The following is a 57,671-nucleotide window of genomic DNA, read 5'->3' as shown; positions in this document are numbered from 1 at the left end:
ATATTCACTTCAAGAAAACTTAGCTGTTTTAGACATTTCATCACGTTGGGTATTACAGCGTTTAATATGGTGTTCTTTCTTTTGTTTCTTGCTTTAGAATACCCGCAACGCAGATGCAATCCTGTTATCATGCAGTCTTATTACGAATTTCATAAGGCGGAATTGGATAGTCTGTGCAATTATGCTCGCAGTATAGTCAATGATGGGTATGATTATCATGTGGAGTTCGAAGATGGCGTGAATATCAGAAGCCTACAAAGAGAAATGGGCATCGACGATAAAGAATTGAATGAACTTAAGAATCGTCTTGATGCTTTAGGATGTTTCTCTGTTCATGTCCCCAGCGAAGACAATAGAGCCATAGAGATAGGTTTCAGAAGAGTAAGCATGAGTGCATATTATTTTGTAATCTTTCCAGATTCAATGGGCAACGAGAATTATAAGCATTACTTAAAAGATGTCAGATACATCCCTTATAATCATAGGGTAGTATTCGAGTATGGTTCACCTGCATTTGGCGATATGACATTCCCTGGCAGAGACGAGTATTTGAAAAAGTAATCATTTCTCGCAAAAATATTTGGCGGATTCAGAAATAGTGTGTATCTTTGTCGGCAGAAAGAAATAATAAACCTACCTTAGTTGTATGTCAAGAGGGAAATCTATATGTAGCGTGCTGAAAACCATCCGTAAGCAGGTGGCCGATGCTAATGAGATAGAGTACGAACCACGCGAATGTCATCATCAGGGCGACTGTCGTGGCACTTGTCCTGCATGCGAGGCCGAGGTAAGATATATCCAGCAACAGTTGGATATCCGCCGACAGTTAGGCAAGGCTGTGGCCGTTGTTGGAATCTCTGCTGGCTTTGCAGCGTTGAATAGTTGTGCTTTTGACAAAGAGTCTTTAGTGATTCCTGTAGCGTCTATCGTGAAAGAAGAACCTGAACCACCTTTTGTAGGTGAAGTTATTGAAGATATGCCAGAATTTCCTGGTGGAAGACAGAAATTGTTTGAATATCTGATGGAGAATACCCATTATCCAGAGATAGCTGAAAAGAATGGTGTACAAGGTAGAGTTGTTGTTACCTTCATGGTAGAAGAAGATGGTAGTATCGGTGAAACAAAAATAGCAAAGAGTGTAGATCCGTCGCTTGATGAGGAAGCAGTTCGTGTAGTTAAGTCTATGCCCAAATGGAAACCTGCCATATTAAATGATAAACCTATAAGAACTAAATATACAATACCCATCACTTTCCAAATTCCCGAAAGCAATGAAGATACCACTGATAGGAATCTGTCGCCATCGGCTGACAACTGATGGCCAAGGCGTAACTACACTGGTGGCATTCCATGGGTGCCCGTTGCGCTGCAGATACTGTTTGAACGAGCAGTGTCTTACGCCTGATGGGGTATGGCAGCAGATGGAAGCACAACAGATATTGAACGAGGTGATGATTGACGACCTATACTTTAAGGCTACGAATGGGGGAGTAACCTTTGGTGGTGGCGAACCATTGCTTAGGAGCGATGAGATAGTAGCCTTTTGCCAGTTGAAGCCTGATGACTGGCATATCGCTATCGAAACATCGCTTAATGTAGATCTCCGCCATCTACAGGCTGTAGTTCCATACATCGACCACTATATCATAGACGTAAAGGACATGAATCCCGACATCTATTGCCGATATACTTCTGTCGATAATAGTCAAGTTATCGACAATCTCCGTTGGCTCATCGCCCATGTAGATGCGCAGAAGATAACCATCCGTCTGCCCCATATCCCCGATTACAACACCCCCACCGACATAGCCCAAAGCCGCACCCAACTGGAATCGATGGGATTTATTAATTTTGATTGTTTTGATTATGTCATGCGATAATACAATAATACTCAGTATGAAAGATAATCATATGACAAGAGGTAAATATCTTTATAAGATATCGGGGCTATTAATTTTGCTTGCTTTCGTAGTAGCATGTTCCGAGGGTTCTCATCATGAGGTTCCAAGAGATGGAGTCATTAGGGCTACCAATGATTTCTCTATCAAGCTATTAAAACAACTGGCTGCTCAAAACGAAGATAAGGATATCATGTTCTCGCCGCTTGGGATAGTATATACTCTCGAGATTTTGAGCAATGGAGCCGATGGTGAGACTAGGCAGTTGATACAGCAGACTCTGGGGCTGGATAGTTTCCTGCTATCTGATGTGAATGCCGTTAGTAGTATGATGATGACCACACATGGTATGGGTGGAATCGATAAAAAGACTGGAGCTAATAAAGCATCGCTAAATACATCTAATCTGTTTCGTTATAATAATAAGCACGAAATAAAACCAGACTTTCTTCAAACTATAAGTCGTGATTATTCTGCCAAATGTCAACCTGTAGAAGGTTTCGGTAGCAAGACTGCAGAGCTTGTAAACACTCTGATATTCAATGGCGCATGGACAGAAGGTTTCTGGACTGACTACACCAAGCCCGACACCTTCTATATTTCTAAAGATAAATATACGATTGTTGACATGATGTACCTATCTGACAAACAGGAGCATCTCAGATATACTCAAAATGCCGATTATTCCATTCTCAGCATGCCTTATATAGGTTCATTCTGCATGGATGTGCTTTTGCCTTATGAGGACAGAACTGTGGAAGATGTAGTGAATGGGCTAACGATGGATAAATACAATAATAGTGTTAAAACTCTTATGAAATATGGCAATATTGAAGTAAGTTTCCCAAAGTTCGGATCTAAATCACAGATAGATTTTAATCCCGCTCTAAAAGCTATGGGGTTAGGTATTATCTTTACTGACAATGCAAACTTTAGTTTAATTGACGATGATCCTATTGCGCTAGATAGTATTAAGCAAGATATAGAGTTCGATCTCGACGAAGAAGGTACTCATGTAGAGGCTGTAACTACTTCAGCGCTAATTACTGTAGGAGAGTCCTCTAATCCAGACAAAGTCGTTTTTCGTGTCAATCGCCCCTTCATCTACTTCATCCGCGATAGCTTTGGCACAATCTGCTTTGCAGGAGTATATCGCGGAGGTAAATGATGATTTCTCGCAAAAATATTTTGTGGAATGCGTAAGATACATATTATAATGTTTGGAGGGCAGTTTGTTATGAGCCTTGTGTTTTCACTATTGCTTTTTTGTGGAATTCTTGGTGAGTATGCGATATTTGCTTTTGTATATCCAATTCTTGTATGTGTTTACTTTGTGACGGATGTATTAATTACGATGATAAGTACAGACTTGATAGTTCGTGCTATTCAGAATAAAGCAGCGTGTATGTTTTCTATTGTAGCTCGCGATTTGGTAATAATAGGAGTGTGGTTATCTATTCTTTTGTATATAAATATAAATGTCATAACACTTTGGGGAACTATAAGTTACGCTCTTCCAAAAATACAGAAGATCATCATCTTCGACATCATCAATCAACAGAAATACTTGCATAACTATACCAAGATATAATGGTCATGGGGACGGAGGAGGTGATCACACTAAATCATTTATGACAATGGTGACGATGTCACCGATGTCAAATTGTCATCCCAAAAACTTATCAAAAATGCGTCGTTTTTTCTCTAAGTATTTTTCACGTGCAAAGTAGTTAGCGCGCAATAATTCCTTAGGTACTTTTCAAAAAATATGTAATACAGCCGTAGAAAGTGATTTATCTACGGATAAAGTACCACAGAACTATCCAGAAAATGATGATGCAAATGAAAGCTATCAGGAATGGGGTGTTGGAAAGCAACCCGTGTTTCGAGAAATTGACAATGCCGTGAAATGCAGAGCAGAAAAGTAGCGAATGGGTATCTGTTGCGACCTTACCAATTCCCCATGAAGCGAAAAGCAGAAGTAAAAAGAATGGCAGTAGGTTGCGCTGATACAAGTCCAAATGCCACAGAAACCACATGATTGTAATGATCAGAACGTATTGCCACATGGGGAGATGTCTGAGCTCGTATTGCAAAAATCCGCGCCATCCGTATTCTTCCAACAAGCCATAGGTGAATGCCAATAAGCATAATACTGCCATGTCCAATCCTCCGACAATGCCAAACACAAGGCATGGCACCGCTATGGTTACAACAGATTTCCAGATAGACTTGCCCGTGATGGTGTAGGCTGTTTGGCGTTTGAAAATGGCCATGGCAATGAGTGCTCCAACGATTGGACCAAGTCCTGTGGAAAGCTGAAACGCATAATTACCCTCGAGTGTGGGATACTTGTGTCCAACAGCCAGTATAATCAGACGTAGTGATAGAGCAATCAGGTAAAATGTTGCTATTGCGCCGATGTGGATTCTTTTATAAACTGATAACTGCATAATAATAAATATGTATAATTTGATGTTTCACGCTGCAAAGATACTACATGAAACCGAAACATTATGTTAATTACCAAAAAAAATTGATTTATCAGATTTTATTTGTATCTTTGCGAAATAAATACCGATTTGTGAAAACCTATGGATATCTGACACGAAGTAACCATTTTCTCAAACCGCCCCAATAATTTCGCGAAATTGTTTGGCGGTTTGAGAAATATTGTGTACTTTTGCCGGAGTTTTTTAACAATTCAAATTACTTCGAAAATGAAAATTGAGTTACGAACCTATCTGTTCACATTGTTGTTATTAGTTTCCAGTATATCAGCGAGGGCTGATGATGTAACCAAAGAGCCTGTTGGACTCACCTTGGATAGTACGGTTGTTGAAGCCGATTGCCAGACGTTCGGGCGGCGGTTGGACGACATCGTTATCACCCCGTCGCAGGATTATATGCTGCTGAAATTCCGTGACCTTACCAAAGATGGTAAATGGATAAAGTTCAAGGGAGATATAGGTGCCTATAGCCTGAAGGAGTCGAAGCTGCTGTGGACCCAGCCGTTCGACTTTAGTAATTCGACGGTCTATTGTACAAAGGGAGGTATACTCACAGTTAAGAACAATAACAAGGTGACCATGCTCAACCCTCATACCGGCGAGGTGATCTGGCAGTCAAAATTCTATCCTGCACAGGTCGATGACTCTACTCATATCGTGTTAGGCTATGCAGGTCGCCTCTCGGGTAAACTGAGTGCCTACGACATCACCTCGGGTCAGAAGTTATGGACCGTAAACATACCTCATGTAAAGAATTGGGGGTGGAATCATGTGATTCGTGAGGACTCTGTGCATTGGCTGGTGGTAGCCGATGATCTTAACCGATTGAACATTCTTACAGGCGAGGTGAGTTCTTACGATGCCAAGACTGGTGTGACCGATGTAAAAGCCTCTTTACTGCAGGGACTGGCGATGGTTGGTGGTGCTGTGGCGGGTGCTATGGTTTCGGGCGGTACTTACGTGCCTTACTTTTCTTATTATCCGAGTGGTATGACCGACTCGAATGTTATTAACCACTTGTACTCTAATGTGCTTCGTGACGACTCGCTTTATTACTTTGCCGACCGTCAGCATGTGGTGTGTCTCGATAGTATGATGAATACCGTCTGGAGCTATGACCTGCCGTCAAAGACTTCTGCTTTTTCGCAGATTGTAAGCAACGACAGTACACTCTATATGTTTAATCTGGGCTTTGGCATGCAGGATGGTGTACGCCGCAAAAAGATGGGGCGCCCGTTTATCGCTTCGTTCGACAAACGTACAGGCGCCTGCCGGTTTATGAACATGCTGAGTATTAAGAAGGATATGGTGGAAGATGCTGTGCTGACACCTGATGGCGCCTTCATGCTCTTCGACGACGCACTGGCTTATAAGCGCGAACTCAACGATTCCGCTGTAACCATCTCACCATGGCAGGTGGAAGAATATGGTAAGTTGAGTGGTATCATCACTCAACCTGTATATGCAGACTACAAATATCACGGCATGTTTGAGCTAATCGCTTCTGATGGCATCTTCTTTCCTGTCATAACAGAGAAAGGTGATATCCTCATGGTTGATAAGGAACTGCGTACAGCAGAGCATTTCCCTGCATCATCACTCTATTGGCCACTCTGTATGGTTGGCGATCGCATGTGTATATCTTCTTATGCCGGTGGTCAGCAGAATGTGTGGTTAGTAACACTGCAAGGTGTGCCCGAGCTGAAACTTACGATTCCCATCCATAGGGTAGGCATAGCCGGCAATAAGCTCTACCTGCACAACAACCGTGCTCTGTATTCTATCCCGCTCAACTAATCTATTCTCTTCTCTTCTTAAGTTGTAAGGGTACGACAGTTTCCAAGGTGAGTCTTCGAGTTTGAACTTCTTGGCACCTTCCTGCGTTTTAGGTGTACGGACGAGGGGGATGTCGGAGAGATCCATCAGGTAATAGTAATAGCCGAAGAGCTGGGTTAAGCAACCTCTTGCTGAATAGCGGGCCGATTCTCAAGCAGCCACGAGCCTCGGTCGTAATCGGCCGCCTCGTTATAAAGCACAATGTCGGTATTCATATTCTCGACGCCGCTGCAAAGCGGTCCTACTACACTGGTGGTATAGCGGGTCATTTTCTCACGTGTATCAACCTCTGATGGGTCGGGCAGTACGGGCAGATTCTTGTAGGCCTCGTCGAATGTGCTATACGAATACTTGGCTATCAGCGCTTTCTCTTCTTCCTTACTCAATTTAAAGTCGGTTCGCAGGCCATTACCTTCTCTGGCTGTGTAGTCCCAGAATATGTGCCCGCCCAGGTTCTGGGCGTAGTTACGATCCTCGGGCTCTACATAGAGAATCTTAGAGGAACTAACTTTTGCAGTACTGCTCTTAGTGGTGCTGGTTTTGGTTTTTGTCTGGCTTTTGGCCTTAGTTTGTGTTGTACTTTTGGCTTTAGCTTTTGTCTGTGCCTGCATGGGGGTAGCACCTGCCAGCAGCAATGCCGAAACACAGATGTAGAAATAATGTTTCATATAACTGACTAATTGATTTATTTTTTTTTAGAATCGTTATTATCGGCTGCATAGATACTAAAAAATAATAGATTAGCCATCATAAATGACACTTTCAGAACATATTATATGATTTATGGGACATTTTCAGGCTCATTGCGATCATAATAGAGGACGTTCAATTGAGCTAAATGCATCAGGTTAATTCACTTGGAATAGAGCTATTTCCGTTTTTTTAAGAGTTTTATTTGGAAGTTATCAAAAAAGTGCTTATATTTGCAGACGATAGCATAACAAAACTGTAAAAACTATAAATGTATGAAGCGATTGATATTTTTGACAATGGCGTTTTCGGTATTTATCCAGATGGGATGGGCCCAGAAGGATGTGGATACCTATGTGGCAGTAAACGAGGTTGAGGATCCTAATACCTTTGCCGTAATTATTTCGAATGAGCATTATAAGCACGAGGCCGCTGTGCCTTTCGCTCTGAACGATGGCGCTATCTTTAAGCGCTATCTGATAAAGACGCTTGGCGTGCCCGAGCAGAATATCAAGTATGTGGCTGATGCCTCGCTCAATGATATGAACTACAACCTGGCATGGTTGGAGAAGATTATCAACGTGAAGAAACAGCAGGCGCGTGCCATCGTGTACTATAGTGGACACGGCATGCCCGACGAGGACAGTAAGAAAGCTTATCTGCTGCCGGTAGATGGCTATAGCACCGAACCTTCAAGCGGTCTATCTACCGAGGTTCTCTACAAACGCTTAGGGGCGATGCCCGCCAAGCAGACTCTGGTGTTTCTGGATGCCTGCTTTAGCGGTTCGAAGCGTGAGGGCGACATGATGAAGGCTGCACGTGGCGTGGCTATCAAGGCCAAAAGCGCTCCAGTGACGGGTAACATGGTGGTATTCTCGGCTGCACAGGGCAACGAGACTGCCTATCCGCTCAAATCGAAAGAACACGGATTGTTTACCTACTTCCTGCTTGACAAACTTCAAAAGAGCGGTGGCGCCGTATCGTTAGGCGATCTGAGTGACTATGTGACCGAGAAGGTGTCGGAGACATCGATTGTAACCAACGACAAGAGTCAGACTCCCACTGTGACAGCGCCTGTAGGCTCTACCGACTGGCGTAAGTGGATGATGGCCGACAAGGCTGCCAAGAAGTTTGAGAACATGCCCAAGTTTGTACCAACTACACAGACACCGGCTGCTCAGCAGGGAGCACAGCAGGCTACACCAGCACAGCAGAGACCTGCACAGAAGTCGTTCCTGAAGAGGAGAACGACAACAACTAATGAGGAATAATTTAATCTTCAAAATTATAAATATTTACCTATGATGAAAAAGCTATTTGTGATGGCAGCAATGCTGCTGAGTGCAATGGGCGCTATGGCCCAAGATGACAAGCCTGCCGTACTGGTACAACAGTTTACCAATAAGAGCTCAGGCAAGGATGCTGTTGCTAATGCCGTACAGCAGTCGGTTGTATCGGGACTGGTTGGTACAAACCGCCTTAACGTGGTAGATGCTGGCACGATGACTGATCTGCCCACAGTGAAGAACGACCTGTTGGTATATCTGGGTGATAATGGTATCGGCTGGTTGGTTGAAGGCATCCTGAATTCAGTGAGCAGTGCTCACAAGTCGTCGACCGTTAGTGGCAAGACTACTTATTACTATGAGGGTAATGTGAACTATACGCTCACGCTGATTAATACAGAGACTGGTGTGACAGCCATCTCGGAGACTTATACCAATAGCAGTACCGGTGATTCGGAGACTGAGGCTATCACGGCAGCAGCCAATGGCGCTAAAGGTCGTATGGAGCGTTTCGTGCAGAATAACTTCAAGGTTGAGGCTACTGTTAAAGCACTCGACGAGGTTGACGCCAAGAAGGGTGTGAAAACCTGCTATATCAACATCGGTAGCAATATGGGTGTTGAGAACGGACAGATTTTCGAGGTGTTCGGACAGATTCAGGTTGCTGGCGAGAATGTAGATCGCAAGATCGGTGAGATCAAGGTTATCGAAGTGGTAAGCGGCACGATGTCGCGCTGCTCTACCAAGAGTGGTGGTCCTGCCATCAAGTCGGCTTTCGAAAACCAGCAGAAGATCACTGTACGCAGCCGTGCCAAGAAGGATATCCTTGGCGGACTGGGCAATCTGTTGAACTAAATTCGCTTATTTTTTGAGTGCTTGTTTAATGAAGCGGGGTGTGTAGCCCCGCTTATTATTTGCTACCTCTTCAGGGGTGCCTGCACAGAGTATCTCTCCACCTCCACGACCACCATCTGGACCGATATCGATAATCCAGTCGGCCTGTTTGATGACGTCGAGGTTGTGTTCGATAATAATCACGGTATTGCCACGATCAACCAACTGCTGCAGTACCTGCATCAGGATACGGATATCCTCGAAATGCAGACCTGTGGTGGGCTCATCGAGGATATACATGGTCTTGCCGGTATCACGTTTAGAGAGCTCGGTGGCTAATTTAATGCGCTGGCTTTCACCACCGGAAAGGGTCGTGGAGGGCTGGCCCAGTTTGATATAGCCTAAGCCCACATCCTGTATACTCTTGATCTTGCGCAGGATGTCGGGCACGTTCTCGAAGAATTCTACTGCCTGATTGATGGTCATATCGAGTACGTCGGCTATCGACTTGCCTTTGTAGCGCACTTCGAGTGTCTCGCGGTTATAGCGTTTGCCATGACAGTCCTCGCAGGGAACCTGGATGTCGGGCAGGAAATTCATTTCGATGGTTTTATAGCCGTTGCCACCACACGTTTCACAGCGACCGCCTTTCACATTGAATGAGAAGCGGCCGGGTTTGTAACCACGAATCTTGGCTTCGGGCAGGTTTACAAACAACGAACGGATATCGCTGAACACGCCAGTATAGGTGGCGGGGTTAGAACGCGGCGTGCGACCAATAGGGCTTTGGTCGACACTAACCACCTTGTCAATCAAGTCAAGTCCCTCGATACTGTCGTAAGGCATGGGGCGCTTCAGTGAGCGGTAGAAGTGCTGCGACAGGATGGGTTGCAGCGTCTCGTTGATGAGTGTTGACTTGCCGGAACCACTGACGCCTGTCACTACAATCAATTTGCCGAGAGGAAACTCGGCATCAATATGCTTGAGGTTATTGCCAGTGCAGCCTTTCAGTACGAGGCTTTGGCCAGAACCTTTACGACGTTCGCCGCAGGGAATGGTGAGTGAGCCATTCAGATACTGTGCTGTGAGCGTGTTGGTCTTCAACAGTTCGGCAGGTGTGCCCTGGAATACCACTTCACCGCCTTTGCGACCAGCTCGTGGACCGATATCTACCACATAGTCGGCACTGCGCATCATATCCTCGTCATGCTCAACAACGATTACAGTATTGCCGATGTCGCGTAGTTCCTTGAGTGAACTGATGAGTCGTTCGTTGTCGCGCTGATGCAGACCGATACTGGGCTCGTCGAGGATATAGAGCACATTGACGAGTTGTGAACCAATCTGGGTAGCCAGACGAATGCGCTGGCTCTCACCGCCTGAGAGCGAAGCCGACTGGCGGTTGAGCGACAGGTAGTCAAGCCCCACCTCAAGTAGGAAATCGAGTCGGGTTTTGATCTCCTTCAGGATTTCCTTGGCAATCTTGTGCTCCTGGGAGGTGAGTTTGTCACTGCCTTCCAGTTCATCAATCCATTGACGCAGGTCCTTCAGGTCCATCGTGGCCCATTCAGCAATGTTACGTCCCCCCACTGTATAAGAGAGGGCCTCACGGTTCAGACGCTGGCCATGGCATTCTGGGCAGGCGCATTCGGCCAGAAACTGGTCGGCCCACTTCTGCCCGGCACTCGAGTCATCACTCTCCATTACCGTACGCAGGTATTTGATGATGCCGTCGAACGATACGAAGTAGTCGCTCGTGGTGTGTATGAGTTCCTTGCTGATGCGCACATCTTCGAGCGAGCCGTAAAGCACTTCTGTCATGGCATCGTCAGGGATATCGTTGATAGGCGTATTGAGGTCGCACTCGTATTTCTTCAGGATGGCCTCAATCTGCCAGAAGATCATCTGATTCTTGTATTTGCCTAAGGGTACGATACCGCCTTCGCGGATAGTGGCATTTTTGTTGGGGATGACCTTGTCAAGGTCGATCTCGTTGATGACACCTAAGCCCTTACAGTGAGGACAGGCGCCTTGAGGTGAATTGAATGAGAAGTTGTTGGGCGCAGGGTCGCTATAGCTGATACCTGTCGTGGGACACATCAGACGTTTAGAGAAATGCTTCAGTTCGCCAGTGTCCTGATCGAGGATCATAATCAGCCCGTCGCCTTGTTTCATGGCGAGTGAAATAGTCTTCTGCAGGCGTTCAATATCTGGTGTCTCAGCCACTTTCATGCGGTCAATCACAACTTCGATGTCGTGATTCTTGTAACGGTCCACCTTCATGCCTTGGGTAATCTCTTTCAATTCGCCATCTACACGGATATGCAGGTAGCCTTTGCGGCGCATGCTCTCGAACAGTTCACGGTAGTGACCCTTGCGACTGCGTACAACAGGTGCCAGGATATAAATCTTATGACCGGCATAATCGTGGGTGATCATGTCGAGCACATGCTCTTCTGTATAGCGCACCATCTCTTCGCCAGTGGCAAAGCTGTAAGCACGACCTGCACGCGCAAAGAGCAGGCGTAGGTAGTCGTATATCTCGGTAGTGGTTCCCACTGTAGAACGTGGGTTCTTGTTGGTGGTTTTCTGCTCGATGCTGATAACCGGTGACAGACCAGTAATTTTATCAACATCGGGGCGTTCCATACCTCCGAGAAAATTTCGTGCATAAGCGGAGAACGTCTCGATATAACGGCGCTGGCCTTCGGCAAAGATTGTGTCGAACGCCAACGATGACTTGCCGCTACCACTCAGACCGGTAATCACGGTCAGGGAGTTGCGGGGAATCTCTACATCAATATTCTTCAGGTTGTGTACGCGTGCGCCGTACACGTTTATCTTATCGTCTTCTCTTTTCATCAACTATTCACTTGAAAAATACCCTCTCAGCAGATTCACGTCCTTGCGGATGTTATACACCACATCATCAGCACCGCGAGCCTTCACCAGTACATAGTAAACACCTTCTTTGACAGCATGCCCCTTATAGGTGCCGTCCCAACCTGTAGAGGGGTCGCTCCACTCGTAGAGTTTCTGTCCCCACCTATTAAATATATAGGCGTGGAACTCTACCAGGTTCTTGTACTCCTTGGGTTGGTAGATGTCGTTATGACTGTCGTTGTTGGGCGAGAATGCATTAGGCATGATAAGCTTGCTCTCGGAGCCTGTGGTGGCTGTCGAGTCGGTGGCGCTTGTGTCGGTCTGTGCGCAGGCCAAAAGCGAGGCAAACATGGCCCAAACGGTGAAGATTATCTGCTGAAATCTCATTTTTTACTTGTTTAAAGTGCAAAGTTACTAAATAATTCATAAATATTCTACCCCAATTCACAATTATTTTGTACTTTTGTACGCGAAATGACTAAAATTTGAATTTATGACTCGAGTTTTAAGATATTTTTTGTTCTTTTCCGCCTTCTGGATAGCAGTTGGTGTGGCCTCGGCTCAAAAGGGTGAACAGATACGCGGACTGCATAAAGTGAAGAAGAAGGAGACCATCTTCGGCATATCGCGTATGTATGAGATCACCATCGACCAGCTGATGGAGGCTAACCCCGAGATGAAGGAGCCCGATTTCAATCTGAAGAAAGGCACGGTGCTACGTATCCCTTTTCCAAAGCAGCAGCTGGCAACGGCTGTGGTGAAGGATGCCGATCCCGATGAAACAGACGATATCCGTAAGCGTGCCATCCGACTGGGTGTGATACTGCCGCTGCACAATGTGAATGGCGACGGCAAACGTATGGTGGAATACTATCGTGGCGTGTTGATGGCGTGCGACAGCTTGAAGCAGCGTGGCATCTCGGTTGATGTGCATGCCTGGAATGCTGCTGAGGATGGCGATATCCATCAGATACTGCATGACGAGGCTGCTGCTAAGTGTGACCTGATTATCGGTCCGCTCTATTCAAAACAGATGGATGCGATGTCGGCTTTTGTGGCTAAACATAAGATTAAACTATTAATTCCTTTTTCGATTAATGCGCCGCAACTGGCTGATAACCAATATATTTTTCAGGTTTATCAAAGTCATGTGACGCAGAACGCTTCAACGATTTCTCACTTTGTTCGCGGCTTTAAGAATTACCACACGGTAATCATTGATTGTAATGATTCGACCAGTCAGAAGGGGAGTTTTACGACGGCATTGCGCCGACAGTTGGAGCAGGAAAAGATGACATGCTCGATTACAAACCTCAAATCGGGCGAGAGTGATTTCTCGAAGGCTTTCAGCCGTACCAAACCCAATGTGGTGGTGCTGAATACTGGGCGCTCGCCCGAATTGGGCATCGCCTTCTCGAAGCTTAATGGTCTGAAGGTAACCGATCCCGATCTGGTGATCAATATGTTCGGTTATACCGACTGGCTCATGTATACCCGTACACATTTGGAGAATTTCTACAAGTTTAATACATATATCCCTTCGGTGTTCTACTACAATCCTTTGTCGGCATCGACCAAGCGTTTGCAGCAGAAGTTCCGTTGGAATTTCCATACCGACATGCAGAATCGCTTGCCACGATTGGCTATTACCGGTTTCGATCATGCTTACTATTTCCTGACCGGTATGCATCGTGAGGGTAGGAAGTTTATGGGTGTCAAGAGTCATCCTGACTATGTACAAACACCTTTGCAGTTTGAGCGCTATGGCAGTGGCGGTTTGAGAAATAATACACAATTGTTTGTTCACTACACACCCGACAATAGGGTTGAAACAATCAAGTTTTAGTGAATAGTGTTGACTGAAATAATGATGAGATATATTTTGAATGCGAAGTATGTGCGGGTGACTATAGTGATGCTATTCACTATTTACTGTTCATTGTTCACAGCTTCTGCGCAGGTAGGTGATTACCGTAATGACCTGGCCGTTGGTGTAAACGGCGGATACGTGATGAGTAATGTGGCATTTGTAACCAAGGTGCCACAATCACAGTTAGGCGGTATCACCGGAGGTCTGACAGCGCGTTATACGTGTGAGAAATATTTTAGTAGCATCTGTGCCGTTACGGCAGAGTTGAACTTTGCACAGATAGGTTGGAAGGAGAAGATATTGGACAAGCAGGATCAGCCTGTTCCATTGCATACCGATCCTACTCGGAATCTGGCTTATCAGCGTTCGATGACCTACGTGCAGATACCCTTGTTAGCCCGACTGGGTTGGGGACGTGAGCGTAATGGTCTGCAAGCGTTCATCCATTTAGGACCGCAGATCGGATTCTTCCTGAATGAGAAGACCACGACCAACTTTGATGTGCGTGAGGATGCCTTTAATCCAGAGAGTAAGGATTATCAGTATGGTAGTCTGCGATCATCGCAGGTGGTGGCACAGGATACGATGGTTGTTGAGAATAAGTTCGACTATGGCATCGCTGTCGGTGCTGGTCTGGAGTTCAGCAACCGTCATTTCGGTCATTTCATGATAGAGGGTCGTTACTATTATGGTCTGGGTAATATCTATGGTAATACTAAACGTGACTATTTCTCACGTTCCAACTTCGGTAATATCGTTATCAAGTGTACCTATCTCTTCGATGTGATAAGAACAAAGAATTCTAAAATCAAATAAAATAATTAATTTATGTTCGAAAATCAACCCAAAGGTTTATTTGCGTTGGCCTTGGCCAACACTGGTGAGCGCTTCGGTTATTACACCATGCTCGCCGTATTTGCATTGTTTTTGAGAGCTAACTATGGTTTGGACGCCGGTTGGGCAGGCGAAATCTACAGCGACTTCCTGATGCTGGTTTATTTCCTGCCTATCGTAGGTGGATGGCTGGCCGATAAGTTCGGTTTTGGCAAAATGGTTACCATCGGTATCCTGATTATGTTTGCTGGTTATCTGCTACTGTCTATTCCCCTGGGTGGCGACACATTCGCTCTGGTAGTGATGCTGGCTGCGTTGGTGCTGATAGGTTTCGGTACCGGACTGTTCAAGGGTAACCTACAGGTAATGGTAGGCGACCTGTATAACGATCCAAAGTATGCCAACAAGCGCGATGCCGGTTTCTCACTGTTCTACATGGCCATTAACATCGGTGCCCTGTTTGCTCCTACGGCAGCCGTACGTATCATGGAGTGGTCGCAGCAGAATCTGGGTACCAGCGTTAACGATAGCTATCACTTTGCTTTTGCTATCGCATGTGCATCGCTCATCCTCTCTATTGCTATCTACTACATCTTCCGTGGCACATTCCGCCATGTTGAGGGTGGCAATGGCAAGGCCGACAAGACTCAGGCTGCCAGCAACGAGCCCGAACTGACCAAGGAGGAGACAGCACAGCGCGTAGTTGCTCTGTGTCTGGTTTTCGCTGTGGTTATCTTCTTCTGGATGGCTTTCCACCAGAACGGTCTGTCGCTGACATACTTTGCTGACGAGTTTACAGCTAAGTCGGCTACCGGTGCCAACACTATGCCTTTCGATGTTATCAACCTAGTGATGATCATCTTCATCGTGTATGCTGGTTTCTCACTCTTCCAGAGCAAGACTCCAAAGGGTAAAGGCATCTCGGCTGCTATCATCCTGGTAGCACTCGGCATACTGGGCTATAAGTACACTCAGGCTACTGGCGAGGTCGCTATTTCGGCTCCTATTTTCCAGCAGTTCAACCCATTCTATGTAGTTGCACTTACACCTGTATCGATGGCTATCTTCAGTAGTCTGGCTAGCAAGGGCAAGGAGCCAACACCTCCACGTAAGATTGCCTATGGTATGTTGGTTGCTGCATCGGCATTCATCGTGATGATGCTGGCTTCGCAGGGACTGATGACTCCAAACGAGCAGAAGGCTGCTGGCGATGCTGCTACATTCGTATCGCCTTATTGGCTGATAGGTACCTACCTGATCTTGACATTCGGTGAGTTGCTGCTCAGCCCAATGGGTATCTCGTTTGTATCGAAGGTGGCTCCTCCAAAGCTGAAGGGACTGATGATGGGTGGATGGTTTGTATCTACCGCCATCGGTAACAAACTGGTAGGTGTTGGTGGTTACCTGTGGGGCGACATCAACCTGACAGTGGTTTGGGGCGTGTTCATCGCCGTATGCGTGGTTGCTGCCCTGTTTATGTTCGCCATGATGAAGCGTCTCGAAAAGGTTTGCTAAATGATTTCATTTATCCCATTTATAGTACTGATAGTACTTATCACATGTTGCGTTGCCGTATTCGGTAACGCAACATTGGATGGTGCCAGTCAGGTGTCGCTGTTGGCGGCATCAGCAGTGAGTGTGGTGATAGGTCACTTCTCGAAGCGGTTGGAGTGGGAGAATCTAGAAAAAGAGATAACGGATAAGATAGCCAGTTGTACACCGGCTATCATTATCCTCTTATTGATTGGTGCCATCGGTGGTACCTGGATGGTATCGGGCATTGTGCCTACGATGATTTACTATGGCATGCAGATAATCCGACCAGAGGTGTTCTTGGTGAGCAGCAGTGTGCTGTGTGCCTTGGTGAGTCTGATGATCGGTTCGTCGTGGACGACTGTAGCCACCATAGGTGTCGCTTTGATGGGTATCGGCAAGGCTCATGGTTTCGACGATGGCTGGATTGCCGGTTCAATTATCACAGGTGCCTACTTTGGCGATAAGCTGTCGCCATTGAGTGATACAACGGTGCTGGCTTCGAGTGTATCGGGTACGCCGCTGTTTACGCATATACGCTACATGCTTTACACAACAGTGCCCAGCTTTATCATTTCGCTGTCCATCTTCCTGGTAGCAGGACTGATGATGAATGTATCAGGACATGGCAATGTGCAGGAATTCATGGACGGCCTACAGCATACGTTCGTCATCTCACCTTGGTTACTGTTTGTGCCTGTGTTGACGGGTGTAATGATTGCGCGTCGCTGGCCTTCGATGGTGGTGCTGTTTTTGGCTATATTATTGGCCGCGGTCGTAGGATTGCTGGTACAGCTGGAGCTGATCCGTCAGATATCTGGTCATGATGGCTTTCTGTCGTCGTATAAAGGTATGATGCAGGTGTGCTACGGCAGTACGAACATTGAGACGGGGGTGCCGATGCTGAATGATCTGGTGCAGACCAGCGGTATGGGCGGTATGATGCCTACTATCTGGTTGATTATCTGTGCACAGACTTTCGGTGGCGCGCTGACGGCTACCGGACAGTTGCAGGATCTGATGAAGGTAGTGCTGCGCTGGGTGCGTGGTACAGCATCTATGGTGGCATCGACTGTTGGTACGTCACTGTTCTGTAATATTGCGATGGCTGATCAGTATCTGTCAATCATGTTGGCCAGTTCGATGTTCAAGGATGTGTATAAGAACCGTGGCTACGAAGCCCGTTTGCTCAGTCGCAGTTGTGAGGACGGTGCTACGGTAACCTCGGTTCTGGTGCCCTGGAATACTTGCGGACTTACGCAGAGTACGGTGCTCGGTGTGGCTACGCTGACCTATCTGCCGTACTGTTTCTTTAATATCCTGTCGCCTATTACGAGTATCGCTGTAGCAGCACTCGGGTGGAAGATTAAACGGAAATGATTCTCAGTCTGCTACTATCGGGATTCTTTACATTGGTCGAACTGAACTGTGAAAACTTGTTCGACTATATGCACGATGACGGAAAACAAGATACGGAATACTTGCCGGAAGCAACACGTCATTGGAATTTCTATCGTTATTGGCATAAACTGAACAACGTAGCTCAGGAACTGATTTCCTGTTCGGATGAGCATATCCCTGACCTGATAGCGCTCTGTGAGGTGGAGAACGATTCGGTGTTGCATGATCTGACAAAGCGTTCGTTACTTCGAAATGCGGGTTATGAATACCTGATGACCTCTTCTCCTGATCAGCGTGGTATCGATGTGGCGTTATTGTATTCTCCCTTTACGTTTGCACCGATTCGTCACTATTCCATTAGGGTGCAGCCTGTGACTGGCATGCGACCAACACGTGACGTCTTGTATGTGTGCGGTGAGACGGTATCGGGCGATACGCTCCATGTATTTGTGGTGCATCAGCCTAGTAGATTTGGTGGCGAAAAATACAGCCGTCCTTTCCGTATGGCGGTAGCTGAGCGGGTGTGCGCATCGGTTGACTCTATCCGTGCTGTCGTTCCTCATGCGCAGCTGCTGATAGCAGGCGACTTCAATGATGGTGCTGATAGTCCGAGTATGACGATATATGCCCAGCATGGACTGGTGAACCTCTCAAAGAAGGCGCAGGGTGACCACGGTGTGAAAGGCACATATCGTTATCAGGGCGAGTGGGAGAGCATTGACCATGTTCTGGCAACTACAGTTATGTCAAGTAGAGTGGATACAGCATTGATTCATGCGCCGCTTTTCTTATTGGAAAAGGAACCGCGCTATAGTGGCTATCGTCCCAAAAGAACTTATAATGGCATGCGCTATCAGTCTGGTTACAGCGATCATCTGCCGCTGATAGTGCGCTTTACTTTTTGATATTTGGTAATTGCAAACCATAGTGCTTATGCTTATCGATAAGCAATATGGCAACGGCTGTCAGTGAAGCACCTAAGGCGGTGAAGCCGAAAATCAGCATTGAAGTGGTATAAGTGGTATCAGCCTCGTTAGCGCGTCCTACAAACATTGGGATGATGGCACGACCGAAATTCTGGATAAAGAATATCATTGAGTAGGCTGTGCCTAAGCATTTCATGGGAATAATCTTGGGAACGCATGGCCATAAGGCTGCAGGAGCCAGTGAGTAGCCGATGCTGAGGGTCACCATCAGCGCAATCGCAATCGTGCTGCTATGCATCGGCAGTGAGAATCCGAAGTGGACAGCGGTAAGCATAAGCGCACCAGTAATGACCAGTGTGACGCCCTTGCCATACTTATCGTAGATGGCACCAAACAAGGGGGTCATCAGGATGGTTCCGAATGGGGCTATCGATGAGAAGAAACCTGCGATATCCGGATCAACGCCATATTTCATCACCATCAGCTTGGTAGAGAACTTGAGGAATGGTGATACAGCCGAGTAGAAAAGTACGCAGAATAAGGTAATCAACCAAAAGCCGGGATTGCGTAAGGTGATGAGGATATCACCCCAGTGGAACTCTTCGCTTGAATCACTATCGGTTTCATTTGCTTGGTATGTTGTGTTATCATCCAATTTCTTATCCATCACGCAGAATACCAGGAACGCCAGCAGACCGATTACCAAGAAGGCTGCCGCCACCAATAATGGTGTGGATAGCGTATAATGGCGGGCTATTGGAGCAGAAATACTCAGGGCAGCAGCAGTGCCCAGTCGTGCCATAGCTAACTGAATGCCCATAGCTAAGGCTAACTCATGGCCGGTAAACCAGCGTACCATCGCTTTCGATACGGTGATGCCAGTCATCTCGTAGCCTACACCGAATACTGCAAAACCAAGTGATGTAACTGCTACCGACATGGGCAATTGGAAACCGAAGATGATGATGTTGGTAGAGTCGAAATCAGTGGTGACGCCATAGAGTTTCAGCAGTGTGCCGATGATCATCAACGAACAGGCTAATACACCCGTAAAACGGATGCCCATCTTGTCGAGAATCAGTCCCGAGAAGAAGAGCATCAATAGGAATACATTGATAAAGCTGCCGGCGCCAGAGAAGAAACCATAGTCAGAGGGTGTCCAACCTAAACCTCCTTGACTTCTGGGCTGTTCGAGGATGGCTTCGAGTGGCGACATCACGTCATTAACGAAATAGCCCATCATCATGGCTGTAGCCACGATGATGAGCACTGTCCACCTCGCAAAAGGCGAGTCGTTTAATCGTTGACGGATAGCTTTATTCACTATTCACAAAACACTAATCACTTCTTTTTTACCGGATCGCAAGTCAAACCACAACCGAGTTTCTTGAAGATCTTGCGGTCTACCTCGCTCAGCATAACTGTGGTGTGAACCTGACAGCCGCGCAGCTTTGGCAACTGCTCAAGAGCTTTACGGCAATTATCGTCGTCGTTAGAGAGTACACTCAGGGCCACAAGCACCTCGTCGGTATGCAGACGTGGGTTCTTACCACCCAGGTATTCTATCTTAGTCTTCTGAACGGGTTCAATCAGACTCTGTGGAATCAGTTTTGCCTCGTGGTCGATTTCTGCCAGATGTTTCATAGCATTGATGAGCAGAGCAGCACTGCATCCCAGCAATGGTGTTGACTTGGCTGTGATGATGGTGCCATCTTCAAGTTCGATAGCAGCTGCTTGCTGACCGGTTTCGATCTTCTTCTCGTAAGCAGCTGTTGTAACAGGACGGAAGGCGGTTGTAATCTTAGCCTGATTGAAGAGCATACGTATCTTGTTTACTTCGCTCTCGTTGTCGGCACCGTCGGCCATCTTGTTGGTGGCATCGTAGAATCTGCGGATAATCTCATCTTTTGATGCTTTACAGCATACCTCATCATCGCTGATGCAGAATCCAATCATATTTACGCCCATATCTGTAGGCGACTTGTATGGGTTCTCACCATAGATTCCCTCGAAGAGTGCATTCAATACGGGGAAGATCTCGATGTCGCGATTGTAGTTTACTGCAGTCTTGTTGTATGCCTCCAGATGGAAGGGGTCAATCATGTTCACATCGTTCAGGTCGGCAGTAGCTGCCTCGTAGGCGATGTTTACAGGGTGCTTCAAAGGCAGATTCCATACGGGGAAGGTCTCGAACTTAGCATATCCGGCACGGATGCCGCGCTTGTTTTCGTTGTAGAGCTGGCTCAGGCAGGTAGCCATCTTACCGCTACCAGGACCAGGAGCTGTTACAATAACGAGTGGACGTGAGGTCTCTACGTAATCATTCTTGCCGAAACCTTCGTCGCTTGCAATCAGCTCCACGTTGTGGGGATAGCCGTCGATGGGGTAGTGGATATACGATTTGATACCTTCACGCTCCAGACGATGACGGAACTGGTCGGCAGCATGCTGACCATTGTAATGGGTGATTACAACGCTACCTACCATGAAGTTACGTCCCATGAATTCGTCGCGCAAGCGTAGCACATCCTCGTCGTAGGTGATGCCGAGGTCGGCACGAACCTTGTTCTTCTCGATATCTTCAGCGCTGACTACAATGACAATTTCGATGCTGTCACGTAGCTGACCTAACATGCGGAGTTTTGAGTCAGGCTTGAAACCAGGCAGAACACGTGATGCATGGTGGTCATCGAAGAGCTTACCACCTAACTCCATATAAAGCTTGCCATCGAACTGAGCAATGCGCTCCTTGATATGCTCAGACTGAATCTTGAGATACTTGTCGTTGTCGAAACCGATTTTCATAATTATTCTGTGATGTTTGGAAGTTCAAGACCAATACCTTTCTTCTTATCTACTACCTTCAGTACGAAGCCCAGGATGAGAGCTGCCACACCGAGTGATGCCAGCATAACCAGCGGAGCGGTGTAATCGAACTGAGTAGGATCGGTGACATTGGGGTTGGTGGCGTCGAGCACCTTGCCGATGAGCAGTGGGAACAGCCACAGACCTATATTCTGAATCCAGAAAATCAGAGCGTAGGCCGAACCGATCACCTTGGCATCAACCAACTTGGGTACTGAAGGCCAAAGGCTGGCGGGTACCAATGAGAACGAAGCGCCCAGTACCAGGATGGTGGTGTAGGCAATGATGATACCACCCACAGCATTGCCCTTGAACATAGGCAGTACGAAGGCGAAGGTGAGGTGACAGGCAATCAGCAGGATAGAACCTAATACCAGCATAGTAGCTGCCTTACCGTGATGGTCGAGATAGCTACCAAGGATAGGAGTGATGAGCACTGCCAGCAGTGGGAATACAGCGAAGATACTCTCGGCCGACTGGCGCATGAAGCCCATATAGCAGTAGGTAATAAGTGCAATGATTGACAGGCCCAGCAGACCGTACTTCAGGTTGGCTTTCTTCTGGAAGTTTGAAGCGAAACCAGCAGCAGCCACAATCAGCATGATGATATACTGAACGATGGTAACATCGGGATGTGCCCAGAACGAATCAGCATCAGGAGCAGTCAGTGTGAGATTACACTGCAACATGTTTACAGCATACTTCTGGAAGGGGAAGATTGCTGAATAGTACAGTACACAGAGCAGGGCTACAATCCAGAAACCTGTATCGGTCAGGATCTTACCCAGGTCAGAAATCTTGAAAGGATCGTCCTTCTCCTCAGCCTCGCCAGTCTGTGCATCCAGCTTCTGGTCCATGAAGAAGTAAACGATGGTCATGATGAGTGCGATACACATCAGTACCACTCCGAAGGCTACTGAACGGCTGACTGACACCTCACCACCCAGACGGGCAAAGAATGGTGAGAAGATCATACAGGTGGCTACACCCAGACGGGCGAGTGCCATCTCTGAACCCATAGCGAGCGCCATCTCACGGCCTTTGAACCATTTTACGATACCACGGCTAACGGTGATACCAGCCATCTCGCAGCCGCAACCGAAGATCATGAATCCGCAAGCTGCAAACTTGGCTGATGCAGGCATGCCGGCATAGAATGGCGATACACCGAGTTCGTCGAATCCTGGAATATAATTCAGGTTGTTATTAAACCAAGTCTCGAGTCCGGTTCCGATAAAGCTTTCGCTTACGGCATACCACTTTACACAGGCACCAACCACCATCACAGCAGCTGAAAGCACAGCGGTGAAACGAACGCCCATCTTGTCGAGGATGATACCTGCGAAGATGAGGAAGAACACGAACACGTTGAGGAATACCTCAGAACCCTGCATGGTACCGAATGCGGTAGAGTCCCAACCACGGGTCTCCTGCATCAGGTCTTTGATAGGTGAGAGGATGTCCATAAAGATATAGGCACAGAACATAGCGAGTGCCAGAAGTAAAAGCGCGGTCCAGCGCATACCAGCGCTGTCGCGGAGGGTCTTTTGAATTGCTTGAGTCATTATCTTGTCTTTATTTAATTACTTTTTCGTATTTATTCCCATATTCGGAACGTTTTATTCCCACGTTGGGAATATATTATTCCCACACTGGGAATCTATTGTTCCCAACGTGGGAATGTATGGCTTGCTTATTTCAACCAACGGTCTAACCAATTGAAGAAGGTGCGCTGCCACAGTACACCGTTCTGTGGTTTCAATACCCAGTGGTTCTCATCGGGGAAGATGAGTAACTCTGCAGGGAGTCCCTTCATGCGGGCTGCATTGAAGGCTGCCATACCCTGAGTGGCATTGATGCGATAGTCCTTCTCGCCGTGGATGACGAGGATTGGGGTATCCCACTTCTCTACGAACTTATGTGGAGAGTTGTGGTAGGTCTTCTTGGCGTTGGGCAGCTGTGGACGGTGCCAGTAAGCCTCGTCGTACTCCCAGTTAGAGAACCAGTTCTCCTCTGTCTCCAGATACATGGCTGCCAGATTGAAGGCACCATCGTGGGAGATGAAGGCCTTGAAACGCTTGTCGTGATGACCTGCGAGATAGTAAACAGAGAAACCACCGAACGATGCACCTACGGCACCCAGATGATCCTTATCTACGTATGGCAGGTTATTGGCTGCATCGTCGATAGCCGATAGATAGTCGTTGATGCACTGACCAGTCCAGTCGCCAGAAATTTCCTCTAGCCATTCCTGACCGAATCCAGGCAATCCGCGACGGTTAGGGGCTACAACTACATAGCCTTGAGAGGCCATGATCATGAAGTTCCAGCGATAGCTCCAGAACTGCGAAACAGGACTCTGAGGACCGCCCTCGCAGAACAGCAGGGTGGGGTACTTCTTAGTCTCGTCGAAGTTGGGAGGTAGGATAATCCAGGTAAGCATCTCCTTGCCATCTGTAGTCTTCACCCAACGCTGCTGAACGGTTGGCTTGGCCAACTGGTCCAGAATATGCTTGTTCTCGAAAGTAAGCTGAGTGGTCAGTGTCTTCTCAGGCTTCTTGAAATTCGGAGTTACGATATACAGGTCGGCAGGCGATGTGTAGTTATGGCGCTCCATCAACAGTTGCTTGCCGTTGTTCATCAGGTGAATCTGACCGAAGTCATCCCAAGTATTAGTCAACTGCTTCAGCTCCCCCTTCCAATTAATGGCGTAGAGGTTAACGGTAGCGTGCCAGACACCGATGAAGTAGATCATCACGTCCTTAGAATCGCTCCATACGAAATCGTCAACGCCTGAGTCGAAGCTCTCTGTTACGTATTTCTTCTCGCCAGTAGCTAAGTTGTAAACGCACAGACGGTTACGATCTGACTCATAGCCATCGTGTTCCATCGATGTCCAAGCTACGTACTTGCCATCAGGTGAGAACTTGGGATTCTGGTCGTAACCCACGTTGTTCTTCAGGTTCTCCTTGGCATTCACACTCTGGTACTTCAGCGACTTGGTGGGGTCAACCTCGGGTGCTTGATAATCAGCAGGCTTGCATAGATTCTTGGTCTCGCGCGTACCTATATTATATAAATAGATATCAGAGTCGGTTGAGATAGAATACTCCAAGCCAGTCTTCTTGCGGCAGGTATAGGCAATCGACTTGGAGTCGGGTGCCCAGGCCAATTGCTCGATACCACCGAATGGTTCCATAGGGCACTCGTAGGGCTCACCCTCAAGAATGTCGATGCCGTCTTTGATACCATCCTCAGTCACATCGGCAACGAAGGGGTGCTGAATAGACTCCACATAGTGGTCCCAGTGGCGATACATCAGGTCGGTTACCAGTCGGCCAGAAGCCTTTGGCAGATCGTCTGGGTTCTTCTTGATAATCTCATGGAACTCGAGCGAGTGAAGGAGAATAACCTTCTTGCCATCAGGCGAGAACTTGAAACCCTCGATAGCCTTTGAGGTCTTTGAAATCTGCTTGCGGTCAGAACCGTCGGGGTTCATAGTCCACAGCTGTCCACCACTCAGAAAGGCAATCTTACCCTGATACCAGGTAGGATCGGTCTCGCTCTTGCTGCCTGTGGTCAGTGTGGTGTTGCCAGTACCATCGGCATTGATGATGGCAATCTTCTGCTGACTCTTGTTCGCCTTGACGCTGTAGTAGCCAATCTGATAAACAATCTGCTTACCATCAGCCGAAGCTTCAGCTGCACCTACACGTCCCATAGCCCAAAGAGCCTCTGGGGTCATCAGGTTGCTGTTCAGTTTGATATTTTGTTTGCCTATCTTCACGTTATCTTCTGCTTTTACAGGACTGCTTAAGAGTGCAAGTCCCATCAGTAAAACTGGAATACTAAATCTCTTCATAAGTTTTATTTCCTTTGTTGGTTCATACGCTGTTTCTGTAGTTCCTCAGCCTGCTTCTGCATAGCCTCCAGACGGGCAGCTAAGCCAGATGTCTTCTTCTGAGGATTATTTTTGTTTTCCTTGTATTTTGCCTCAAGAATGGCGAGCAACTTCTCGTCGTTGGTAGTCTTGCGGAGTGTCCACATGATAGTAGCCGACATGAATAATGAGATGAAGTAGTAGAAGTTCAAACCGGATGAGTAATCATTGAACATGAAGAAGAACATCACTGGCATGAGGTACATCATCCACTGCATCATCTTCATCTGCTCAGCCTGCTGACCAACCATCTGATCCTTCTGCTGGCGCATGGTCATATACGAGTACAGAATCTGGGCCACACAGAACAGGATGCAGGTCAGCGACAGGTGGTCGCCGATACCCCAGATGTTGGTGCCCCATTCGATGATAGGATCGTAGGTTGATAGGTCGCTGATCCACAGGAATGACTCGCGACGCAGCTGGATAGCGTTAGGCACGAAGAAGAACATAGCCATCCAGATTGGGAACTGAATCAGCATTGGCAGACAGCCACCCAGAGGCGATACGCCATACTGTGAGTACAGCTGCATCATGGCCTGCTGTTTCTTCATCTGGTCCTCAGGCTTGTCGTACTGCTTGGTTGCCTCGTCGAGTTTTGGTTTCAGCACACGCATCTTGGCTGATGACATGTAGCTCTTCTTTACCATAGGATAGGTGATAACCTTCAACAGCAGGGTAATCAGTATCAGAACGATACCCATAGAGAAACCCCATGAGGTGAGCCAGTCGAATACGTAGATGGTGAACCAACGGTTAATCCAGCGTACCAGCCACCAACCCAGGTTTACTAACTGCTCCAGGTCGAGATCCTTGCCAAAAGTGCTCTGCTGCTCAACGTCTTGAATCAAGCGGAAGTCGTTAGGACCGATATACATCTCGAACTCGGTAGCCTTAGCACCTGTTGGGTCGAAAGTAGTCTTCAGCTTGGCACCCATCTGTTTCAGATAGCCTGAGCCTTTCTGCTGTGGAATGCTGGTCAGCAGTGAGTTGGCTGCAAAGTTATCCTTCGAGATAAGGGCTGCCGAGAAGAACTGGTTTTTGAAAGCCACCCAGTCGAGCTGCTCCTCAATCTCCTTGTCAATCTCTTCTGAACCCTCATCAATATTCTTAGTACCACTGTTAGCCTTCTTGTAGGTAACCGAAGTGTAGCGGTTCTCGAAAGTAAAGCCTTTCTCCTGCTGACGAACAAGGTCGTTCCATTCGATGTTCATCTCCTGATAGTTAGGAGCAAACATACCCTGCAATCCGTTGGCTTTCAAACTGAAGTGCAGCATATAGTCTTTGCCCAGCACGTAGTTGAACTCGATGCTGCCACCATTGCCAGCCTGAGCCGTCATGGTGAGTGTAGAGTCTGTGACGTTCGATGGTGTGAAAAACAGGTCCTTGGTGATGATGTTCTCCGACTTGCCTGCCAGCATGAAGTTCATCTGCTGGGTCTTCTCGTCGAAGAGCGTCACACCCATACCGTCTTCCAGATTCTCGAAACCTTTGATCACTGCTTTAGCCAGTGTACCGCCTTTTGTGTTGAATGTCAGCTCAACCTTGTCGTTCTTCAGTACAACGGGTTCGTTCTTACCGCTTAACGATGCGTAGAAAAGAGCTGTTGTGTCACCCTGAACAGCTGCATCAGCCTGTGCTTTACGTGCTACCTCTTCTGCTTTCTGCTTCTTGGCGGCATTCTGCTGTGTCACTGTTGCAATGCTGTCTTGTTTTCTTGCGGCCTCTATTTCCTCCTGCGAAGGCTGGTTATACCAGCTGAAGCCGATAAGCACCAGCGCAATGAGGACAAAGCCGATAATAGTGTCTTTATTCATTTTATTTTGCTTTTTTATTAATGTACGCGTAAATCAAGGTGCAAAATTACGAAAAAAATGCGAAAAGAATGCATTCTATAGCCAAAAAATTGTATCTTTGCACCTGATATGAGAAAAGTAGCATTATTATTTGCAGCTTTTTGTGCGCTCAGCGCCTCTGCTGCTCAGCCTAAAGATACGTTGGATGGGCGCTTTTATCGCCTGTTCGCGCCTGTGACTTTTTATCACAACGTAGCCAACAAATCGCTTTCATTCGAGTCGGATGCTGCAGGTAAGGATCCTGTGGCAGATGCTATCGATGCTGCGCTGATGCATATTTACTTGAATCGTCCAGATCTGGTGAATAGTACAGAGACTGAGTTGCTGGAAACGGGTAAGATTCGTAAGGATGTGGATAAGCCACTTAAGAATCAGGTGAAGCTGGTTGAGAAAGTTGAAGGTCCGGTGATTGACACCCCTGATGATGTGCCTACAACCGTTCTGATTCAGAAACCGGATTTCTGGACTAAAAAGGGTGATGGCTATCTGCAGTTCATGCAGAACTACGTGAGTGGCAACTGGTATAAGGGTGGTGAAAGCAACTACTCGATGGTAGGTGCTCTGACACTGGAGGCTAACTACGATAACAAGAACAAGTGGAAGTGGGATAATAAGTTGGAGATGAAACTTGGTTTCCTGCGTTCACGTACCGACTCTGTGCATAAGTTCAAGTCTAATGAAGACCTGATCCGTTTGACCAGTAAGGTGGGACTTCAGGCAGCCAAGAACTGGTACTACACTTTGCAAGTGCTGGCTTACACGCAGTTTACACAGGGTCTGAAGTCTAACGACCATAATACTTACTCTGACTTCTTTTCGCCTTTCAATCTGAACTTCGGTCTTGGTATGGATTACAAGGTGGCTTCGAAGAACAAGAAACTGAATGGTACGGTCAATATGTCACCCATTGCAGTCAACTATCGCTATGTTGATCGCTTGGCGCTTGCTCCAAGCTATGGCTTGAAGGAAGGTAGACATTCTATGGTTGACTTTGGTTCGCAGTTGACAGCTGATGTTAGCTGGAAAATGAACGATGTGATTACATGGAAGTCACGCCTCTATGCATTCACGTCGTATAAGCGTACTGAAATCGAGTGGGAAAACACTTTCTCTCTGCGAGTATCTAAGTATATCTCAGCCAACCTGTTCCTCTTCCCCCGTTTCGACGATACGGGTACGAAGGATGGCGACTTGGGATATCTTCAGTTCAAAGAGTATAGTTCTATCGGATTTACTTATGGATTCTAAAACAAAAGCCCGCTTACTTCAAGCGGGCTTTTGTTTTATTGAGCTTCTGTCATTTCTCCCTCAATATAGAGGCGTGTCATTTCAACTACTCCGTTGGTTCGGATGGTGATTGACTTTTTGAAGTGACCTGGGAACTTTCCTGTACCGTTATAGGTTACTTTTATTTCACCCTTTTCGCCTGGCTGAATCGGGGTCTTGGTGTACTCAGGTACGGTGCAGCCGCAGCTGGCTACGGCCTGATTGATGACCAAAGGCTGCTCGCCTACGTTGGTGTAGGTAAATGTGTAAGTAACAACAGGACTCTTCTCTGAGAAAGTGCCGAAATTATGCGTCAGTTTATCAAACTTAATCTCAGCAGGTTTCTGAGCCAGAGCGGCTGTCAAACCGCAAACAAGCATCAATGCTATAAATGCAATCTTTTTCATCTTTTTATTCGTTTAAATGATTAAATCAGTGCAAAGTTACTATAAAATTACGAATTAATGACGAAGAATTAAGAAATATGTTTGTCTATTATCAATTTTTTATGTAATTTTGCACCTTAAATGAATAAATAGCAATTAAATATGTATAGAAGTAAGACTTGTGGAGAGCTTCGGCTCCAGGATGCAGGCAGTGTGGTAACACTGGCCGGATGGGTACAGCGCAGTCGTAAGATGGGCGGTATGACCTTCGTTGATCTTCGCGATCGTTATGGCTTGACTCAGCTTGTTTTCAACGAGGCTGACAATGCAGAGCTCTGCGAGCGTGCCAACAAACTTGGTCGTGAATTCTGTATTCAAATCAAGGGTGAAGTGAGCGAGCGCCAGAGTAAGAACCCTAAGATGCCTACTGGTGATATTGAAATTCTTGTAAAGGAGTTGAACGTATTGAGCGAGAGTCTCACACCTCCTTTTACCATTGAAGATAATACAGATGGCGGTGATGATATCCGTATGAAATACCGTTATCTCGATTTGCGTCGTGCGGCTGTTCGTAAGAATCTTGAGCTGCGTCACCGCATGACTATCCTGATTCGTAACTTCCTCGATGCTAAGGAGTTTATCGAGGTTGAGACTCCAATTCTCATTGGTTCTACTCCAGAGGGAGCGCGCGACTTTGTGGTTCCTTCTCGTATGAACCCAGGTCAGTTCTATGCACTTCCCCAGTCACCTCAGACTTTGAAGCAGTTGCTGATGGTATCTGGCTTCGACCGTTATTTCCAGATAGCGAAATGCTTCCGTGATGAGGACTTGCGTGCCGACCGTCAGCCTGAGTTTACTCAGATTGACTGCGAGATGTCGTTTGTTGATCAGGAGGATGTGCTCCAGATTTTTGAGGATCTGGCTCGTCATCTGTTCAAAGAGGTGCGTGGAATCGAATTGCCTGCACTTCAGCGTATGACTTGGCATGAGGCTATGCGCCGTTTCGGTTCGGATAAGCCCGACTTGCGTTTCGGTATGGAGTTTGTCGAACTGATGGACCAGCTTAAGGGTACAGGCATGTTCCCTGTATTCAACGAGGCTAACTATATCGGTGGTATCTGTGTACCAAGTTGTGCTAACTATTCTCGTAAGCAGCTCGATGAGTTGACTGATTTTGTTAAGCGTCCTCAGGTGGGAGCTAAGGGCTTGGTTTATGTCAAGTTTAATGAGGATGGTACCGTTAAGTCGTCTATCGATAAGTTCTATACACCAGAGGTGTGGGCTCAGGTCAAGGAGGCAATGGGCGCCAAGGATGGCGACCTCGTGCTGATTCTGAGTGGTGACAATGCTAACAAAACGCGAGTTCAGCTCTGTACTCTCCGTTTGGAGATGGGTGACCGTCTTGGACTTCGCGATAAGGATAAGTTCGTTTGTCTGTGGATTGTCGATTTCCCATTGTTCGAGTGGAGCGATGAGGAGCAGCGCCTGATGGCTACTCACCACCCATTCACGATGCCAAATCCTGATGATATTCCTCTGTTGGATACCGATCCTGCTAAAGTTCGTGCCGTAGCTTACGACTTCGTTTGCAATGGTGTTGAGGTTGGTGGCGGTTCACTCCGTATCCATGATGGAAAGTTGCAGGAGAAGATGTTCCAGATTCTGGGCTTCACCCCAGAGCGTGCGATGGCTCAGTTTGGTTTCTTGATTAATGCTTTCAAATATGGAGCACCTCCTCACGCAGGTCTGGCCTTTGGTCTGGATCGTTTCGTAAGTCTGATGGCAGGTCTCGATAGTATCCGCGATTGTATTGCGTTCCCCAAGAATAACAGTGGTCGCGATGTAATGCTCGATGCACCTGGTGAGTTGGATCAGAAACAGTTAGATGAGTTGAATCTACAGGTTGAACTGCGTTCTACCTCATCCTCGCAAGGCAGTGAATAAAGTTCACTGCGCTTGCTTCGCTCGTTGGTTGACCTACATCAAGAATAGTTTGCGTTCTGCTAAAAAAGCCTAAAAATCAGTAAGTTGTCTGAAATAAAAACGGTATTTTTGCAGTCGAAAATTAACAGAAGTTTATAACTTCAATATAAGTATTAATTTTTTAGAACTATGGCAGAAAAGAAAGCAACAACTAAGAAGGCTACCGAGACAAAGGCAGCCGTAGCTAAAAAGACAACTGTAAAGAAGGCTACAGCTCCTAAGGCAGCAGCAAAGACTGTTCTCGCAATCAATGCAGAGAATATTGGTTTTAAGGCAGGTGATGTATATCAGGCACTTGCAGCAGCAGAAAAGGCTCTCAGCGTAAAAGAGATTGCAAAGGCTGCAAAGATTTCTGAGGAGGAGACTCTTCTTGGTTTGGGTTGGCTCTTCAAGGAGGGCAAGCTCGCTAATGATGGTGAAAAAGTTACATTGGCATAAGCCTCTTAACAAATGATAGAAAGAAGGTCGGTAATCGCTTTTACCGACCTTTTTTTACCCGAATGACGTACGATCAGCAGATATTGAGTATTTTGACCAGTGTGGGTGAGCGTGGCATCAGCGTAATGCAGGTGTCAAAGCATGTCTATAACATGAACTTGAGTTTTTTCTATACGCCCGACTTGGATGAGATACGTGCTTATGTCCAGCAGTACTTGCTGAAGAATTCCAAGTCGCCACAGTCATTAATCGAATCCACTGGTCGTCGTGGGTATTACCGTTTGAATACCCAGAATAATTCCGACGCCCGTCAGTTGATGTTGGAATTTGGTAACTCCTTATAAACAGTTTCGTACAGTTTGAGTAGTTGTTCTGCAGTCTGTCGCCATGAGAACAGACTGGCTCTTTTCAAACCAATTTCCTTTTGTGCCTCATAGAATGCTTCATCATTTTCCAGACGTAGCATCTGTTCGGTTATCTCATCAGAGTTCTCTGGGTTGATGAGTATGGCTTCTTGACCACCAATTTCTGGCATCGATGAGGTGTTGGATGTGATGACTGGCGTGCCGCAGGCCATAGCTTCAAGCAGTGGTATGCCGAAACTCTCTCTGAGCGACGTATAGAGGAAGGCAAAAGCGCTATGATAGATATAAGGTAAGTCGCCGTTGACGATATAACCTGGCATCACGATATGCTCGCGGATGTTTTCTATATGGTTCCTTTCGATGATACCATCAAGATAGGTCTTGTCCAGATCTGCCATCAGCAGTTTTCGCTTCACAGTCGATTCCTTGAGGTATTTCGAATAGGCAATCAGCGTACGTTCGGTATTCTTCTTCGGGTCAGTATTCCCCAGGAAAAAGAAGTAACCTGGCTTTTCGATGTATGATTTATAGATGTCAGCTACATCTCTTAGCGGTTTAAACCATTCATTGTAACCATTATATATCATGGCCATCCTCTTTTCGGGGATGTTCAGTTTGCTAATAATATTCTGTTTCTCAAAGTTCGAAACTGTGATGATGCGATGACATCTCTGCAGTATCTTGGGCACAACGATGCGTCGGTACAGCCACCCCATATTCTGATAGAGCGACTTGTTATTCTTATCTCTTGGCTCTAAGAAGATGATATCATGCAGTGTCAGTACAAGCGGAATATCGCAGAATATGGGAGCCGTATTGCTGGTGCAATGCAGTATGTCCAATTGGTATTTCTTGGCCGCTCTAGGTAGAGTTATCTGTTCCCATACAGGATAGAAACTCTCGCCGATGACAATGATATGTACATTTTTTGTATCTTTCAGACATCTGTCCACGCCGGGGGCTACAAACACGAAATACTCGTTCGTGGTATCAATCTTCTGCAGTTCCTTGATTTCCTGTAGTACCACATAGTCCATGCCATGTTTGTTCCGGCGGAACACGCGTTGAGCTTCGATGCCTATTCTCATATCTGTTTGATTATTTTTGCTGGTACACCCGCTACAAGCGAGTGGGGTGGAACATCCTTGGTAATAACAGCCCCTGCTGCTACCACGCAGTGGGTGCCAATCTTTACACCTGGTAGAATCACAGCATTTGCTCCAATCCATACATCATCCTCTATAATGACGTTGTTGGTGCTAACTCCTTGTTCATCAATTCTTTTGCTTGTATTGCTGAAGTTATGGTTCAGGGCTGTTACTGTAATTCCTTGTGCCAGGTTTACATGGTTGCCTATCTTCACTGGACCTATGATTGTGTTGTGTAGTCCCACCCTTGTATGATTGCCGATGGTGACATCGCCAACCGCATTATTGATGCAGGCAAACGACTCCACGACCGAATAATCTCCTATTGAGAATTTTCGGTAGGGTGGTGTATCCATTCGGGCCGACCGATGAATCACAGAGTGTTTTCCTCGGTGTTGATAGAGTGGGGCCAATAGTCTGACGAACCAGCGTGGTCTTGTTTCCACCTGATTCATTATCACCCAGTCGATAAACTTCTTTAACTTCGGGCTATTTTTGAACTTTGCTCTTACGCTTTCGTTGTCCATCACTCTCTATCAGCGTTTTCCATTGTTCAACAATCACACTCACGTTGAACCGCTGGGCTATCATGATAGCCTCGTCCGATTTCGCCTGCCAGTCCATGCGGGTGGCTGCTTCAAGTTGATTAGCCAGATCATCTACATCACCATTCTTGAAGTACATGCCGAAATCGCCCAGAATCTCCTTGCTCGAAGGCAGGTCTGAAGAAATTACAGGCAATCCATGAGCCATTGCCTGTACCAGTACCAGTCCGAAATTCTTCCATCTCGAACTGGATACATATACACTGGCTTGTGTATAGTACATCTGAATGTTTTCTGTATATGGATGAATCTTTATTCGTTTGTTCAGATTGCGGCTTTCAATCATTTTGTTTAGCATATCCTTCTCAGGACCGTCGCCAACGATATCCAAGTACCAGTCTTGGTTCTGTTGGGCAAACTTATCGAATGCCTTAATCAGTAAATCGAATCCCTTGTGCATGGGGGTTAGTCGTCCTACTGCTAAGAAGCGCTTGTTTTTGCCTGTTGCAGGCGCCCCTGGTTTGATTGTCAGTGGGTTCGGAATTACAAAAGGCGAGAAACCGTAAGCTCGATAGTACATCTCCGAATCCTGCAGATACAGTAATACGGTTTCATCCAACTTCTGTAGCTGGCGTCCGTAATGGTACTTCAACTCCGTACCTAAGTAAGGCGAGCCCTCTCTCAAGAAGGCCTGAAACGAATTGTAAATCCAACCGATAGTCTTTACATGACCTAAATCTCTTTTGATGGTAGCCAGTCTCATGGAGAGGTATGAGTTGACTGCTATGATTGTGTCAAATTGTCCTTCCTTCAGAACTTTTACCACAGCCTCTCGTTTTTGTCTGGGGAATGAACTATGGGCATACAGGTCGGAAGTCATTGAAGTTTTGGGCAGGATGTTCTTGTAGAGATTGCTATAGATGTTGTATGAAAGGCTTTTCCATTTCCCTGGTTCTGGAAAATGCGTAAAGACAAATTTGATGGGATAGTCTTTTAAATTATACATGGCTAAGTTTTTTTGCTGGGGATCTTCGAAGCTTACGATGGTTACATCATAATATTTTGTCAATTCCTCAGCAATCACCGCGGTCACTCTCTGCATACCGCCCGATTTAAAAATACTATCTGCAATAAAACAAATTTTCTTCATACAAGTATAGGCATCCAATTATCGTTGACAAAAGTACAAATAATTTTGGATTTTTCCAAATTTTATGCTCTATTTCTCAAAAAATGATACTATTCTATCAGTTTTTTCCATTGCCTGATGATATTTTTAATATCAAATCGTTGGGCTATTTCCAATGCTTCCTTCGATTTTGATGCCCAGTCGATGTGAGTAGCATCCTCTAATCGCTGTGCCAAATTCTCGATATCTCCATTCTTGAAATAGAGTCCGAAGTCACCAAGAATCTCTTGGCTCACCGGAAGATCTGACGATACGATTGGTAGTCCATGCGACATAGCCTCGACTAATACCAAAGGCATGCCTTCCCATCTGGAACTCAATACATATACCTGCGCATTGCTATAATGGGTTTGAATATGGTTCGTAAAAGGATGGATGGTGACTCTGTCCTCCATTTGATATCGTGTGATCAACCCTTTAAATGCAGATTCTTCGGGGCCTTCACCCACTATATCTAATAGCCAGTCTTTATTCTTTTGGGCGAACAAATGGAAAGCCTCGATTAATATGTCGATGCCTTTATGCAGTGGCGTAAAACGTCCAATGGTCAGAAATCTCTTACTACAACCCTTAGATACTTCTCCCTGTATCAGTGTCAGTGGATTATAGATTACAATGGGATTTAGTTGTTTGTTTGATACTTGAAAACGCTTCGCATCGTCTTGGCAGAGTACTATCAGATGATTTAATTTCCTGAATTGTAACAGATAATGAGTCAGTCTTCGTGGACCAATGTGATAGCGGGAATTCTCACCAAATAGAGCTTCGAATGAATTGTGTAACCACCCAATCAGTTTTATATTTGGCAATTGCTCCTTGAGAGTTGCCAATCTGGCGGCAAGAGGAGCGTGTACGCCTATAATAATATCGTACTTGCCTTGTCGGAGTTCTGATAGCAAAGCATTTCGCAGTTCCGATGGATATGAACTATGGGCATACATGTCAGAGCACCATTTGCATGATGGCTGTAATTTCAGATATAGACCGCTGTATACTTTACATATATGCCTTTTCAGCTTACTGATTTCCGGATAGCTAAAGAATCGATAGGTTATATCCGCTTCCTTTAGACCATAAAGAGTCGTATCCAGCAGTTCTGGCTTGTCAAAGGTCACGATGCTCACATCATAATCCTTTGCCAATTCCTTGGCAATTACGGCTGTAACTCTTTGCACCCCGCCTATACTGAAAATGCTGTCAACTACAAAACAGATCTTTTTCATAGTAATACACGATTCAAAACTATTTTCATTTGTTCTCCCCACGAGAGATTCTTTATCGAATCTCTTATTTCTGCTGGTGACAGGCTCAAGCTCTTATAGAAATCAATGATACTATTAATTTCTATTGGAGTTTCATTCGCAGGAACTTTGAGCACATATGGCTTTTTATCAAAATCACTATCTGTTTCGGAATATACAAAAGGTATGCCTCTGGCTGCATATTCTCTATTTTTCAGTGTCTTGATCTTGTCGATTCCTACGCGATGTCTGCCAAGACTTCCTATACCAAAATCACATTTCTCAAATATCTGGTCGAGTTCTTCCCCATGTTTTTTTCCATAGAGAATAACATAATCCTCCATATGATTATCTGAGATAATCTTTTTGAATTCATTTTCTATTTCTGTTGAGAAAAAATAGCCTACAACATGAAATCTTACAATATACTCTTGTGGTTTAGAATAATAATAAGCTAATCCTTTTACAATCCTGTCAAATCCATGCCATTCGTGTATCTCAGCAACTCCAATGAGATTGAGTTCTTTTGAGGTGTCGTTGATGGTTGTCTTCATTTTGACACTATCAAAGTCTATTCCATTAGATATCTTGATGGTGTGCTGGCCGAATATTTTGTCATAGTCAGAGAATGTGACAATGGCGTCTAAATTCTTGGCAAGTTGATTCCTGAAAATCCTATCTTGAAAAATCTGTCGGCTTATACCTTGTGCTTCGTATTCTGTGTCATAAGGGTATGTCGGTATTTCCATGACCACTTTTGCACCATCTGCCTTCATCTTCTTAACCATGTTAATGGTGAACAGGTTGGCATTATGGTTAGAACGTATGTAAACCAGATCTATATGATGTTCTTTCACATAGTTGGAGATAGAAGAAAATTCTGTCCGTTTACGTATCTTGCTCAAAAAGCCCTTCCCATAATCAGCAATGACTTCTTGGTCAATGATCCTTCTTTTGATGTCCTTTTCATCCATATAACATAAATGAACCTCCATTCCACATTGAGCCAAGGCATCTACTTGATATGATATCTTTTTGCTGATACCATTGTTGGGGTCAAACCCATGAAATATTAAAAACAGGACCTTCTTCATGATCTATATTTGAAAACATCGGCTAAGTTAACTATTTTTTTATTAGTAGCCAAATTTATAGGCACTTTTTTGTGTTTTTCAGTTTAAATTTGTACTTTTGCATCCAAAAAGGAAAAAGGTTTTATATGAGAAACGATAAGTTTACCATAGTTTACTGTACCCCTGCATTGTATTCTGCCGGAGGAACAGAACGTGTCGTTTCTCTGAAAGCTAACTATTTTGCTGATGTTTTGGGGTATGATGTGACAATAATTGTTACAGAGGGTAAAAATGGCAATTCATTCTTTCCACTTTCGGATAGAGTTAAGGTTATCAATTTGGGCTTGAACTTCGAAGAAATATGGAATGTGCCATTTGTAAAGAAGATACTGCTTTATCTGAAGAAACAGAAAGCGTATAGGAAAATGCTGAGGAGAGAGCTGTTAAGGATTCGTCCTGACATCACAATAACAACTTTACGTAGGGAAATCAACTTTATCACCGATATTAACGATGGTAGTAAAAAGATTGGTGAACAGCATCTGAGTAGAAGTAATTACCGAGGTGTAGATAATCGTTACTCCAATTTTTTTGAGTTGTCATTTTTCAGGTGGTGGAAAGATAGAGTTGTTTCGAGTCTTATGCGATTGGATAAACTCGTGGTATTAACAGATGATGCTGTATCTGAGTGGCCTGAATTGACGAATATTCGAATGATTCCAGATCCTTTAGCTATTAGAGTCCGGAATTCCAGTTCTTTAACGTCTAAGCGTGTTATAACTGTTGGGCGCTACTCTTATGAAAAAGGGTATGACCTTCTGTTGAGAATATGGTCGATTGTTGAAAAAAAATGTAGTGATTGGCAGCTCGATGTCTTTGCTATGGGGGATCCGACTCCATACGTAAAATTGATGGACGAACTATCGATTGATAAGAAACGTTGTCATCTCAATAGTAGTATTGTTGATGTTGAAACCGAATATCTGAAAAGTTCAATTCTGGTTCAGCCATCGAGGACCGAAGGCTTTGGCTTGGTCATTGTTGAGGCTATGGCATGTGGTTTGCCTGTCATTTCTTTTGATTGTGAGAATGGCCCCCGTTCGATCATTTCCGATGGCGAAAATGGATTCCTGATTCCACCATTCGATGTCGAAACGTATGCAGAGTCGTTGTTGCGATTGATTAGTGATGAAAACTTACGTCAAAAGATGGGCGAGAATGGAAAGCAAATGTCTATGCGATATGATATAGACACTGTTGGGAAACAATGGCAGCAATTATTTGAAGAATTGATGCAAAATGATGGGGTATGATGTAACGATAGGTATTCCAGTTTACAAGTCTGCTGATTTTGTCCGCAGGTCTTTGGAATCTGCACTTGCTCAAACATATCCGTCTATAGAGATCCTGGTAGTAGATGATGCTGGTGGCGATGGTTCTTTGGAAATTATTCAACAGATTAGGTGTACACACCCAAGAGGAAATGACATACATTTGATATGTCATCAAGAGAATCAAGGTGTTTCTGCCTCTCGAAATCAAATCATCGACCATGCCAAAGGCTGTTTCCTGTATTTCATGGATTCTGATGATGTCATAGCAGAGAAGACGATTGAACTATTGATGTCTCAGGTACGTTCGTATGATGCCGAAATGGTCTTCGGTTCTTATGAGAAGGTAGAATTGTCAGGTCATAAGAAACTTTATCAGTATCCTGACGTTCATTTTACTCATAAAGATGAGTTGGCTGCCTTTGCTTATCGCAAATATGCTGGAATCCAGGCTTCTGCATGTAATTATCTGATAAAGATAGACATTCTTCGTGAAAATCATCTGCGTTTTATTGAAACAGACTATTGGGAAGATATGGTATTCACTTTCGATCTGGTAACCTATATTTCACGTGCAGTTATGTTGTCTGATATCACATATAGTTACATCTGTAGGCCTCATTCACTTTCTCATTATCAGTATCGCGAAACCATATCGAAGCATGAAGTATGGCAGAATGTCCGAGCTGTCGACTATCTCAAAAGAACATCTACTCGTTTAGTAGACAAAGTGTACTTTCCTAATAGGTGTTGTAATATTGTTATGACAGATTTCTACATAGCCTGCAATATTCTTAAACGTAGGAAAGCTATTGCTCCATATGTCGAGGATTGGGAAATCAAGTCTTTGATGAAACATCCAGCAAGTTTTCGTCAAGTCTGTAAATTCCGTCAGTCTCATGCTAAGAATACTATATTGTTCGTTTTATCTAAATTGCCTGTTTTTTGGTGCGTCCGTGTTATCTGGTGTGTTGGAAAACTGAAAAAGTTGATATAAAATTTGGTTGTTTGTCAGAAAATGCTTATCTTCGCCAACAAATATAGATATGAAGCTTATGTCCAATTGGTACGATAAATATCTGAGCATTTATGGGAAACCGTTTAGTGAGGTTCCTCATGACATCATTGAAGGCACTCGTCAACGTTTGGCGGCCTTGCAGAGTGATCACCCTATTGCTTCGATTGTTGTTATAGGTTATAATGAAGAAACTCATTTGCAGGCTTGTTTGTGGGCTATCAGTGAGATAAAATGTAAATATCCCGTTGAGATTATCGGTGTTGATAACGACTCTAAAGACCGTACCGCAGAGATATACGAAAAATCAGGTATTCCTTATTATACCGAATACCAACACTCGTGTGGTTATGCTCGTCGATGTGGATTACAGCATTCACGAGGAAAGTATTACTTCGATGTAGATAGTGATACGCTTTATCCGCCAATGTATTATGAGTTGATGCTCGACCAGCTGATGAAACCAGGAGTTGTTGCCGTTTCTGCTACTTGGAGCTATTTTCCCGATGCGAATCATAGTAAATTGGGACTGAAACTATTCGAAATGTGCCGTGACCTGTTTCTTTGGGTACAGCATTTTAAACGTCCGGAGTTGAGTGTCCGTGGATTGGTCTTTGCCTATAATGCTGACTATGGTCGCCAGGAAGAATATAGAGTGGATATTATCCGTGGTGAAGACGGATCGATGGCTTTGTCATTAAAGAAATACGGAAAGATCAAGTTCGTTCGCGATAGTCGTTGCCGTGCGATAACGGGCTATGGCACCATTGGCAATCAATCCATGTGGCAGAGTTTCGTACAGCATGTAAAGATCCAGAGTAAAGGAATTACCCGAATCTTTTTCAAGAAAGATCATTATGAGGATAGTGACGATAATCTCGTAAAACCAAAGACATCGCGATGAGACTATTGTACGTTACTGATGCATTGGCAATCTATGGAGGTATAGAGCGGGTGTTAACTCAAAAGGTTAATTGGTTGGCAGAACACGGCTATGAAGTGTGCGTGTTGACAGTTAATCAAGGTAAAGAGCCTCTTTGTTTTCCGTTGCATTCAAGTGTGCAGTATGATGATTTGAATATTCTTTTCTATCAGCAGTATCGTTTTGTGGGATGGAACCGATGGCTAAAGAAACATCAGCTGAATTGTTTGTTTCGTCATCGGCTATCCGAAAGAATTAAAGTGTTCTCACCGGATATTATTATTTGTACCTCTTTGGAGTATGTGTATAGTTTATTGTTAGTTAAAGGACTTATTCCACTGGTGTTCGAGTCACATTCTTCATGCTTATGTGAGTCTTTTGAGCACGATGGTATCTGTCGTAGACTTTACATGAGGTATATGAAACACTTCGTTAAACAGACAGCTATGGTGGTGGCTCTTACTGAAGGTGATGCTGCCGAATGGCGTAAGTATTCGTCTCATGTTTGTGTTATACCTAATGTGGTTTCTCTGAATCCGAGTAATGTAATAAGTGATTGTTCTGCAAAATCTGCTATATTTGTAGGACGTTTTTCTGGCCAAAAGGATATTGGTAGTCTGTTACGTATTTGGTCTGTTGTACATGAACAATATCCTGACTGGAAACTACATATTTATGGTGGATACGGAGTTGAGAAAGTCAAAAGAATAACAGAAATAAATAGTAGTGGAACAAATATCGTTGTTCATGAACCATCTGCGGAAATAATAGAACGTTATAAGGAGAATTCTATTTTCCTGTTGACATCCAAATACGAACCGTTTGGATTGGTTCTTCCAGAAGCGATGAGCTGCGGTTTGCCTGTTGTGGCATTTGATTGCCCTTATGGACCTGCTGATATTATTACAGATGGGGTAGATGGTTTTTTGGTGAAAGGGCGAGACTGTAGGTCTTTTGCAGAAAAAGTCTGTATGTTGATTGACGATATGGCATTGCGTAAGAAAATGGGAGAATCTGGGGCACAATCAGCCCGTCGTTTTGATACTTCTGTTATTATGCCAGTGTGGGATAGTTTGTTTAAAAAGATATTGAATCATGATAGATACTCGTAGTAATGATAGAATGAATAATCCACTTGTTACGATTGGTATACCTGTGTATAATGTGGAACCGTATGTTGAAAAGTGTTTGTGTTCAGTTCTGAATCAGACCTATACGAACTTAGAAATCCTGATTGTTGATGATTTAGGTACTGATAATTCCATGGGTATTGTTGCTGATTATGCAAAATCCCATCCCCAAGGAGACCGTATTCGTATTATTCGTCATCCTCAGAATATTGGTATTGGTGGAGCAAGAAATACAATTATTGATCAAGCTCAAGGAAAATATCTGTATTTTATTGATTCCGACGACTTTATTGAATTGGATGCGATAGAAACTCTGCTAGATGTTGCTGAAGAAAATCGAACAGATGCAGTTTTCGCTTCATGTAGGCGTGTTGATTACGAATCCTTAAAAGAATTACCTACATTTACATATACAAAAAGAGAGTCTTTTTTTGATAAAGATGCCTTTGCGAATTATGTCTGTCAAGATCTTCGTTGGCATGTAGGAATTAACGTGTGGAATATTTTGTTTAGGCTTGATTTTCTTAGGAAAGGCAACTTCCGCTTTTCTGCGAGGAAGGACGAGGATGCCGTGTTCCTCTCTGATTTCTATTCAGAGATAGAGCGTGCAGTGATATTACCTGTTGTCACATACAATTATGTGAGTCGTCCTGGATCTATCATGGGTAATATGGCTAGAACACATATCCCAACCAAAGAAATTCGGGAGCGTTTCCGAGCTGATGCTGTGATGACTGATCATTGCGCTCGATTGAGAGGGCGTACTTTCTATGACGTTCATTGCGCCAGGGTTATCAAACATAAATTCCGTGCAGTGTGTGTAGCTTTGCGCCATCGCAAACGTTTTACGGAGCCATTGTCTGACAAAGAAATACGGGAAGAGCTAAGGCATCCCGCAACATTTCACGAGATTCTTCGTTTTAAACGATATAGAGGATTCCATATATTGTTTTTCTCGATTAGTAAGTTGCCACCATCAATCTCAGTTTTCTCTTGCTATGTGGTGGGGAAACTTATGAGATGGATTTAAGCCGTCTGTTTATAATTCGAACGATGATTTCTGGGGGAATTTCTGATCAAAAATACGTTTGAGTTCTTGACTTACCCATTCATAATCATCTTCTGTGCATAATGGTGTGTCATTCAAACAGATGGACTTACTTTTGCAGCCCAATAAAGCCTGTTCAATAGCTTTTAAACTATTCTTTTTTACCATAAAGTAGAGCCCATCACGTTTGGTAGGATAGAATCGGTTAGTGGCGAATTGCCAATAGCGGAATAGATATTGATTAGCACTTACGTCTTCGCGAAATCTTGTACAACTGGCAAACAAGAAATCAGTGTTCTTTTCCCAAACTTCTTCTATGCTTGATTTCAGGTATGCCTGCTCAAGATGATAGTTGGAGAATCCTGTGAACAGTCTCTGTTTAGAAAGCAAAGCACTTGTAATAAGCCCTTTCAATCCGAGATGCGGTCCAAACCATCGTTTGGGCGACTGCTTGACGACTTGCCATCTGTTAAAGTTACTATTCAAGATGCCGATATCTGTTAGCATGGTGATATTAATGCCAAACTTATCTTCCTTTGTGTAGATGGGTACATTCAGATAGGTCTCCTTATTCCTGTCGCAAGGTAAACCCTTCTTGAAGAAATAATCTTGTTCAACAGGAGCGTTGAGCATCATGTCGTCGTTAAAGAATACGAAATGTTCTGATAGTCCTTTGATGCGATGTATAAACAATTCGATGGTGTATGCATTAAAAGTTGGGAGATATTCTTCTGGTATGTAGTCGCTGTGCTTTACCAAAACTAATTTGGGGTTATTCGCATTAATCCATGTGGGGAACTTGCCGTTTGTCACCAGATATACCTTATTTACCCATGGCGCATACGTTTCCACGGCTCGGAACCAATAGTTAAAAACATTCGTGTCTCTAAAGCGAGCCCATTCAATGTGCCCTTTTGTCCCAGTTTTATACTTAGCATACGATTGTTGCCATGCCGGGTCGTTAGAATCTAACCATAATACAACGAAATCAATTTTGTGTTCCATATACTTGATGTTAGTTACTTCCCCATTTTAAGTGCTTAATTACCATCATCAGGATTATATATAGATGAGGCCATGTCCTGAATAGGTATGTGTGAGTTTTCTGTATGATTCCATGGCTGAATTTTAAACTCGGGCATGTTTGTTTCAATTCTTTCAGAACGGCTACTCTGTCAGAATTCTTTTTAAAGACATAGCACAGCTTTTGTAACAGACTCTTATATGACATGAAAACCTTATCCTTAAGGATGTATGAGAGCTGAGGGGGGATATTTTTCATGTCTTTTAATGCCCATGATAGGGTGATGGCCATGCAATAATCTTTGGCTTTTTTCCTGCTGAAATTTCCTGGGAATGAAGTGGAGTCATACCTTATTCGGTATATATTCAATCTCCATGATGTTTTTAGGCATAGGCCGGCTTTTAGATAACATTCATGGGTAAAAGGTATATCTTGTGAAGCAATTCCCGGATAAAATTCAAGATGATTGTCTAATAAGAAATCTCTTCTAAAAAGAATCCTCCAGACGTATGCCATATAAGGTAAATAAAAATCGATGTACATTTGCTGCCCTGTACTTTCCTCAAATATAGGTTCTGCTATTTGCTTTACAGGGTTTTCTTTTATTTTTTCTATCTCCTCAGAGCTCATGCTTACATAGTCAGCAGTTACCATGTCTGCTTTTGTCTCCAGGGCTTTCTTTAAGAGCGGGCTTAAACTGTTCTCTATTAGCAAGTCGTCCGAATCAGGCATCAATATGTATTCTCCTTTGGCTATGGCAATACCATTGTTGCGGGCAACAGATAAACTGAGATTATCTTGGTTGATAACAATGATGTTGTTATGTTCTTCGATAATATCTTGAATGACTTCCATACTCTGGTCTTTCGAACCATCATTGACGATTATAACTTCATAGTCATTCTCGTTTAATCCTTGCTTGAATATGCTTTCAATACAAGGTCGGATATACTTTTCTACATTGTATACCGGCACAATTATAGAAAGTTTAGTCATAGGCTAATAGTATTTCGTTATTTTTTGCAAAAATAACAAAATAATTGGAAATTACCAAACAAAATCGAAGTTTTTTAGTGTGGAGTGTGAAAAATGCTGGTTATTACATCTCAAATGATGATTTTTGTGGGAATTTCTGATCTAAAATACGTTTCAGCTCTTGACTCGCCCAGTCATAATCACTTTCCGTGCAGAGTGGTGTGTCATTTAAACAAATGGATTTACTTTGGCAGCCCAATAAAGCTTGTTCAATATCTTTTATACGATCTTTTTTTACCATAAAGTATAGGCCATCACGTTTGGTGGGATAAAAACGGTTGGAGGCAAGCTGCCAGTATCGGAATAGGTATTGATTAACGTTTGTGTCTTCGCGGAATCTTGTACAACTGGTATACAATATATCACTGTTCTTCTCCCAGACTTCTTCTAAGGTTGATTTTAGGAATGCTTGCTCAAGATGATAGTTGGAGAATCCTGTGAAGAGCCTCTGCTTAGCTAATAAAATACTCATGACAAGTCCTTTTAAGCCAATATGTGGTCCAAGCCATCGTTTGGGCGACTGCTTGACGACTTGCCATCTGTTAAAGTTGCTGTTCAAGACACCGATATCTGTCAGCATGGTGATATTAATGCCAAACTTATCTTCCTTGGTGTAGATGGGTACATTCAGATAGGTCTCCTTATTCCTGTCACAAGGTAATCCTTTCTTGAAGAAATAATCTTGTTCAACAGGAGCGTTGAGTATTATGTCGTCGTTAAAGAATACGAAATGTTCTGATAGTCCCTTGATGCGATGTATGAACAATTCGATGGTGTTTGCATTAAAAGTTGGAAGATATTCTTCTGGTATGTAGTCGCTGTGCTTTACCAAAACTAATTTGGGGTTATTCGCATTAATCCATGTGGGAAACTTGCCGTTTGTTACCAGATATACCTTATTTACCCATGGCGCATACTTTTCCACGGCTCGGAACCAATAATTAAAAACATTCGTATCTCTAAAGCGAGCCCATTCAATGTGCCCTTTTGTCCCAGTTTTATACTTAGCATATGATTGTTGCCATGCCGGGTCGTTAGAATCTAACCATAAAACGACAAAGTCTATTTTTTGTTGCATACTATTCTTATGATTAAGTGGTTCCATCTCATTTGTTTCTCCACTGTCGAATTAAAATTTGCTGCAAAAGTAATACTTTTTTGTGAAATTAGCAAATAATGGAAGTGTTTTTTCCAAAAAGAACAGGCCACTTATCTTTGTTGTTGATGATGATGGGTAATTATAGGGAATAAGGGTGATTATGCGGCTTTTGATTGCATTGAGCGATTTTGCTATGTAGTTAATGGCAAATACTGAGATGGTATTACTAAAAAATGTAATAGAGTTTGAAAAATATAACAACCTGCATTTGGATTAATAGTTTTTTCTTAACACTTTTGTATTCTATTCTTCCCGAGCATAAATGGAAAATTGTTCTTGAAGAATATTATTATGGGGTATTCTAATGCAACAAAAAAAAGTGCTATGAGAATAGCTGTTATAAGAGGATAAACAATTTCTCTTTGAATACCAAATAACATTGAAATACCATAGTTGGTGGCTCCAATAAACATTCTGTGTAACCCCATAATAACAATGGTGCCTATTGAAATATTGTCAATAGCTGTAAAATGGACCTTGTTCAGAAGCTTGCAAAGACTTAGTATTCCCCAAATTGCAGATAAACAGATTAACCAATAAAGTATGCCATATTCAACAATGGAAGTACCATTTCTAAAAATAGAAAAAAAATAGATGCTACTAATGATTCCTAACAGGCATATGAAAATATCTTTCTTCTGATAATCTGTGTAGATATAATTTTTCTGTTTACAATAGAAACCAAGGTAAAAAAAAGCACAGCATTTTGTAAATCCTACAAAAGGTAAATCTGTAACAAAACGATATGCCTCGTTAACTATATAAAAACATGTGGTACATATTGATAATAGTATAATGAATAATCCTCCTTTTTTGTATTTGTTGCATATTGCGAGGATAATTTTCATAATCAGTAGAGATACAATAAACCATGTAACTCCATTTAGTGACTCATAATAAGCTGTTTTATGTTGTAGCATAAAAGTACCAATTATCGGTTTAATATAGTCATACCATCCTGCATAGGGATAATCTATAGAATGCCTAACTACCCAATATGGATAAAAGATAATATTGTAGCAAAAATATGGAATAATAAGAGTGTTCCAATATTTTTTCAGAGTAATTTTACTAAAAAACTCTTCTTTTGTTAAAAATCCCGAGATGAAAAAGAATAGGGGCATATGAAAAACTACGATGTAATTTTGTAGAAAATTTCCTTTTTCTATTGGCGTGTGTCCAAATACTACCAAGGTAATTGCTAGGGCTTTTGCCCAATCAATCCAAATTAACCTGTTTGTAATTATAATCGTATTTCCCATATAGAATATTTTTCTGCAAAAATAATATTATTTTCTTAGTAATCCAAATTTTAAGTACTATTTCTTTCCTAAAAGGGATGGCAACCTTTCTTGGGTGCAAATGATGAATGGTAATAATGTTAGTTCTATTATTATAACTAAGGCAATGTTTTGGTACCAGTTATAAGTGATATTTGAGATATCCGTACTATTCTCTAAGGTGTAATCGATTATGCCAATCATCATACGATGGAGGCCGAAGATCAGCATGGTTCCTATAGATATGAGGGTGATTATGTGGCTTTTGACTGCGTTGAGCGATTTTGCCAGGTATATAAAGGCAAATACAGAGATGGTATTTACAATATAGAATAATATAATATGTATGATAAATCTGTCTTCATGGATGTGCCAGTAGAAGAGAATGAGGCTCAATAATAGGGTAGATGTGCCGATTGTTAAATCCTTTCGGAGATTGAATCGTTTCAGCTGATGCCAATGTTGCAAGAGATTTCCCAGGAAGAAGAAACATAGACAGCGGATTAATCCGTGGTAGGTGATGTATGGGGCATAGTGGTAGAATTTGTTGGCGCCGTAGAGCATCATGGATGTGATGGTGAGAATAAGCATTATTGACTTGCTATGCTTGTGTTTGTTGGTCATGTCTGTTAGGATGTGCATGATGAATAGAGCGATTAAAAACCATGTTACGCCGTTTAGCTCGCATGAGAAACTGCTGTTTAGCTGTCCCAGTATTGTGCCGACGATAGGCCTAAATGCGTCGATAATAGTTATACTGCCGTGTTCTATGTAGAATTTGGTAAGCCAATAGGGATAGTAGATGGCATTATATATTATATAAGGTAAAAGGAGTGAGTATCCGTATTTCTTGGCAGACTCCTTAATAGTTAGATTCTGCTTTTTTAGATAACCTGATACAAAGAAGAATGTAGAGAGAATGACTGATGCGAGATACTGTAGATAGAAGGTGTCTTCTTGCTGGGGTAGGTGGCAGAATACCACTACCGTCATGCAGAAAGCTTTCGCCCAGTCTATCCAGTTTATTCGCTCTTTCATACTGCAAAATTACAGAAAAAAGCTGGAATACGCAATAGTTCCAACTTTTTTCTGTACTTTTGCAAGTGAAATGGCTGCACAGAGAATAGAATACATCGATGCGATGCGGGGATTGACAATGATTCTCGTGGTGTTTGCTCATGTGTGTCATTTCTGTTTTGGTGACTCGCGGATGGGCTATAATACTGTGTTTATCCTCTTCCGATTGCCTTGTTTCTTTATGATTAGTGGCTGGTTGTTTGAGTCCGTGGCGCAGCGGTCGTTCAAAGAAGTTACTAGACATAAGGCGATGGTGCAGTTGGTGCCAACTTTTATTTTCTTGTTTCTTTTGGCGCCTCCACCAGAATTCTTTCATCGGTTAGGATCGCTTAAAGGAGGGTATTGGTTTACCTTCGCATTGTTTGAATATTTTGTGCTCTATATGCTGATGATTCGCATCAGTAGGAAATGGACACCCCTGATGGCTGTGTCACTGGCTATCGCTACTTTTATCTATGCGCGCTATTACAATAGTCTTCGTATGGTAGCTGATGGTTATCAATTGTGGCTGATGGATGCTTCGGGGTTCTTGAGTATAACCACATGGCGTTTGTTCTTGTTTTTTTATTTAGGTACTTGTGTCAGACGCCATTTCGAGGCCTTTATCCGTTGGACGGATAAACCTGTTGTAATCATACTCGTAACGGTTATCTTTGCCTTAGTAGCTTCTACTTCGCATCATGATTATCTGGTATTCGAGATGTTCAGGTTTTATGTGGGTGGCATCACTGGTATGGTTATGGTGTTTACATTCTTCCGACTCTCTGCTTCGTGGCTCAAGCGTTGCCATATCTCCAGGCCATTGCAGTATATTGGAACGCGAACGCTCGATGTTTATCTATTACACTATTTCTTCCTGCCGCGATTCCTGATGGCTAATGCTGATACCCTGAAGGCATATGAGAACCAGCTTGTTGAGTTTGTTGTGATTTTTGCTGTATCAATAGGCGTTCTGGCACTCAGCTTGATTGCCAGCTATGTAATCAGGTTGAGCCCAGTCCTGGGGCATTATCTGTTTGGAGTCAAATACACGAAGCAGTCTTAAGCGATGTTATGCCAGGTATAATGCCATAGTTTATGACACCCGTCCTTGAATGATAAACTTTTACCCATGATGTGTTTCATCAGGAATTGTCCTTCTTCTTCCAAAGGCTCGATTGGCAAGCACTTGGGGTCAAGATTAAACACTTCCTTCATCAGCCACATGATGCCACGTGCGAAACGGGTAAGTCCCAGTTCTTGTATTTCTCCCTCAACGCTTGTCTGAGAGAACTGGAATAACCTGCTGTCACCTCTGGCATAACGGAGCACGAAAAACAGATCCATCAGGTTTCTCATCAGCAGACGTTTTTCAAGAAACAGATTATACAGATGAACCAACTGGATGATGATAGTCATAGAATGTGAGGGTACAGTTAATTCACCGGCTTTACGGTACATCAGGTCGTTATTCTGTAGTATCCACTTGTCAAGTCGGTTATTGCGCTGCGTTGATTTTCCGGCACGCAGTTCTGTGAAGATGCGTACCTGCATGTCTGGCCATTGGCTCAGATCAATCTGGTTCTTGTAGCCAAACACATACAGATCGATGCCCTTGGTGAACCGAAGCATCTGTAGCTCACGGTCATAAAATCTTACAAGTCCAGGACCTGTCAGGAGTGATGAACGCAGATGGTGAGTTTGTAACTCTTCCTGAAGCTTGATAAGCTTACGACTACCACCGCGATTCTGCTCTTTGATTCCTTCTGCCTCTGCCATCCAGTCGAGCGAGAGTTCCTGTGGTGCTACCAGTCCGTAATCAAACAGTTTGGTCAGTCCATGATAACAGATACCAACAACTGCCTGGCGTTTAGCCAGATTGTATAACTTCTGCCATTCATGAGGGGCAGGAAATCTGCTTAAGCAATCCAACTGGCCGATAGAAACCTGCATGAACTCGAAAAATAGCTTGCTCACCATGATAACAGATATTTGGATTTTAATAGAACTAATGTCATACCTAATGATAATACTGATGAAGCGATACATCCCAGTAGGGCATATACCATCACAGCGAAAGCGTTGATAGGCGAGAAACCACCCAGTAGCATACCGCAGAACAATAGTGGAATGGCGGCTAATGCCAGAACCGAAAGATTGGCAATCGTGGGAGAAAGGATTGCCAGAAGACTGGTACGCATAAATGGTATCATGGCTTTCCATGGCGTTGCTCCGTTGCCTATCATAAAGTCAAATTGAGCACGGTCGCGCTTAAATGTGGCGTCGAAGGCGCTGAGACCTCTTACTAACATGGATGCAGAATGTCCTAACAACACAGCAATTACTGGCACAAACCAACGAGCAGTGATGGGGCCGATTGGTAATACGGCTATCAGTAACCATAACCCGATAATGAGGACGCCACCAAAAAGTCCTGCACTGGCAGGTAGTAGATGGTGGTTGACGGGCATTTTGCATTTTCTGGTTACAAGCCATCCTGCCCATATTGACATGATGAGGAACCATCCCATCGATAACCAGATGTTGTCCACTTTGTACACGCCCCAAATCAGAATGGCAAATAGCAGTAACTGCGCCAATCCTCGTATAAGAGCGATAGCCAAGGGTTTAATGGATTTCTGGTCCAAGAGATAGAGTGCTCCAAAAGGCAAAGCCAATAATAATAGGGCCAGGAATGTATGAAGAATCAATGCTGTAGTCATAACTGGAACTGGTTTAAATCAATCACACGATGAGCGTTTGCTATGAGTTGAGGATGCCGACTGGCTATGAGCACACACTTACCTTGTGTGGTTTGTTGCTGGAGTAACTCAAGCATCTGAGGAGCCAATTCGGGAGAGAGATGTGATGCAGGTTCATCAGCAACCACAATGGATTTGTTGGTGGCTTCATGGATGGTTTTGCTGGCCAGTTGGAATATCTCTTCGGGCGACAGAGGCTGTGTCTTTGGTATTTCTGTAGCTGACGGCAGTTGACTGTTCCATACAAGATATTCATCGGGTTCAGCTGGCTGCGCCTCGGGCTGGTAGAGTTGATGGCGCAGTAGGTGGATGTCCTGTGGCAGATAGCACATCATACGGCGGAAGGATGGTGCCGACTGGACAGTTAATAGCTCGCCATCCACACTGACAAAACCTTCTGTGATAGGCAGGAATCCCATGAGTGTACGCAGAAAAGTTGACTTGCCTGAGCCTACTGCTCCGGTGATACAAGTCAGTCTCCCGTCGTCTGCAATAAAGGATAGGTTTTTTACCAAAACCTTCCCCGATACGGATATTGTAGCGTCTTTAACCTCTAACATAGCAAATTGTTAGTGCAAAAATACAAAAAATTCTTATCATGCCATCAGTTATTACTCATTTTTTTGTAACTTTGCGCCAAAATTATGAGCATAGAAAAGAAAATCGACGCAAAAAGGTGGCGACTGCCCGCTGAATGGGAGCCACAATCGATGGTGCAGCTGACCTGGCCGCACGAGAAAACTGACTGGGCACCCATGCTTGACGAAATCACCAAGACTTATGAGGAAATGGCTGCCGCCATTCGTCAATATGAGGAATTGCTGGTAGTGGGCGAACCCAATAACGATACATGGGCTCGCGATCATGGTTTTATCACGTTGGTTGATGACGAAGGTGGAGCCCGATTGCTTGACTATTGTTTCAATGGTTGGGGCGAGAAATTCGAGGCGGCACTGGATAATGCGATCAATCGTCGTATCTATGATGAGGGTAAGGTCAAAGGCGACTATGTGGATTGTCTGGACTTTGTTCTCGAGGGTGGTTCTATCGAGAGCGATGGTGAAGGCACCATCTTTACCACATCCGGTTGTTTGTTAGCACCTCATCGTAATCAGCCAATGACAAAAGATGAGATTGAAGCACGTTTGAAGCACGACCTTTGTGCCGAGCGTGTTCTCTGGATAGATTACGGTCATCTGACGGGCGATGATACCGATGGACATATCGATACATTGGTCCGTATTGCTCCTAATCATACCTTATTATATATAGGTTGTGATGATGAGTCTGATGAACAGTATGACGACTTGAAGAAAATGGAGGAACAACTCCTGACCTTCCGTACCATGGCGGGAGAACCTTATCACTTGGTAAAACTGCCGATGCCTCGTGCTATCTATGATGAGGATGGTGAGCGACTACCTGCTACCTATGCGAATTATTTAGTTATGAATGGCGCTGTATTGGTGCCCACTTATAATCAGCCCGATCTCGATGCCGAAGCAATGCGTATAATTGGTGAGGCACACAAGGGTAGGACGGTTGTCGGAATCGACTGTAGAAGTGTTATCAAGCAGCATGGCTCGCTTCATTGCTGCACCATGCAATATCCTCTTATAGTGAAGAATGAATAGTGAATAGCATATGAAGGAGTTAAGAGTAGGTTTTTTACAGCAGCATAATACTGCTAACACGAAGGACAACATCCTGAGGTTGGGTGAGGGTATCACCGATTTGGCAAAACGTGGTGCGCAACTCATTGTTCTACAGGAGTTGCATAATACACTTTACTTCTGTCAGACGGAAGATGTCGATCTGTTCAATCTGGCCGAGACGATTCCTGGTCCATCCACCAAGTTTTATTCCGAATTGGCCAAGACATTAGGTGTGGTTATCGTAGCTTCTTTGTTCGAGAAGCGTGCACCAGGTCTGTATCACAATACCGCAGTGGTCATTGAGAGCAATGGCGAGATTGTTGGCAAATACCGTAAGATGCATATCCCCGATGATCCAGCATATTATGAGAAATTCTATTTCACCCCAGGTGATATGGGATTCCATCCTATCCAGACATCGGTAGGAAAATTGGGCGTGTTGGTATGCTGGGATCAGTGGTATCCCGAGGCTGCCCGTCTGATGGCGATGCAAGGTGCCGAGATGTTGATCTATCCAACAGCTATCGGCTATGCTGATAATGATACGCCTGAAGAACAGGAACGCCAGCGTATGGCATGGCAGACGGTGATGCGTGGTCACGCCGTAGCCAATGGACTGCCTGTAGTGGCTGTCAATCGTGTCGGTTTTGAGTCTGATCCTTCAGGTCAGACAGGTGGTATCCAGTTCTGGGGAACCTCGTTCGTAGCTGGTCCTCAGGGTGAGATTCTCTACGAAGCTTCGACTGATGATGAGGAGAGTATCATTGTAGAGTTGGATATGGACCGTTCGGAACAGGTGCGTCGTTGGTGGCCGTTCTTGCGCGATCGTCGTATCGATGCCTATAGCGATATCACCAAGCGCTTTATCGATTAAAGGTAAGAAAGTAAAAAGGTAAAAAGATAATTAATATAAGACTATGTCAAATCAACTTAGATTCCAGGTTGTAGAAGAGGCCTTTAAGAAGAAGGCTGTCGAGGTGAAAACGCCATCAGAGCGTCCCTCAGAGTATTTCGGCAAATATGTGTTTACCCGCGAGAAGATGTATAAATATCTGCCTATCGACGTTTATAACAAACTGATAGACGTAATTGATAATGGCGCTCGTCTGGATCGCTCTATTGCTGATGCAGTAGCTGAAGGTATGAAAAAGTGGGCCCAGGAGATGGGTGCTACGCATTATACGCACTGGTTCCAGCCTTTGACAGAGGGAACAGCCGAGAAGCACGATGCTTTTGTAGAGCATGATGGCAAGGGTGGTATGGTGGAGACTTTCAGTGGAAAACTGCTGGTTCAGCAGGAGCCTGATGCCTCCAGCTTCCCTAACGGTGGTATCCGTAACACCTTCGAAGCACGCGGCTATTCGGCTTGGGATCCTACATCGCCAGTGTTCATCATCGACGATACACTCTGTATTCCTACCATCTTCATTGCTTATACGGGTGAAGCTCTCGACTACAAAGCACCACTGCTTCGTTCGCTTCATGCACTCGATAAGGCGGCAACCGATGTCTGTCAGTACTTCTACGATGATGTGAAGAAGGTACAGGTCAACCTGGGTTGGGAACAGGAGTATTTCCTGGTTGACGAGGGCTTGTATTCAGCTCGTCCCGACTTGGTGATGACTGGTCGCACCCTGATGGGGCACGAGAGTGCCAAGAACCAGCAGATGGATGACCATTATTTCGGTACGATTCCTGATCGTGTGCAGGCCTTCATGAAGGATTTGGAAATTCAGGCTTTGGAGCTGGCCATTCCTTGTAAGACACGTCATAACGAGGTAGCTCCCAACCAGTTTGAGTTGGCACCAATCTTCGAGGAATGCAATTTGGCTGTCGATCATAATATGCTGCTCATGTCACTGATGAAGCGTGTGGCTCGTAATCATGGTTTCCGTGTGTTGCTCCACGAAAAACCTTTCGATGGCATCAATGGTAGCGGTAAGCATAACAACTGGAGTCTGACTGCCGACAACGGAGTGCTACTCCATGCACCAGGTAAGAGTCCTGAGGAGAACCTGCGTTTCGTCACCTTCATTGTTGAGACCTTGATGGCTGTCTATAAGCATAACGGATTGTTGAAGGCTTCGATTGTCAGTGCCACCAATGCGCATCGCTTAGGTGGTAACGAGGCACCTCCTGCTATCATCAGTTCGTTCTTGGGCAAGCAGCTCACCGAGTTGCTCGATCATATCGAATTGTCGGATAAGGACGACCTCTTTAATATCAAGGGTAAGCAGGGTATGGAGATTGATATCCCTCAGATTCCTGATCTGATTATCGATAATACGGACCGTAACCGTACATCGCCATTTGCATTCACCGGAAACCGCTTTGAATTCCGTGCACCAGGCTCTTCAGCCAACTGTGCATCGGCTATGATTGCGCTTAACTCTGCTGTGACCGAGGCGTTGCAGAACTTTAAGCTTCGTGTGGATAAGCGCATCGCCAAGGGTGAGAGCAAGCTGTCTGCCATTATTGACATCCTGCGTGAGGATATCAAGACCAGCAAGCCTATCCGTTTTGATGGTAATGGCTATAGCGATGAGTGGGTGGCCGAGGCAGCCAAGCGTGGACTGGATGTCGAGAAGTCAACACCAAAGATTATCGAGCATTATCTTGATAAGGAAAGCGTAAAAATGTTCGAGTCGACCAAGGTGATGAACCGTAAGGAGTTAGAGGCTCGTAACGAGGTGAAGTGGGAGACTTATGTGAAGACAGTTCAGATTGAGGCTCGTGTGATGGGCGACCTGTCGATGAATCATATCATCCCTGTCAGCACACACTATCAGAGTCAGCTCATCAAGAATGTGCAGGGCATGAAGGATGTCTTTGCAAAGGCTGAGGCTGAGCGTTTGTCTGCCCGTAATATGAAGTTGATTAAAGAGATAGCCGAGCGTACTGAGCGTATCGAACAGCTGGTCGATGACCTGACTGAGGCCCGTCGTGTGGCTAATCGTATCTATAATATCCACGAGCGTGCCATGTGCTATCATGATACTGTTTGTCCGAAGATGGATGCTATCCGTTATGAGATCGACCATCTGGAGATGATTGTGGAGGACGGTCTTTGGTCATTGCCAAAGTATCGTGAGTTGTTGTTTATCAGATAAATTTTTTGCACAAAAATGAAAAAACTCTTAACTATACTGGCGCTCTTGGTTGCTTTCATAGCGGCCAAGGCCCAGATAATGGACCCAGTTCACTTCACCACGCAGTTGAAAGACTTGAAGAATGGTGAGGCTGAGTTGGTATTCAAGGCTACGATTGATGCTGGTTGGCATGTCTATTCCACTGGGTTGGGAAGTGATGGACCAATTTCTGCTTCGTTCCACAAGAATAAAATGGAAGGTGCCGAACCTGTCGGCAAACTGCAGGCCCGTGGAAAAGAGCTGAAGCAGTTTGATAAGCTCTTCGAGATGGAGGTGCGCTACTTTGAACAGGCTGTAACCTTCGTACAGAAGATTAAGTTCACCAAACCCAAGTACGATATTGATTGCTATGTGGAGTATGGAGCTTGCAATGATCAGGCTTGTCTGCCACCATCCGAAGCTGTGCTCAAAGTGAGCGGAAACAGTGCTGTGGCTGAGACAACCGAGGAAAAGGAGGTTGCTGATACGGCGAAGATAGCCCCCCCCGTCGATACAGCTGCTGTCGATACCGCGGTTGTTGCAAATGATCTTTGGACGCCAGTTGTTTCAGAGCTGCAGGCGTTTAACGGCGATACAGCTCCTACTGAAAGCATGGCTTGGTGGCTGATATTCATCGAAGGCTTGTTAGGCGGATTCTTGGCGCTGTTCACACCTTGTGTCTGGCCCATCATCCCTATGACCGTATCCTTCTTCTTGAAGCGTAATAAGGATCGTGCCAAAGCGATTCGTGAGGCTACCACATACGGTCTGAGTATCGTGGTCATCTATGTTCTGTTAGGCTTGGCGGTTACGCTGCTCTTTGGCGCCAGTGCACTCAATGCCTTGGCTACCAATGCAGTATTCAATATCTTCTTCTGTCTGTTGCTGGTCGTGTTTGCTGCTTCGTTCTTAGGTGCATTCGAAATCACATTACCTTCAGCGTGGCAGAATAAGGTGGATGCCAAATCCGAGAGCACCACTGGCTTGTTGAGCATCTTCCTGATGGCATTTACCTTATCACTGGTATCTTTCTCATGTACTGGTCCGATTATCGGTTTCCTGTTGGTGGCTGTTTCTACGCAGGGTAGTATTGTGGCACCAACCATCGGTATGTTGGGATTCGCTATCGCACTGGCCATTCCGTTCACGCTCTTTGCCATGTTCCCATCATTATTGAAGTCGGCACCTAAGTCGGGTGGCTGGATGAATGCCATCAAGGTGACTTTGGGCTTCATCGAGTTGGCTTTTGCGTTGAAGTTCTTGAGTGTGGCCGATCTGGCATATGGCTGGCATATCCTCGATCGTGAGGTGTTCCTGGCGTTGTGGATTGTCATCTTCGGTCTGTTAGGTGCCTACTTGTTAGGCTGGCTTAAGTTCCCGCACGATGACGATCAGCATCGTACCAATGTGCCGCAGTTCTTCCTGGCCATGGCGTCGTTGGCCTTTGCCATCTATATGATTCCTGGTTTATGGGGTGCACCGCTGAAGGCTATTTCTGCTTTTGCACCGCCGATGAGTACGCAGGATTTTAATTTGCAGAAGACGGTAACCGAGGCAAAATACAAGGATTACGAACAGGGTATGGCTGCTGCTAAGGCTGAGCACAAACCTGTGATCATCGACTTTACTGGTTTTGGTTGTGTGAACTGTCGCAAGATGGAGGCGGCTGTATGGAGTGATCCTCAGGTGTCGGATATCCTGAATAACAAGTATATCTTGATCTCGCTGTATGTGGATGATAAGACACCATTGGACGAACCTGTCCAAGTGGAGGAGAATGGACAGCAGCGTACACTACGTACCGTGGGTGACAAGTGGAGTTACCTGCAACGTGTGAAGTTCGGCGCCAATGCCCAGCCGTTCTACGTGCTCTTAAACGAAGAAGGCCACCCGCTTGCGGGCAGCCGTTCTTACGATGAGGATATTCAAGGTTATATAGAATTCCTGAATAAAGGTCTGAAATAGAAAATCCCCGCCGATTTGGAGGGCACTGAAAAAGTCCTATTAGGCACTTTTTAACAATTACAGTCTGCACATAGTCAGTAAAACATTTGGCTATGTGCAGATTTTTTTGTACCTTTACAGCATAAAAGAGAGTGCTTATGCTGTCGCAACAACAAGAGTTAGTATTGAGTGAGTATAGTGCCTTGTACGACATAGTTGTCCCACAAGACAATCTTCTGAGACGTATCAACGGGCTCGTTGATTTTTCTTTTGTCTATCAAGAGTTGTTAGACAAATACTGTCCAGACAATGGTCGTATGGCAGAGTCTCCTATCCGCATGTTCAAGTACCTGCTCCTTAAGGTCATCTATGATATCTCCGACGTG

Annotated in this window: 48 protein-coding genes and 2 pseudogenes (1 of these 50 running past the window's edge); 27 read left to right on the top strand and 23 right to left on the bottom strand. The window is 44.6% G+C overall.

Going from position 1 to position 57,671, the window contains the following annotated elements; all coding sequences use genetic code 11:
* The 4 genes from T491_RS0111510 to T491_RS0111495 all read left to right on the top strand — a co-directional run.
* Positions 1-561, top strand: the 3' portion of a protein-coding gene (locus tag T491_RS0111510) for a hypothetical protein (protein WP_028904023.1). Its footprint begins 279 nt before the window's first position; 561 of the gene's 840 nt are visible here — the last part of the coding sequence; the start codon falls outside the window, past its left edge; its stop codon occupies positions 559-561.
* Positions 562-646: 85 nt separating this feature from the next.
* On the top strand, positions 647-1,318 hold the full coding sequence (locus T491_RS16425; RefSeq protein WP_081773360.1) for an energy transducer TonB: 672 nt from the start codon (positions 647-649) through the stop codon (positions 1,316-1,318).
* Positions 1,272-1,880, top strand: coding sequence for a radical SAM protein (locus T491_RS0111500; RefSeq protein WP_028904022.1), 609 nt, complete (start codon positions 1,272-1,274; stop codon positions 1,878-1,880). The genes T491_RS16425 and T491_RS0111500 overlap by 47 nt, the downstream gene beginning before the upstream one ends.
* A 16-nt stretch (positions 1,881-1,896) precedes the next feature.
* Complete coding sequence (locus T491_RS0111495) at positions 1,897-3,066, top strand: serpin family protein (RefSeq protein WP_028904021.1); 1,170 nt, start codon at positions 1,897-1,899, stop codon at positions 3,064-3,066.
* A gap of 625 nt (positions 3,067-3,691) precedes the next feature.
* Here the strand turns inward: T491_RS0111495 and T491_RS16420 are convergent.
* Positions 3,692-4,351, bottom strand: a complete 660-nt coding sequence (locus T491_RS16420) for a type II CAAX prenyl endopeptidase Rce1 family protein (RefSeq protein WP_051523134.1) — start codon at positions 4,349-4,351, stop codon at positions 3,692-3,694.
* A gap of 267 nt (positions 4,352-4,618) precedes the next feature.
* Here T491_RS16420 and T491_RS0111480 point away from each other — a divergent pair, with 267 nt between their 5' ends.
* Positions 4,619-6,205 (top strand): PQQ-binding-like beta-propeller repeat protein, encoded by a 1,587-nt coding sequence (locus tag T491_RS0111480; protein WP_028904019.1) that lies wholly within the window; start codon positions 4,619-4,621, stop codon positions 6,203-6,205.
* Positions 6,206-6,360: 155 nt separating this feature from the next.
* Here the strand turns inward: T491_RS0111480 and T491_RS0111475 are convergent, their stop codons facing one another.
* On the bottom strand, positions 6,361-6,912 hold the full coding sequence (locus tag T491_RS0111475) for a hypothetical protein (protein WP_028904018.1): 552 nt from the start codon (positions 6,910-6,912) through the stop codon (positions 6,361-6,363).
* Between the two features lie 297 nt (positions 6,913-7,209).
* Here T491_RS0111475 and T491_RS16415 point away from each other — a divergent pair, with 297 nt between their 5' ends.
* Positions 7,210-8,205, top strand: a complete 996-nt coding sequence (locus T491_RS16415) for a caspase family protein (protein WP_081773358.1) — start codon at positions 7,210-7,212, stop codon at positions 8,203-8,205.
* 30 nt (positions 8,206-8,235) lie between these two features.
* A complete protein-coding gene (locus tag T491_RS0111465; protein ID WP_028904016.1) occupies positions 8,236-9,075 on the top strand; it encodes a hypothetical protein in 840 nt (279 codons plus the stop codon).
* A 6-nt stretch (positions 9,076-9,081) separates the two neighbouring features.
* On the opposite strand, the gene uvrA is transcribed toward T491_RS0111465, so the two are convergent.
* Together uvrA and T491_RS0111455 are read right to left on the bottom strand one after the other, a co-directional pair.
* Positions 9,082-11,916 (bottom strand): excinuclease ABC subunit UvrA, encoded by a 2,835-nt coding sequence (gene uvrA / locus T491_RS0111460; RefSeq protein WP_028904015.1) that lies wholly within the window; start codon positions 11,914-11,916, stop codon positions 9,082-9,084.
* 3 nt (positions 11,917-11,919) lie between these two features.
* Positions 11,920-12,219, bottom strand: a pseudogene (locus tag T491_RS0111455) (gliding motility-associated C-terminal domain-containing protein); the annotation flags it as partial.
* Positions 12,220-12,430: 211 nt separating this feature from the next.
* On the opposite strand from T491_RS0111455, the gene T491_RS0111450 reads away from it, so the two are divergent.
* The 5 genes from T491_RS0111450 to T491_RS0111430 are packed head-to-tail and all read left to right on the top strand — an operon-like array spanning position 12,431 to position 18,480.
* A complete protein-coding gene (locus tag T491_RS0111450; RefSeq protein ID WP_028904013.1) occupies positions 12,431-13,783 on the top strand; it encodes a LysM peptidoglycan-binding domain-containing protein in 1,353 nt (450 codons plus the stop codon).
* Between the two features lie 24 nt (positions 13,784-13,807).
* Positions 13,808-14,623, top strand: coding sequence for a porin family protein (locus T491_RS0111445; protein ID WP_369699759.1), 816 nt, complete (start codon positions 13,808-13,810; stop codon positions 14,621-14,623).
* A gap of 12 nt (positions 14,624-14,635) precedes the next feature.
* On the top strand, positions 14,636-16,156 hold the full coding sequence (locus T491_RS0111440; RefSeq protein ID WP_028904011.1) for a peptide MFS transporter: 1,521 nt from the start codon (positions 14,636-14,638) through the stop codon (positions 16,154-16,156).
* Positions 16,157-17,554, top strand: a complete 1,398-nt coding sequence (locus T491_RS0111435; RefSeq protein ID WP_028904010.1) for a Na+/H+ antiporter NhaC family protein — start codon at positions 16,157-16,159, stop codon at positions 17,552-17,554. It abuts the gene before it with no gap.
* A complete protein-coding gene (locus tag T491_RS0111430; RefSeq protein ID WP_028904009.1) occupies positions 17,551-18,480 on the top strand; it encodes an endonuclease/exonuclease/phosphatase family protein in 930 nt (309 codons plus the stop codon). The genes T491_RS0111435 and T491_RS0111430 overlap by 4 nt, the downstream gene beginning before the upstream one ends.
* On the opposite strand, the gene T491_RS0111425 is transcribed toward T491_RS0111430, so the two are convergent.
* From T491_RS0111425 to yidC, 5 genes are all read right to left on the bottom strand, one after another.
* Positions 18,470-19,825 carry an MFS transporter gene (locus T491_RS0111425; RefSeq protein ID WP_028904008.1) on the bottom strand — a complete coding sequence of 452 codons (1,356 nt, stop codon included), beginning with the start codon at positions 19,823-19,825 and terminating at the stop codon, positions 18,470-18,472. The two genes, T491_RS0111430 and T491_RS0111425, sit on opposite strands and share 11 nt — an antisense overlap.
* Positions 19,826-19,842: 17 nt before the next feature.
* A complete protein-coding gene (locus T491_RS0111420; protein ID WP_028904007.1) occupies positions 19,843-21,306 on the bottom strand; it encodes a DUF1846 domain-containing protein in 1,464 nt (487 codons plus the stop codon).
* A gap of 2 nt (positions 21,307-21,308) precedes the next feature.
* Complete coding sequence (locus T491_RS0111415) at positions 21,309-22,931, bottom strand: MFS transporter (protein WP_028904006.1); 1,623 nt, start codon at positions 22,929-22,931, stop codon at positions 21,309-21,311.
* Between the two features lie 128 nt (positions 22,932-23,059).
* Positions 23,060-25,228 carry a S9 family peptidase gene (locus T491_RS0111410; RefSeq protein ID WP_028904005.1) on the bottom strand — a complete coding sequence of 723 codons (2,169 nt, stop codon included), beginning with the start codon at positions 25,226-25,228 and terminating at the stop codon, positions 23,060-23,062.
* 5 nt (positions 25,229-25,233) lie between these two features.
* A complete protein-coding gene (gene yidC, locus T491_RS0111405; protein WP_028904004.1) occupies positions 25,234-27,123 on the bottom strand; it encodes a membrane protein insertase YidC in 1,890 nt (629 codons plus the stop codon).
* A gap of 108 nt (positions 27,124-27,231) precedes the next feature.
* Here yidC and T491_RS0111400 point away from each other — a divergent pair, with 108 nt between their 5' ends.
* A complete protein-coding gene (locus T491_RS0111400; protein ID WP_028904003.1) occupies positions 27,232-28,410 on the top strand; it encodes a DUF3078 domain-containing protein in 1,179 nt (392 codons plus the stop codon).
* Between the two features lie 35 nt (positions 28,411-28,445).
* Here T491_RS0111400 and T491_RS0111395 read toward each other — a convergent pair whose 3' ends face one another.
* On the bottom strand, positions 28,446-28,835 hold the full coding sequence (locus T491_RS0111395; RefSeq protein ID WP_028904002.1) for a DUF1573 domain-containing protein: 390 nt from the start codon (positions 28,833-28,835) through the stop codon (positions 28,446-28,448).
* A 141-nt stretch (positions 28,836-28,976) separates the two neighbouring features.
* Here T491_RS0111395 and aspS point away from each other — a divergent pair, with 141 nt between their 5' ends.
* The 3 genes from aspS (at position 28,977) to T491_RS16410 (ending at position 31,579) form a co-directional block, all read left to right on the top strand.
* Positions 28,977-30,758, top strand: coding sequence for an aspartate--tRNA ligase (aspS, locus tag T491_RS0111390; RefSeq protein ID WP_028904001.1), 1,782 nt, complete (start codon positions 28,977-28,979; stop codon positions 30,756-30,758).
* A gap of 168 nt (positions 30,759-30,926) precedes the next feature.
* Positions 30,927-31,235, top strand: coding sequence for a winged helix-turn-helix domain-containing protein (locus T491_RS0111385; RefSeq protein WP_028904000.1), 309 nt, complete (start codon positions 30,927-30,929; stop codon positions 31,233-31,235).
* A gap of 62 nt (positions 31,236-31,297) precedes the next feature.
* Complete coding sequence (locus tag T491_RS16410; RefSeq protein ID WP_051523133.1) at positions 31,298-31,579, top strand: hypothetical protein; 282 nt, start codon at positions 31,298-31,300, stop codon at positions 31,577-31,579.
* Here T491_RS16410 and T491_RS0111375 read toward each other — a convergent pair.
* The 5 genes from T491_RS0111375 to T491_RS0111355 all read right to left on the bottom strand — a co-directional run bounded on the left by T491_RS0111375 (position 31,546) and on the right by T491_RS0111355 (position 36,817).
* On the bottom strand, positions 31,546-32,688 hold the full coding sequence (locus T491_RS0111375; RefSeq protein ID WP_028903999.1) for a glycosyltransferase family 1 protein: 1,143 nt from the start codon (positions 32,686-32,688) through the stop codon (positions 31,546-31,548). The two genes, T491_RS16410 and T491_RS0111375, sit on opposite strands and share 34 nt — an antisense overlap.
* A complete protein-coding gene (locus T491_RS0111370; protein WP_028903998.1) occupies positions 32,685-33,275 on the bottom strand; it encodes a DapH/DapD/GlmU-related protein in 591 nt (196 codons plus the stop codon). The genes T491_RS0111375 and T491_RS0111370 overlap by 4 nt, the downstream gene beginning before the upstream one ends.
* Complete coding sequence (locus tag T491_RS16405) at positions 33,238-34,395, bottom strand: glycosyltransferase (protein ID WP_197018864.1); 1,158 nt, start codon at positions 34,393-34,395, stop codon at positions 33,238-33,240. The genes T491_RS0111370 and T491_RS16405 overlap by 38 nt, the downstream gene beginning before the upstream one ends.
* 137 nt (positions 34,396-34,532) lie before the next feature.
* Complete coding sequence (locus T491_RS0111360) at positions 34,533-35,705, bottom strand: glycosyltransferase (protein WP_028903997.1); 1,173 nt, start codon at positions 35,703-35,705, stop codon at positions 34,533-34,535.
* On the bottom strand, positions 35,702-36,817 hold the full coding sequence (locus tag T491_RS0111355) for a glycosyl transferase (RefSeq protein WP_036916005.1): 1,116 nt from the start codon (positions 36,815-36,817) through the stop codon (positions 35,702-35,704). The genes T491_RS0111360 and T491_RS0111355 overlap by 4 nt, the downstream gene beginning before the upstream one ends.
* A gap of 125 nt (positions 36,818-36,942) precedes the next feature.
* Here T491_RS0111355 and T491_RS0111350 point away from each other — a divergent pair, with 125 nt between their 5' ends.
* From T491_RS0111350 to T491_RS17165, 5 genes are read left to right on the top strand one after another with little or no spacing between them, the layout of a single operon-like run.
* Positions 36,943-38,109 (top strand): glycosyltransferase family 4 protein, encoded by a 1,167-nt coding sequence (locus T491_RS0111350; protein WP_028903995.1) that lies wholly within the window; start codon positions 36,943-36,945, stop codon positions 38,107-38,109.
* Positions 38,096-39,124: a glycosyltransferase family 2 protein gene (locus T491_RS0111345; protein WP_081773357.1), complete on the top strand. Its 1,029-nt coding sequence runs from the start codon at positions 38,096-38,098 to the stop codon at positions 39,122-39,124. The genes T491_RS0111350 and T491_RS0111345 overlap by 14 nt, the downstream gene beginning before the upstream one ends.
* A gap of 58 nt (positions 39,125-39,182) precedes the next feature.
* Entirely contained in the window at positions 39,183-40,046 is an 864-nt protein-coding gene (locus T491_RS0111340; protein WP_028903993.1) for a glycosyltransferase family A protein, read from the top strand.
* Entirely contained in the window at positions 40,043-41,176 is a 1,134-nt protein-coding gene (locus T491_RS0111335) for a glycosyltransferase (RefSeq protein ID WP_028903992.1), read from the top strand. Before T491_RS0111340 ends, T491_RS0111335 begins: the two co-directional genes overlap by 4 nt.
* Positions 41,177-41,186: 10 nt before the next feature.
* Complete coding sequence (locus tag T491_RS17165; protein ID WP_197018863.1) at positions 41,187-42,224, top strand: glycosyltransferase family 2 protein; 1,038 nt, start codon at positions 41,187-41,189, stop codon at positions 42,222-42,224.
* A gap of 9 nt (positions 42,225-42,233) precedes the next feature.
* Here T491_RS17165 and T491_RS0111325 read toward each other — a convergent pair whose 3' ends face one another.
* From T491_RS0111325 to T491_RS0111305, 5 genes are all read right to left on the bottom strand, one after another.
* A complete protein-coding gene (locus T491_RS0111325) occupies positions 42,234-43,247 on the bottom strand; it encodes a Stealth CR1 domain-containing protein (protein WP_033148493.1) in 1,014 nt (337 codons plus the stop codon).
* A gap of 10 nt (positions 43,248-43,257) precedes the next feature.
* Positions 43,258-44,262: a glycosyltransferase gene (locus T491_RS17160; protein ID WP_051523130.1), complete on the bottom strand. Its 1,005-nt coding sequence runs from the start codon at positions 44,260-44,262 to the stop codon at positions 43,258-43,260.
* 103 nt (positions 44,263-44,365) lie between these two features.
* Positions 44,366-45,379 carry a Stealth CR1 domain-containing protein gene (locus T491_RS0111315; RefSeq protein ID WP_028903990.1) on the bottom strand — a complete coding sequence of 338 codons (1,014 nt, stop codon included), beginning with the start codon at positions 45,377-45,379 and terminating at the stop codon, positions 44,366-44,368.
* Positions 45,380-45,687: 308 nt separating this feature from the next.
* On the bottom strand, positions 45,688-46,722 hold the full coding sequence (locus tag T491_RS0111310) for an acyltransferase family protein (protein WP_028903989.1): 1,035 nt from the start codon (positions 46,720-46,722) through the stop codon (positions 45,688-45,690).
* Between the two features lie 57 nt (positions 46,723-46,779).
* Complete coding sequence (locus T491_RS0111305; protein ID WP_028903988.1) at positions 46,780-47,778, bottom strand: acyltransferase; 999 nt, start codon at positions 47,776-47,778, stop codon at positions 46,780-46,782.
* A 70-nt stretch (positions 47,779-47,848) separates the two neighbouring features.
* Here T491_RS0111305 and T491_RS0111300 point away from each other — a divergent pair, with 70 nt between their 5' ends.
* Positions 47,849-48,862 (top strand): acyltransferase family protein, encoded by a 1,014-nt coding sequence (locus tag T491_RS0111300; RefSeq protein WP_028903987.1) that lies wholly within the window; start codon positions 47,849-47,851, stop codon positions 48,860-48,862.
* Here T491_RS0111300 and T491_RS0111295 read toward each other — a convergent pair.
* Genes T491_RS0111295 through T491_RS17155 form a run of 3 tightly spaced genes read right to left on the bottom strand, consistent with a single transcriptional unit; the run spans position 48,859 to position 51,118 of the window.
* Complete coding sequence (locus tag T491_RS0111295) at positions 48,859-49,776, bottom strand: nucleotidyltransferase family protein (RefSeq protein ID WP_028903986.1); 918 nt, start codon at positions 49,774-49,776, stop codon at positions 48,859-48,861. The genes T491_RS0111300 and T491_RS0111295 overlap by 4 nt on opposite strands.
* On the bottom strand, positions 49,770-50,519 hold the full coding sequence (locus T491_RS0111290) for an ABC transporter permease (RefSeq protein WP_028903985.1): 750 nt from the start codon (positions 50,517-50,519) through the stop codon (positions 49,770-49,772). The genes T491_RS0111295 and T491_RS0111290 overlap by 7 nt, the downstream gene beginning before the upstream one ends.
* Positions 50,516-51,118, bottom strand: a complete 603-nt coding sequence (locus T491_RS17155; protein WP_081773354.1) for an ATP-binding cassette domain-containing protein — start codon at positions 51,116-51,118, stop codon at positions 50,516-50,518. Before T491_RS17155 ends, T491_RS0111290 begins: the two co-directional genes overlap by 4 nt.
* A gap of 84 nt (positions 51,119-51,202) precedes the next feature.
* Here T491_RS17155 and T491_RS0111280 point away from each other — a divergent pair, with 84 nt between their 5' ends.
* The 5 genes and pseudogenes from T491_RS0111280 to T491_RS0111260 form a co-directional block, all read left to right on the top strand.
* Complete coding sequence (locus T491_RS0111280; RefSeq protein WP_028903983.1) at positions 51,203-52,192, top strand: agmatine deiminase family protein; 990 nt, start codon at positions 51,203-51,205, stop codon at positions 52,190-52,192.
* A 10-nt stretch (positions 52,193-52,202) separates the two neighbouring features.
* Positions 52,203-53,087 carry a carbon-nitrogen hydrolase gene (locus T491_RS0111275; protein WP_028903982.1) on the top strand — a complete coding sequence of 295 codons (885 nt, stop codon included), beginning with the start codon at positions 52,203-52,205 and terminating at the stop codon, positions 53,085-53,087.
* A gap of 43 nt (positions 53,088-53,130) precedes the next feature.
* A complete protein-coding gene (locus T491_RS0111270; RefSeq protein ID WP_028903981.1) occupies positions 53,131-55,323 on the top strand; it encodes a glutamine synthetase III in 2,193 nt (730 codons plus the stop codon).
* Positions 55,324-55,338: 15 nt separating this feature from the next.
* Positions 55,339-57,306 (top strand): protein-disulfide reductase DsbD, encoded by a 1,968-nt coding sequence (locus T491_RS0111265; RefSeq protein WP_028903980.1) that lies wholly within the window; start codon positions 55,339-55,341, stop codon positions 57,304-57,306.
* Between the two features lie 137 nt (positions 57,307-57,443).
* Positions 57,444-57,671: pseudogene (locus T491_RS0111260) on the top strand (IS5/IS1182 family transposase); the annotation flags it as partial.

It is taken from the genome of Prevotella sp. P6B4, assembly GCF_000619985.1.
Classification (GTDB): domain Bacteria; phylum Bacteroidota; class Bacteroidia; order Bacteroidales; family Bacteroidaceae; genus Prevotella.
Note: the sequence above shows the minus strand (reverse complement) of the source record. Positions and strands in the feature narration are given on the sequence as shown.

Excerpts from the sequence above, each read along its gene's own strand:
- T491_RS16425 (WP_081773360.1), top strand. The coding sequence starts at position 647 with ATGTCAAGAGGGAAATCTATATGTAGCGTGCTGAAAACCATCCGTAAG.
- T491_RS0111500 (WP_028904022.1), top strand. The coding sequence starts at position 1,272 with ATGAAGATACCACTGATAGGAATCTGTCGCCATCGGCTGACAACTGAT.
- T491_RS0111495 (WP_028904021.1), top strand. The coding sequence starts at position 1,897 with ATGAAAGATAATCATATGACAAGAGGTAAATATCTTTATAAGATATCG.
- T491_RS16420 (WP_051523134.1), bottom strand. The coding sequence starts at position 4,351 with ATGCAGTTATCAGTTTATAAAAGAATCCACATCGGCGCAATAGCAACA.
- T491_RS0111480 (WP_028904019.1), top strand. The coding sequence starts at position 4,619 with ATGAAAATTGAGTTACGAACCTATCTGTTCACATTGTTGTTATTAGTT.
- T491_RS0111475 (WP_028904018.1), bottom strand. The coding sequence starts at position 6,912 with ATGAAACATTATTTCTACATCTGTGTTTCGGCATTGCTGCTGGCAGGT.
- T491_RS16415 (WP_081773358.1), top strand. The coding sequence starts at position 7,210 with ATGAAGCGATTGATATTTTTGACAATGGCGTTTTCGGTATTTATCCAG.
- T491_RS0111465 (WP_028904016.1), top strand. The coding sequence starts at position 8,236 with ATGATGAAAAAGCTATTTGTGATGGCAGCAATGCTGCTGAGTGCAATG.
- uvrA (WP_028904015.1), bottom strand. The coding sequence starts at position 11,916 with ATGAAAAGAGAAGACGATAAGATAAACGTGTACGGCGCACGCGTACAC.
- T491_RS0111450 (WP_028904013.1), top strand. The coding sequence starts at position 12,431 with ATGACTCGAGTTTTAAGATATTTTTTGTTCTTTTCCGCCTTCTGGATA.
- T491_RS0111445 (WP_369699759.1), top strand. The coding sequence starts at position 13,808 with ATGAGATATATTTTGAATGCGAAGTATGTGCGGGTGACTATAGTGATG.
- T491_RS0111440 (WP_028904011.1), top strand. The coding sequence starts at position 14,636 with ATGTTCGAAAATCAACCCAAAGGTTTATTTGCGTTGGCCTTGGCCAAC.
- T491_RS0111435 (WP_028904010.1), top strand. The coding sequence starts at position 16,157 with ATGATTTCATTTATCCCATTTATAGTACTGATAGTACTTATCACATGT.
- T491_RS0111430 (WP_028904009.1), top strand. The coding sequence starts at position 17,551 with ATGATTCTCAGTCTGCTACTATCGGGATTCTTTACATTGGTCGAACTG.
- T491_RS0111420 (WP_028904007.1), bottom strand. The coding sequence starts at position 21,306 with ATGAAAATCGGTTTCGACAACGACAAGTATCTCAAGATTCAGTCTGAG.
- T491_RS0111415 (WP_028904006.1), bottom strand. The coding sequence starts at position 22,931 with ATGACTCAAGCAATTCAAAAGACCCTCCGCGACAGCGCTGGTATGCGC.
- T491_RS0111410 (WP_028904005.1), bottom strand. The coding sequence starts at position 25,228 with ATGAAGAGATTTAGTATTCCAGTTTTACTGATGGGACTTGCACTCTTA.
- yidC (WP_028904004.1), bottom strand. The coding sequence starts at position 27,123 with ATGAATAAAGACACTATTATCGGCTTTGTCCTCATTGCGCTGGTGCTT.
- T491_RS0111400 (WP_028904003.1), top strand. The coding sequence starts at position 27,232 with ATGAGAAAAGTAGCATTATTATTTGCAGCTTTTTGTGCGCTCAGCGCC.
- T491_RS0111395 (WP_028904002.1), bottom strand. The coding sequence starts at position 28,835 with ATGAAAAAGATTGCATTTATAGCATTGATGCTTGTTTGCGGTTTGACA.
- aspS (WP_028904001.1), top strand. The coding sequence starts at position 28,977 with ATGTATAGAAGTAAGACTTGTGGAGAGCTTCGGCTCCAGGATGCAGGC.
- T491_RS0111385 (WP_028904000.1), top strand. The coding sequence starts at position 30,927 with ATGGCAGAAAAGAAAGCAACAACTAAGAAGGCTACCGAGACAAAGGCA.
- T491_RS16410 (WP_051523133.1), top strand. The coding sequence starts at position 31,298 with ATGACGTACGATCAGCAGATATTGAGTATTTTGACCAGTGTGGGTGAG.
- T491_RS0111375 (WP_028903999.1), bottom strand. The coding sequence starts at position 32,688 with ATGAGAATAGGCATCGAAGCTCAACGCGTGTTCCGCCGGAACAAACAT.
- T491_RS0111370 (WP_028903998.1), bottom strand. The coding sequence starts at position 33,275 with ATGGACAACGAAAGCGTAAGAGCAAAGTTCAAAAATAGCCCGAAGTTA.
- T491_RS16405 (WP_197018864.1), bottom strand. The coding sequence starts at position 34,395 with ATGCAGAGAGTGACCGCGGTGATTGCTGAGGAATTGACAAAATATTAT.
- T491_RS0111360 (WP_028903997.1), bottom strand. The coding sequence starts at position 35,705 with ATGAAAAAGATCTGTTTTGTAGTTGACAGCATTTTCAGTATAGGCGGG.
- T491_RS0111355 (WP_036916005.1), bottom strand. The coding sequence starts at position 36,817 with ATGAAGAAGGTCCTGTTTTTAATATTTCATGGGTTTGACCCCAACAAT.
- T491_RS0111350 (WP_028903995.1), top strand. The coding sequence starts at position 36,943 with ATGAGAAACGATAAGTTTACCATAGTTTACTGTACCCCTGCATTGTAT.
- T491_RS0111345 (WP_081773357.1), top strand. The coding sequence starts at position 38,096 with ATGATGGGGTATGATGTAACGATAGGTATTCCAGTTTACAAGTCTGCT.
- T491_RS0111340 (WP_028903993.1), top strand. The coding sequence starts at position 39,183 with ATGTCCAATTGGTACGATAAATATCTGAGCATTTATGGGAAACCGTTT.
- T491_RS0111335 (WP_028903992.1), top strand. The coding sequence starts at position 40,043 with ATGAGACTATTGTACGTTACTGATGCATTGGCAATCTATGGAGGTATA.
- T491_RS17165 (WP_197018863.1), top strand. The coding sequence starts at position 41,187 with ATGAATAATCCACTTGTTACGATTGGTATACCTGTGTATAATGTGGAA.
- T491_RS0111325 (WP_033148493.1), bottom strand. The coding sequence starts at position 43,247 with ATGGAACACAAAATTGATTTCGTTGTATTATGGTTAGATTCTAACGAC.
- T491_RS17160 (WP_051523130.1), bottom strand. The coding sequence starts at position 44,262 with ATGACTAAACTTTCTATAATTGTGCCGGTATACAATGTAGAAAAGTAT.
- T491_RS0111315 (WP_028903990.1), bottom strand. The coding sequence starts at position 45,379 with ATGCAACAAAAAATAGACTTTGTCGTTTTATGGTTAGATTCTAACGAC.
- T491_RS0111310 (WP_028903989.1), bottom strand. The coding sequence starts at position 46,722 with ATGGGAAATACGATTATAATTACAAACAGGTTAATTTGGATTGATTGG.
- T491_RS0111305 (WP_028903988.1), bottom strand. The coding sequence starts at position 47,778 with ATGAAAGAGCGAATAAACTGGATAGACTGGGCGAAAGCTTTCTGCATG.
- T491_RS0111300 (WP_028903987.1), top strand. The coding sequence starts at position 47,849 with ATGGCTGCACAGAGAATAGAATACATCGATGCGATGCGGGGATTGACA.
- T491_RS0111295 (WP_028903986.1), bottom strand. The coding sequence starts at position 49,776 with ATGGTGAGCAAGCTATTTTTCGAGTTCATGCAGGTTTCTATCGGCCAG.
- T491_RS0111290 (WP_028903985.1), bottom strand. The coding sequence starts at position 50,519 with ATGACTACAGCATTGATTCTTCATACATTCCTGGCCCTATTATTATTG.
- T491_RS17155 (WP_081773354.1), bottom strand. The coding sequence starts at position 51,118 with ATGTTAGAGGTTAAAGACGCTACAATATCCGTATCGGGGAAGGTTTTG.
- T491_RS0111280 (WP_028903983.1), top strand. The coding sequence starts at position 51,203 with ATGAGCATAGAAAAGAAAATCGACGCAAAAAGGTGGCGACTGCCCGCT.
- T491_RS0111275 (WP_028903982.1), top strand. The coding sequence starts at position 52,203 with ATGAAGGAGTTAAGAGTAGGTTTTTTACAGCAGCATAATACTGCTAAC.
- T491_RS0111270 (WP_028903981.1), top strand. The coding sequence starts at position 53,131 with ATGTCAAATCAACTTAGATTCCAGGTTGTAGAAGAGGCCTTTAAGAAG.
- T491_RS0111265 (WP_028903980.1), top strand. The coding sequence starts at position 55,339 with ATGAAAAAACTCTTAACTATACTGGCGCTCTTGGTTGCTTTCATAGCG.